Here is a 57,671-nt window from a genome sequence, read left to right as displayed (position 1 = left end):
TCAATTTGAGTTTTATCATTAATATCAAAAACAAGCGGATAAGCTCCTTTGATATTTTGCAGTGATTGCTCATTACGTCCACAAGCAAACACCTGATAGCCTTGATCAACGTACTTCATTGCTAGTGCTAGACCGATACCAGAACTTGCTCCAGTTATTAGTACCGCAATTTTAGAGTTCGATACCTGACTCGTTTTTTTGGTTTTGGCTTGAATATCAGCTGTCATGAGGATGCCTTAGACTTAACCATTTGAATAAGCTTGCCCAATATAGGAAACGGTTCATAAAGCATCTGACCAAGGTCAAAGTAATCACGATGAGAAGTAATTTTGTCATTGAAAATAAGGTGGCTCATACCTTCCACATGAATATCACGCCCGCTATTAAGCTTGCTATGGCTGTAAGTCATTTTCCAGAATATTGAGGCTTGTGACTTTTGTTCTGCTTCTAGTTGCGACTGTGATTTTGCTTGTAATTGGGATTGGGATTGAGACAGTGACTGGGAAACATTCACTTGCTGTATATCAAATGATATCGAATCAACGTTTTCATAGAGATTGGCAAAATAATTCGTCAGATTAGCTAGCCCTTCTACTTTGTGCAAAGGGTCTTGGAACACAATATTATTACTGTATACCTGACTTAAAAGGTGCAGAGTATCCTTGTTAAGCCGCTGGTACATGCTAATGAAGTCATCAATGATTTGTGGCTGCGTATAATCATCGAAGCTCATCGGCTCAGGCATTTCACTAACAAGATTAGTGCTACTGTGCATTTAACTCTCCTTGAACCATCTCTTTAAACATCTTGTTTATTTTTTATCGTTACTCAACAAGCTTGTCACTTTTACTTTTTAACAATAAAAACGAGTAGTTATCTATTAATATTAATCTTAGTTGAGGAATTTGTCTTAAAAATAATCAAACAAAAATTAAATAATGTATTTAACGGTCAATACGCCTATTCGTTAGCTACAGATCAAAAAAAAGCGTATAGATTGCTCTATACGCTTTTTCAAATACTAAACCGCTAATTATTGTTCAATGACAGCATTATCATCTAACAATGTCTTAACTGATAGTTACTTGTAACCTCTTACAGCAATTGGATTCCAGTGTTTTTCAACTTCATCCTTAATGAACATTTGCTTAGCTTCAGACAGTTTTGCTTCATTAATACCCACAGCTGCATGTGCAGACTCTTTAGAGCTAATATCTGGGTATTCAACCTTAGTCACTTTTAAACCTTCTAACACTTGAGCTAACACGGCTCGCGCCATTTTGGCTTGTGATGTGGCTCGAGTGAGTAACATACGACCTTCATCTGGATTATGTGCATATAGTCCGTGAGATGCCATAGCGAAGTCCCAATGCCATTGGCCATGACGAATAGCCATAATTGCACTGTTCATTTGCTCCCAGTTAGCACCTGCATCCCATGCCGCCTTAGCTTCATAGTGAGCTTTAACCAATAAGCCTTCAACTTCACGTGCCATTGTTTCAATTTCATGCTTGTCAGCATCTAGCTTGGCAGTAATCTCTTCTTTGCTATCGTGACACCCGATACAGGTTTTATCGAAATGCGGCAGTGCTTTATCAACTTTATGGTTGGTAAATTCTTCGCCTTTGGCATTTTCTTCAACGGGCATATGACAGGTAATACAGGTCACATTCGCTTCAGCATGCTTACTGCGGCTCCAATGCTCAAACTCAGGATGACGCGCTTTTAATATTGGCGTTTTCGAAATTGGGTGGATCCACTCGTAAAAACGGCGGGTATCGTAGTACTTCAGGATATTGTCAGTGTCGCTGCCGAAAATCCACGGCATGTTAACCACATTGCTTTTTTCTGGCTGAAAATAATAGGTCACATGACATTGGCCACACACTTGTGCACCTTGCATCGACACATCTTGTTTATCAAAAGGTATCCCAGTTTTTTTCATTGCATTTTGTGCATGAGGACGTGGTAAAGCTAAGTCAGCACTGCCGTCTACATGACAGTCTGTACAATAAACCACACTGTTAATTTCAGTGCCTAAATCAGTAAAGTTAGATGCTGAGTATCCTTCAAAACCCATTTCTTTAATTAGACGAGGTGCATCAGGTGTTTTACAAGTCCAACAACTGGCTGAAGTGCCCTTTTCGCCCTCTTTTGGTGGCACGCCAGTTCGTAATGTTTGAGTGACATCCGCCACTGCAAATTGGTGACCACGAGGGCTGTGATATTCTTTAGCAAAAGAAGAGCCCGCCCATAAAATAATATTGGCAGGGTAACTAGCAAGCATATCTTCGCGTTCTGTTTGCTCTTCAGTTTCAGCCCAAGTTTTAAATTGGTCTGGAAACTTAGCTTCGTTAACGTCAGCTTTGGCAATGGCTGTTGCACAGGTTGTAGCACCTAAAATAGAAATTAAGATAGTGCTAACACGCTTGCTTAATCGGCTAACTGCTATGTGTTTTTTAGCAAACAATGCTAATTGCATATTCACAACTCTTCCTTTAAAAATCATCAAAAAATGGTTCGAGAACATAATGTTGTTATCAACCTGGACGTCCATCAATTCGAGGACGCGATAAAATTGGACTGTAATGCCAAACAAAAAGTCCAAAAGCTAAAAACCAAAATCCACCCGCTAACCATAACCAAGTTTGGGTTTGCGCCGGAAATATCAACGGCATTACCGCACGCAATAAAGCTGCAATAGGTAAACTGGCAAAAGCCAATACCATATTCGGGCCTTGATATATATTTCTGCTGGTATGCCCAAGAGATACTCTAGAAATCATTGATAAACACAATGAAGCTAAGCAACCTATGGCAAATAAGTGTAATAAACTTCGGTAAGCAAATTCATTATTAATGAACCAACCTAAGCCCAACAAAGCGATGGGTAAAGATAAATATGATAAATGCAGCGACCACAGCATTGGCTCTTTCAATGTTTTATGAGGCAACCAGCGACTTATTCGAATCAAATGCAATATACCAGCGCTAATCAATAACACTTGTTCAACTGCCATAGGTAAAACTTTAAAAATGGCTTGCACAACCAGTGTAATCATTAATACTAATAGGCTTTTTTCTAGTGCAAAAATCGGTTCGGCTTTGGTTTGCTTAACTCGCATTGCAGTAAAGAAAGGAATAACTCTTCCTCCCACAATGGTAATCAACAGCGCCAGCCAAAATAACATTCCTTGCCATATTTGATTAGCTAAAATGAAATTACGTTCTTGTAATGCGTAATAACTCACAAGATTAACAATCAGGGCTACTGTAAGCATGATCGAAAAACCGATATTTTGCCATTGCTTAACACGATAAACACAACGCCACATCGTAAAAGCAGCAATGCCTAAAAATATACTGTCAAATAGTGCAGGAAAATATAATGGAATATCAAAAGGCAGCAGGAGTAACAGCCTTGCTAACAACCAACTACTAAATGTGATGGCAAGAGTGGGACCTTTTAGACTAGGTTGATTAGTCCAGGTTTGTACTGCTGTGAGTAAGAAGCCGCACACAATCGCCATAGCGAAACCAAATAGTAACTCATGAGGATGCCACCATAGCGGCAATACATTTGACCAAAAGTTACTGTTAAATAAACTGTACTCAGGTGTATACCAGCCCATTAACCATAGTGGGATGTACAACATCGCCAAAGCTGCACCACCTAAGAAGAAAGGTCTGAATGCTAATCGCCATATTGCAGCGGTTTTTTCAGTTTCAGCTGGATCATCAATATTTAGCATAGTTATCAAGCCTTTTTAATAAAAAACAAAAGATGCATTTAAAATATATGTTTATTGTATGTTGTTATCTTTCATCCAGCAATCATAAAAAATGAATAGTCTTATTAACCTAGCTGAATCTGTGATCTCTCGCAAAGTATGTCATCAAAAATAGTTCAATAAAAAACCACCCTAAGGTGGTTTGAGTAAGGTCGTTCGAATAAGGCGACTTGGGAAAATCTGCCATATCAAAACAACTGTGACTTGTCAGTTAATATTCATAGCGTTATCGCTTTAACGAACTTAACACCTCAATAGCGCGTTTTCGCGCAGAGCTATGCTCTACAATCGGTGATGGATACGCAACAGTTGAAGCCTCAGCTGAACTGTTGCTTACAGCGCTATCAGCTCCAAAGCCGACCTCTATAGAGTCTACACAAAATAAGTCCATCGTATCGAGTGCTGAATCATCAGCTCCTTCAACAAATAGCGGCTGGTGAATGGCTTTTAGCGGTTGATTCGATAACTCGGGAACAAATCGTTTAATAAAGCTGGCATCTGGATCAAATTTACTACTCTGATTCATCGGGTTAAACACTCTAAAATAAGGTTGAGCGTCGCAGCCTGTGCCAGCAGACCATTGCCAGCCACCGTTGTTGGCCGCTAAATCACCATCAATTAATTGTTTTCTAAAATATTTTTCACCCCAGCGCCAATCAATCAGCAAGTGTTTAGTCAGAAAACTCGCTACGACCATTCTTAAACGATTGTGCATCCAACCCGTTTGATTAAGCTGCCTCATCGCGGCATCAACGATTGGATAACCCGTGCGCCCTTCACACCATGCCGCAAATTCAGTTTTATCGTTTCGCCATAGTACATAGTCGCCTTTTTCATTGAAGCTTTTACCTTTTGAAAGGCGCGGAAAAGCGACTAACAAATGACGATAAAACTCTCGCCACGCTAGTTCATTGATCCAAGTTTTAGCAGGACTAGTGTCGTCCACCAGCACATCAGGATAATGGTTTAACGCAGCGGCTAAACATTGCTTAGCACTAATCACGCCAATCGCTAAGTAAGGTGATAATTTACTGGTATTGTCTAGCGCAGGGAAATCCCTATCGAGCTGATAATCTTGAATATGGTTCTGGCAAAATTGAGCGAGTATTCGTTTCGCTTCGCCTTCACCGGCTCGCCACAATTTACTTGAACGTTTATCTGCATCAAATTTGATAGCAGCAGGAGTTGCAAGCGCAGCACCGATAGGGGTAGGTACTGATAAAGGTACAATCATTTTACTTGCTACTATCTCACGCCACTTTTTAGAAAATGGCGTGAACACTTTATACATCTGCCCTGATAGATTGTTCACCTCACCTGCATTAATAATGCAATCTTGAGCAACAAAGGTGATGGGCAAACCAATATCCAGCAATTGCTGATCTCGTTTGCGCTCATTAAATTCAGGCTCTTGGGTGGCAAAGACTTGCTCAATCTGATTTTCGGCCAAAAAACTTGGCATCCAATCCATTACATCATCAAACCAAGGTAATGTAACCACATTGAGTTTGACCCCAAGAGCGGCTAATCCTTGCGCCAAAATATTCACATGGCGTTCAATAAAATCTATTTGAATTGCCGCTACATCATGACTTTGCCATTGCAGAGGGCTGACTATGTATATAGCCTCGACTTGAGCAGAAGATTTCTCTTGTGACGCTGATTGTCGCAGTGCAAATTCAAAAGCTTCACAAACAGCTAGATTGTCAGCAAGGCGTAAATCTTGTCTAAACCAAATCAGAGTTTTCATCATTGCAACCTTAATAACAGCAATATTTATTAACAAATACTTATCAACAAAAAATATATCAACAGGTTTACAGATAGACGTTGCTGTTTATCAACGTCTATCTGCATCACTAAGTTTTAGGCTGAGTAATAAACTTAACTAGTAAGCGTAACGAAGTCTTAGCGCTTCAGGATGTGGATTAAGATAAACCTGCCCTTCAATATACGGGGTCGGATATTCTCGTAAATAATGGTTAATCAGCGTGATAGGCACAAGTAAAGGCAGTAGTCCTTCACGATACTTCATGATTGATTCAGTCAGCTCTTGCTTCTGCTCTTTTGACAGGTGCTTTTTAAAGTACCCTTGAATATGCTGCAGAGTGCTGGTGTGATTTTTACGGGTCGCTTTAATCTTTAACGCCGTCATAAAACCTACAAAATAGGTTTGCGCAGTGGCATCAAGATCATCAATATTCGCTAATATCGGCCCTAAATCACGATACCATTGAGGACTATGAGCCATTAAAAGGTACTTATAACGCGCATGAAACTGCATTAGTTTATGCTTGGTCCAGCCTTCAGCTTGCAAGGTATGCCACTCATGATACGCATATACTCGAGTGATAAAATTTTCTTTAATTACTGGGTCATGCAAGCGGCCCTCTTCTTCCACAGGCAACTCTGGGTAGGTATCCATTAATTTTTTTGCAAATACACCCACGCCACTTTTGGTACCATTATTGGTACCGTACTTGTATTCAATCACCCGCTCCATTCCACAAGTTGGGGACTTAGCACAAAGAATGTAACCACCAATAAAATCGAGTTCACCAACGCGTTTTTGGCTATACTCTTCAAGCTTATCGGTTACATCAATACTGCCATCGGCGCTTTTTAAATAAATTTTATCGCCGTCGAGCTCTTGACGAATAGTCTTACGCGGAGCACCCATACCTATAGCCATTTCCGGACAAACACTGATGTAGTCAAAAAATGGAGCGAGGTCGATATTGCAGTAATTTGAGTTTTTATGGCCGCCGTCAAAACGTACTTTTTGACCTAACAGGCAGCTGCTGATACCGATTTGTATTTTTTCTGGATTAAAGACTTCTTTATTCACGATACGACTCCTTGTGGCTTAAACAGCATTACGTGTTGTAATGTTTTTAAGATCACTAATGTCTATTGATATTAGCCTTTAACTCATTAAATTTTAATAAAAAGAAATATTTTTATTTTGTTATCTTGAAATGATTGAATTTGAAGAATGGTTTAAGGGGGGTGCAGCATTAATCACAATAGAATTTACTGGCTCGTTAAAGCCAGTAAATATGGAGTTTGAAATAAGTGAAGATGAATTAAGACTCTTTTTGAGCTGAATGCTCACCAAATTTCTCTAAGCCCCAAACTAAGCCTATTCCCAACAATAGACACACGATGGCAGTAGTTAATTGCGATGAATGACCTGTTAATTGCTCAAATTGCATCGGAGAAATATTGTGCTCCAGTAAAGGCACTTGCTCACCTTTAGAGTTTTCGCGCCAAGTGAGCACTTCTTTCCAAGGCCAAATTTTACCAAGTGTTCCTAGCATTAGCCCCGTTAGAAACAACAAGGTTTCATCATGGAATTTACGTAACATGGCAGATAACACATGGCTGAAGCTTAGTAGACCGACGACACAACCAAGAGCAAAACATGCAAGTAGCAAGATATCAAAGCTTCTTGCTGCTGCTAGCACCGCTGGGTATAGCCCTAACAGTAATAAAATGAAGCTGCCGGAGATGCCCGGTAAAATCATCGCACAAATCGCGATACAACCAGCAAAGAAGAAATTAAGGTAACCAGCATCCAATTCTATTGGATTTAACACAGTAATAAACCATGCAAAGGCAACACCTAAAACGAATAAGACACAACGCAATAGGTTGATGCTTTTGACTTGTTTGAGCATGTGAATAACAGAAAACAAGATTAAGCCAAAAAAGAACGACCAAACTGGTACAGGGTGATTAGTTAATAACCATGAAATAAGCTTAGCAAGGCTAAATATGCTGGTGAGGATCCCGCCAAATACGGCCACCAAAAAAGGGCCATTAATGTGCATAAATGCCGCTTTTACGCCTTGTTGTTTTACAATGCCGAATAGCGACGGATTAATCTTTTTAATCCCATCTAATAAAGGCTCTAAAATCCCAGTAATAAACGCAATTGTGCCGCCCGATACACCTGGCACAACATCAGCTGCCCCCATCGCCATTCCCTTGAAATAATTTAATAGTTGCTGCAAAGCCAATCCTTAATCAAACATCTGAAACTAAATTTTAAATATCTGGTGTTGTGACAAGCAAAAATGTCAGAAGTGCCAAAAGTGTTTAGCCGAATTATACCTGCAACTTTGCCTGAAACTAATTAATCTTTTTTCAATTTAATTCGCTTATGTGCAATCGGTTACAAGAATGTTAAGCTAAAGCCCAAACAACTCATCAGACCAGATGTTAAAATAATTCTAATAAGAGAAGGATTGATATGAGCAGCACAAAACCCAACCACGTATTAGCTTTATACAATAAAGTCACTAAGTACCCTTTTGGGCATAAGATTTTTTCAATCATGGTCTCGAGAATGGCGCCCTACTTTGCCACCGTAAAACCACTTGTGACCGAACTTAAAGAAAATCGCTGTGCTTGTTTAATTAAAAAGCGCAAAGCAGTTCATAACCACATTCAAACCGTACATGTGATTGCGATTTGTAACGGCTTAGAAATGGCAATGGGGGTTATGGCTGAAGCTTCAGTACCAAAACATCTTCGTTGGATACCTAAAGGGATGTCTGTGGATTACACAGCTAAAGCAGGCAGTGATATTTTATGTGTCGCTGAAGTGACTCCTGAGCAATGGCAAGTCGGTGACTTATTAGTCCCAGTAAATGCATACGATACTGGCGGTAATGTCGTGGTAAAAGGCACCATCAAATTATGGATTTCTGAAAAACCACAAAAGTAACTCAGACAACCTGAAACTTCACCCCTTTCCGAAAGCTTAACCCTGTATCTTTTTTAATCTCAGGCTGTTAGGCTTTCTGTTTACTACCACTTAAAAAACATAATAAAAATAAAGATATGATTAGCGAAAAGGATTCTGCAGCTCATATTAGTAAGCCCTCTGTTGCTGCTAAAACTAATACAACCTCCAATACAATCACTAATAAAAGTCCTAGTACAGCAGCAAATATAACTGCTGACCCATTTAACCAACGAACTAATACGATTAACGAAAGTCATGGCAATCGTAATACCAATATAGATGCACTTAGAGGCATTGCCATATTGGGTATCTTATTCATGAATATCTTTTTCATGAATGACAGTTTTTACGGCTACGCACCTCATTTACCACAAATTCAATCTGACAAAATACTAGAGATATTTAGTAACTTCTTCCTTGAAGGACGGTTTTTAAGCTTACTATCAATATTGTTTGGAGCAGGGTTATTAATTCAATACCGCCGCTTTGAAGCAAATGGATTACCCGCTTATCCATTAATTAAAAAGCGCTTAAAATGGCTAATAGTGTTTGGGTTACTCCATGGAGTTTTCATCTGGGGTGGCGATATCTTACTGACTTATGGTATCAGCGCATTTTTAGCACTTAATTATATCAATTCAGATATAAACACGATTAAAAAACGCGCCAGCCAGTTCATCTTTGCCGCATTAGCTTTGGTGGCGTTATTTAGTTTAGCGATAGAAGATGAGCAATATTTTAGAGGCTCAGAATTACACCTGCAGCAACTCAACGACTGGTCATCAGGTTATATGGATATTGTGTTACTGCAATTGATGCAAGTAGGCTTTATGTTGCTGATTATTCCACTTACTCTAATGTGGTTTGCTGCTGGGTTAATGATGTGGGGAATGGCACTGTATCAGCAAGGTGTGTTTGAATATGGCTTAGATAAAAATACAATTTTAAAGTGTATTTTAGTGACGGTCATTTTATCAAGTATTGACTCAGTATTGAGCTTTTCAGCAAGTCCTGTTCTAGTCGAGTTTTCGTCTGTATTAATGATGCTAAGTGCATTCGCTATGGCACTCATTTACATTCATTTGGTGGTAAAGGTCTGCCAAAACAGTCATCACGCCCTCTCTTCGTTTCAAGCCGTAGGTAAACTCGCCTTTAGCTGTTATATCCTACAATCTCTAATTGGCGTGGCGATATTTCGATATGGCATCAATCATTATTCAGCCGACTTATATATGACATTGAATAGAGTCGACTATTTCCTTATCACAATGGTCATAACACTGTTACAGTTAGTGTTAGCGCCAATGTATCTTCGTTACTTTACACAAGGTCCGTTAGAAGCGTTATGGCGCAAGCTGGTGATGAACAATGCTGTTCGTCAATAATCTGTAAGTTGATATACATAGCGAATAACTATATCAAGGAAGGCGCATGAATCCATTAACAAAATTATTGATAACCGGTATTGCACTATTATCTTTAACTAGCTGTGTGAGCTGGGTTGCGCCTAGCGTTGAGTCTGAGTTAGTTGAACTGCAATCTGGTGAATATCAATTAGATGAAAACCACGCTGCGTTAATATTTAAAATCCAGCACCTTGGTTTATCAACCTATGTGGGCCGCTTTAATCAATTTGACGCTGAGCTTAACTTTGACCCTAACAATATGGCAGCTGCCACTCTCAACGCTGTTGTTGAAATAAACTCTATCGATATTAATAATCCTGACTTAGCCGAGACATTACAAGAAGACACTTGGTTTTACAGTGCCAAGTTCCCTCAAGCTGTATTTACAAGCCACACCGTTACACCTATCTCTGATACCAGTTTTAACTTCAGCGGCGATTTAACCTTGCGTGGAGTGACAAAGCCAGTCACGTTTAAAGCAACATTTCATGGCGGCGCTGATAACTGGATGACAGGAAAGTATACCGTTGGCTTTAGTGCTGTTGGACAAATAAAACGATCTGACTTTGGTATGAGCAGTTATATTCCTATTGTCGGTGATGAAATCGATTTAGAGATTTATGCTGAGTTTTTAAAGTAGCTTTAATCAACTATTGTGTCATTTTAAAAGTTCAGACTAGCTTTTAGAGGCTATTCCTTAGAAAATTAGTTTAGAAAATAAAATGAAGAACCCAATATGAAAATTTTCGGTCTTATTAGTTTAACCATCATGTTAGTGGTTGGTTTTATGGTTTCAATTAATTTAGGTTACTACTTAGTAGCAGTTAACGTTATCAGTGCCTTCATCACTTGGCGTGATAAACGTGCCGCCAGTAAGCAAAAATGGCGTATTCAGGAACAAACACTCCATGGATTTGCACTTATTGGTGGATGGCCAGCTGGGATTGTGGCTCAGGAAGTGTTTCGTCATAAAACCCAAAAAACACCTTTTAAATGGATTTACCGCTTGATGATTTTACTGAATTTTTCTTTCGCATCCTTGATGGCTTACATCACCTTTTTCACTCAATAATGTCACATTCCGCTAATAAATTCGCGGTCTGATAAAACCTAAGCATAAGATTTCAAGCTTTCGCTTTACCCTGCTAAATTCAATCAGTAACATGCATAACTAGATTATCTACAAGCGTTTATATCGAAAGCTAATAATACAAGAAAGCTCACTGGTAGCTCAGCTACAACCTTAAGCTTTTCAGCGATATAAACATAAAAATATACATAGGAATCAATACTATGAAAGTCGTTTTGGCAGTATGCGTGATAGCAGGACTCATTTTTTACTTTTTCACTCAATCAAACAATAAGAAAGCAGCACAAGAAAACATAACTAAAGGCAATGCTTTCTTACTTGAGAACCAAGAAAAAGAAGGGGTTATCACCACGCTTTCTGGCTTGCAGTATCTTGTGATGCATAAAGGCGAAGGTAGTGAATACCCTAAAGCTACTGATACTGTTACCGTTCATTATCATGGCACATTAATCGATGGGACGATTTTTGATAGCTCGGTTGACCGTGGTGAAAGTATTGATTTCCCGCTTAATCGCGTAATCCCTGGCTGGACTGAAGGCGTACAGTTAATGAATGTAGGCGACAAATTTAAGTTTTTTGTACCAAGCACATTAGCTTACGGCAATCGCGCTGCAGGTAAAATTGAAGGCGGTTCTGTACTAATTTTTGAAGTTGAGCTTTTAGCCATTAACTAATCAATTGTTCTACTGAATGAAAATGCCCGATTGGCTTAACCAATCGGGCATTTTTATGACTGTGGTTTGCTCAAATCTACTTTCTTATTTAAATCTAACCTCTTATTTAAATCCAAAATCTGCAATAAATCAGCCTAAATAAAAAGGGTCATCAATCGACTTAGCTGGCTGGGTAAACCACACTGGGCCTGACTCAGTCATATAGAAATGATCTTCATGGCGTACACCAAACTCCCCAGGTACACATAACATGGGCTCATTGCTGAAACACATACCTGCTTCAAGTGGCGTTTGATCATTTAATACAAGATAAGGCCACTCATGAATGTCCAAACCAACGCCATGCCCTGTGCGATGAGGTAAACCTGGTACATCGTATCCTGGACCAAAACCCGCATCGACAATCACTGCTCTAGCAGCTTTATCAACGCTGGCACACGTTTGGCCAATTTGCGCTGCTGCAAACCCAGCGAGTTGTGCTTGTTGCTCAAGTACCCATAAGTTGCGCTGACGCTCACTTGGCTCACCAAACACATAAGTACGAGTAATATCTGAGTTATAACCACCTAACTGACAACCTGTATCAATCAATACTGTGTCATTTTTATCGAGGGTTTTAGGTGATTTAACCCCATGCGGGTATGCGGTATCTTCGCCAAATAACACAATACAGAAATATGAGCCTGCAGGTGCGCCAACACGTTTATGCGCTTCATGGATAAAGGCTTCCACCTCTGCAGTCGTAATCCCTTCATAAAGCATGCTCGCCGCAGCCACATGTACCGCTAAGGTCATATCTTTAGCGCGTTGAAGTAAAGCAATTTCAGCTGCTGATTTAATCATTCGGCAGCCAGCAGTGATGCTTTTGGCATTAATGTAATTTAGCTTGTCATTAGCAAGTCGCATTCCATCAAAGATAAAAAAGGCGGTGGATTCATCAATGCCAATTTTACCTGATTCAATGCCCATATTTGTTAGAGTTTGAGCAAATAAATCATATGGGCTTTCGTCTTCTTGCCACGTATTAACCTTGCCTTTAATCGCCATATAGCCTTCTAAGGTATCTAGCTCAAAAGCAGGTGCAATGTACTCAACATCACCATTTGCAGGGATAATCGCACCCACAACACGCTCGCTGGCGTACCATTTAGTACCGGTAAAATAGTACAAATTAGTACCAGCATTAATATAGATTGCTGCAATACCTTGTTGCTGCATTAAGCTTTGGGCTTTAGCAATACGTTGTTCAAATTCATGCAACCCAATGCTGGCAACATCTGTGGTCATATCAGACAAACTGGCTAACGCTTGTTCTGGGGTTTGAATACCGACACCGATGGTCATAAATGACTCCAAAAAAGTTAAGTAATGAAGAGATATTTGTCATAGTGTAAACTGCAAATCAAAAATGTATACAATATAAAGTTATAAAATATGTTTACAAGATTATCAGTGCAGTAACAGAACGGTTTGCAAGCTCTTTACTTGCAAATAGCCTAACGCAATTGCGATAATCGCCCTTCCTTAATAAGACTGAGCCAATCAGCAACCTTCATGGAGTCATCATGTCAGAGATCATTAACCAGCGCCTTAACGCTATTCGTCAAGAGCTTACTAAAAACAATCTAGATGCATTCATTATTCCTAGAGCTGATGAATACCTCGGTGAATATGTTCCTGAGCGTAACGAACGCTTACTTTGGGCTACTGATTTTACCGGTTCTGCTGGCATGGCCATCGTATTAAAAGACAGCGCTGCAATCTTCATTGACGGTCGCTACACGGTTCAAGTTAAACAGCAAGTAAATGGCGAATTATTTAGCTACCAAAGCTTATATGATACACCGCAGATCGAGTGGTTGATTGAGCAACTGGGCGAAGGAAAAAGAGTCGGCATCGACAGTCGTTTACACACTTTAGCTTGGTATCAACAAGCTGAGCAAAAACTCACTAAAGCCAACTTAAGCTTAGTTTGTGTTGATGAAAACCCGATTGATATCCATTGGCATGACCGCCCCGCTCTTTCAAGTGAACTGATTACCTTGTTTAGTCATGAAGGCGCTGGTCGAAACAGTTTAGATAAACGCCAGCAAATTGGAAAATTGGTTGAGAAAGAAGGCGCAGACATGGCGCTGATATCGGCATTAGATTCATTTTGCTGGTTATTGAATATTCGCGGTAGCGATGTACCTAGATTACCTGTCACTTTAGGTTGTGCATTGTTATCAGCTAATGGCGATACAACCTTATTTGCTGACATTAATAAACTGCCTGAAGGTTTTAAAGAACATGTTGGCACTGGCGTTGAGTTTAAAGATGAGTCATTACTTGCCGATGCGCTTGCGCAGTTAGAAGGGGTTAAATTACTTGCAGACCCTAATACCGCCAACGCTTGGAGCCAACTCACAGCCCAAAACGCCGGGGCAATCTTGATTGCTGGTAGCGATCCTGTGGCACTACCTAAGGCACAAAAAAATGCGGCCGAGCTTAATGGTATGCGTGAAAGCCATGTTAGAGATGGCGTTGCCGTCAGCCGTTTCCTTGCGTGGCTTGACCGAGAAGTGGCTGCCAATGTCATGCATGACGAAGCTGAGCTTGCTGACAAACTTGAATCATTTCGTTTAACTGACCCGCTTTATCGTGAGCCAAGCTTTGACACCATTTCAGCCACTGGTGGCAATGGCGCTATGTGCCATTACAATCACCTTGATGGCACCCCAAGTAAAATGGCCATGGACAGCATTTACCTTGTTGATTCAGGCGCACAATATATTGATGGTACAACAGACGTGACCCGTACAGTGGCGATTGGCCATGTCACCGCTGAGCAACAAAAAATGTTCACTCTGGTATTAAAAGGTCATATTGCATTAGACCAAGCAAAATTTCCTAAAGGCACGTCAGGTCAACAACTTGATGGCTTTGCTCGCCAGTACTTATGGCAACATGGTTTTGATTATGACCATGGTACAGGTCATGGTGTTGGGCACTTCTTAAGTGTTCATGAAGGCCCGCAACGTATCGGTAAGAATGTTAATAACGTTGCATTGGTACCTGGTATGGTGCTGTCAAACGAGCCAGGTTATTACCGCGCAGATGAGTTTGGGATCCGTATTGAAAACTTAGTTGCCATCGTGCCGTCGAAGCTTGTAAATTCTGAAAGAGAAATGATGGAGTTTGATGCACTTACACTTATCCCAATGGATAAGCGCTTAGTTGATAAATCATTACTCACTGAAGCTGAAATTAATTGGTTTAATCAGTATCACGCTCTAGTATTCAAAACGATTTCGCCATTGATGCAAGGCAAAGATTTAGAGTGGCTAACTCAAGTGACTCAAGCCATTTAATCACTGCTGAACTGAGTTCAGTAAATAAAAGTTAACCATTTAGAGAGCCAAGCTAGTTAAAGCTTGGCTTTTTTATGCCAACATTTGAGGTGATTTCTAACCGAACAAAGCATAATTAAAACCCTGATTAATCAACTAAACCAGTTTGTTAAAAATTAAGTTAAGAATTAATCAATTTTATTTGTTATACTCCGCCGCCGCTTGTAATAGCCGTTATACTTCTATCTACAATCGGCAAGCATTTAAACTGTTGAATAACGTGATTACCATAGGAATATCTACCGATGAAATTTGAATCTTTTAGCTTCGCCCCAGAAATACTAAGTGCGATCGCTGATTGCGGTTATAAAACTATGACACCTGTTCAGCAGCAAGCTATCCCGGCAATTCGTCGTGGTGAAGATGTACTAGCAAGTGCTCAAACCGGTACAGGTAAAACAGCAGCGTTTGCATTACCTATGCTACAAAAAATGGTTGAAAATCCACGTGAACTTCAGCATTCAAATACTCGTGCATTAATTCTTACCCCAACACGCGAATTAGCCGCTCAAGTTGCCGAAAACATTAACGACTACAGTAAAAATATCAATATTGAAGTACTGACCATTTACGGTGGTGTTAAGGTTGCAACTCAAGCGCAAAAGCTAAAACGTGGTGCAGACATTATTGTCGCCACACCGGGCCGTTTATTAGAACATCTTCTTGCTTGTAACCTAAGCCTTTCAAACGTTGAATTTTTAGTGTTGGATGAAGCTGACCGTATGTTAGACATGGGTTTTAGCACTGACATTCAAAAAATACTCCAAGCAGTTAATAAGAAGCGTCAAAACTTATTATTCTCAGCAACCTTTTCAACGTCAGTTAAAAAGCTGGCTAACGAAATGCTTGATAAGCCAAAAGTGATTACTGCTGATAAGCAAAACACTACAGCAGCAACAGTAAGCCAAGTGGTTTACCCCGTAGAGCAGCGTCGTAAACGTGAGCTGTTATCTGAATTAATTGGTACTAAAAACTGGCAGCAGGTTCTCGTCTTCACAGCAACTCGTGATGCAGCAGATGTATTGGTCAAAGAATTAAACTTAGATGGGATTCCATCTGCGGTTGTTCATGGCGAAAAAGCCCAAGGTAGCCGTCGCCGTGCTTTACGTGAATTTGTTGAAGGTAAAGTTCGCGTGTTAGTCGCAACTGAAGTGGCTGCTCGTGGTTTAGATATTCAAAATCTTGGCTACGTCGTTAACTACGACTTACCGTTCCTTGCAGAAGATTATGTTCACCGTATTGGTCGTACCGGCCGTGCGGGTAAATCAGGTACTGCAATTTCATTTGTAAGTCGTGAAGAAGAGCGCACTTTAGCTGATATCGAAAAGCTAATCGGTCAGCCAATTCGCCGTATTACAGTGGCAGGCTATGAAGTGGGAAGCCGTGAATTATTGCTCAAGCAAATTCAAAAACGTCGCAGCTTCGCTAAGAAACAACAGCGCTCAGATAGTGCTGGTGCTCAAGTTGCCGCAGAGCGCAACATGGAAGGTCGCCGTGTTACCGTAGGTAAATCTAGCAGCACAGTAAAATACAAAAAGCTTAAGTAATCTCTATTTGAGTTTTGACTTCATTAAAGGCGCTAATAGCGCCTTTTTTATTGCATGCTTTTATCCTTAATAACAAAAAGTAAATCCACATTCACTTTTATCCGAATTCGATGAAATAAAAACTGCTATGCTCGGGTCTAGTATTAGTGTCTGATGATCTTTCAAGGTTGTTTTGGCAGCGAATTGTGGCCACTTATACAAGGTAGAGACTTTGTGGTGTAGTTATTCTACATAAAAAGTCGATAACGCAGTAAAAATGGCCAACATACGCTGCCCGAAGGGTTCGGTTAAAAACGTTTTAACTCGAACAAAACTCAACCAGCAAAGACCAATAGACCCTAGTCGCTGTTAAAGCGAATTTGAACGATGCGTAACGCTCAACCATAAGAAATGTCTATTTAGGACATTCAATCAGATCATCCCTTTTAATTGAATATGGATTTCAGCATGTTAAAAAAACTTATGTTAGTCGCCGCAGTGGCTTTATTTAGCGCCCCTTCAATGGCTAAACCCATTGCAAGTGATGAATACCACGTTATGCCATTGATGAATGGCCAGCAAATTCCCAACGTTGATCTGCACGATGTTGAAGGCAATAAAGTAAACTTAGAAGAGCTTACAGCTAAAAAGCCGACTATCTTCTTTTTCTACCGTGGCGGCTGGTGTCCTTTTTGTAATGTGCAAATGGGTCAGCTAAAAGCTATTGAACCAAAACTCATCGAAATGGGTTTTCAATTAGTGGGTATCTCACCTGACTCACCTGCGAAACTTAAAGCATCAATCAATGATAACGAGCTAGATTACTTGCTATTATCCGATGAAAAAATGGCAGCATCTCAAGCATTTGGCATCGCGTTTTATACCAGCGAAAAAGTAACCTCTATGTATCAAGCTAAGTTAAGCGTTGATAACCCGCTATGGACAACACCTGAAGGTGACAAACGTTTAGTGCTTCCTGTTCCTGCCGTTTACGTGGCTGACAAATCTGGACTGGTTCATTTCCAGTACATTAATCCAAACTACAAAGTTCGTCCTGCACCTGAATTAATTTTAACTGCAGCTAAATTACTTCAGCAGCAATAAGCTGTAGTTCATCGTTATTAAGCGGCATATACAGCAGCATTGAGTTAAGTTTGTAGCGGCAATTAAACCTCCTCTGCTACAATACATTCATCGAAAATAGATTAGTCGCAATGCTCCATCATAGATGACTTCCGTGATGGAGTAATTTAATAAACGGTGCCAAAAATAGTGCAAACCCAAACATACAACCAAGCCATTTTAGACGTTGCAGAAGCTGGCATTAAAGCTCTGCAAGATTCTGCTGAAAATCAAAAAGCCACCCGCACTCCTGCTCAAGAGAGCCATTTTTTATGTGCATGGTTGGTTGAGTCATTTCGGATAAAACGTTTTTCTAAAATTGTCGCCGATGATATTTCAGCTTGGATAAGAATGGCTCGCAGCCAAGGTGCTGGCGCTATGTTGCCGCAACTGTTTGAACGTATCGCAAAGCAATATCGCCTAGTTGAACAAGCTGAGTTAACCCAACTACAAAGCGTGACTCAATTACTGACGGAACTTGAAAACGAAGATTGGTTTGTCATCTCAGACAGTGCCTTTTCAGATAACAGTAGTACTAAACTCAAGCTGGCAGGTAATGGGCAGTCTAGCTTAGTCGTATGTGAGTTACAGCTTCAAAGCCATTTTGATGGTGAAAAGCTAATTAAACCTTTGCCTATTTATGTGCGTGGCGATGAAAACCATTTTGCAGCCAAAGCCCTAGAAAAAGGTTTATTAGTCAGCCCTGGTAACAAAAAGACCAGTCTAATCAAACACCATAAAACCTATATCATTGCACCTAACAACCAACTTAAAGCGCTTTGTTTTCTAGTTCAGTAATTTAAGATAAATAGTATTAGTTAAGTAGCTTTATTAAGTATTGATATTTAAATCATTAAAGTTACTTTTGACCCATAAGGTCGTGGCTACATATCCGCGACCTTTCTAGTCTTTAGCCCACCTATTTCACCTAGTAAACTTTTCCCACTTGCTGCTCATGCTTTTTAAAACTTCAGCTTCAAAGTTGATTTTGATTTTTTAGTCTGGATTTGTGGATTCACTCGCTTATACTGATTTCATTAATATCGAAAAAATCCTCTTCAATCTAGTTATTATCGCAATAAAGGAAACGAAACATGGAAGTGCTTTACACTGTTATGTCTTGGGGCTCTCCCGTCGGCTTAGGTTTATTCTTTTTCTTATCTTGTTCTGGTACCGGCATTTTATTCTGGGGAATATCCCATTTTAAAAGCGAAGCTAAATAATAATTAGCGCCAAGAAAAGCAAGTTTCATATCTAGCGGCAGTGCTCTTCACAGCGCTGTTCTGCTACACTCCATTGAATTCTTTTTATAAGATAATTTCGTTATGCAGCGCCAACCCCTTCGCCAAGCTAAGACCATTGATAATGTTTTTAATAGTGCCTATTGGCATTTAAGCCAACAGGATTTCACCATTAGTGAAATCCGCAGCAAACTTGAGCGAAAAACTGATAATCAACAGTGGATTGACACTGTAATAGCTAAGCTTATCGAAAGTGGTTATCTAAAAAGCAATCAGGATTTTGCCGTTCGCTACTGCGAACTCGCTTTTCATAATGAAATAGGTACTGGCGCGATTAAAAGAAAGTTACAACAACGTGGTGTTTCGGCCTCTGAAATTGAACAGGCGATTGAGCAAGTTATCGAAAATCAAAACGTTGATACATATGAAATGGCGGCTTCAAGATTACTTAATAAGTTTGAAACCTTTTACAGCACCAACAAAGAAAAAGTTTACGCTCAAATGAGTACCAAAGGCTTCTCTCGTGCTGAAACCGATCACGCTTTAGCTCATCACCCACAACGAGACACGCTGCGGAGTAAATTATCTATTAAGGCTGACAAGTCAGACTTAAAAACTGAAATTATTAAGCTTTATAACAAAGGCAAAGGTGAGAAGGTCATTTTACAAGAGTTAAAACAGCGCTTAATAGATGTCAGTGACTTTGAAGACACGGTATATCAATTAAGTCTTACTGAAGAAATAGACTTTTATCAGAGCTGTAAAACCCAACTAGATAAAAAACGTTACGACTTATCAGACTACAAAGAAAAATCGAAAGCTTACGCCTATTTATCCCGAAAAGGCTTTGGTAGCGACGAGATAAAAGAAGCAATGCGTCTCGAAGAGGATTAATAAACAATTCCCCCTAGCTGCTAAAGCGATCGGAATCAGCTATTACTTTCAGCCACCTCTTTTTCAACTTCAATACTAAAAAGGATTTAGGCTATATCCTTGCTGCGCTAATATTGTATGAGCTGTCATCGCCGATAACGCCATATCCACACCAGGTAATAGCGATGTATTATTTAATTCATAATAAGCCGCGCTCTGACCACAAATATAGATTTTCACTCCGTGGTTAACTAGCTGACTCACCAAATCTTTATTGGCATTAGCAAATTTTGCTTCATTAACGGTTGAAGCTCTTGTGTCTGCGGTCTTTGTAGATTTGTTAGTTTGATTTAATTGCTGCCCTTGTTTACTTTGCTTAGCTAGGTAAAATTGATCGTAAAATTCATCATTGGCTAAATCAGCTACCGATGCGCCGTGAGCCACCATGGCTAATTGGATATTTTCGGGCTTTACACCCGCAGCCACATGCATATTAATAAATCTCGCCAGGGTATTTAAATTGCGATTAACCTCTCCAGCATTAGCAGCTTTACTCATATCAAACGCCACTTTAAACACCGTATTTTGCGGTATTGAAAGCTGAGAATCTACAGCGGCTATTTTGCCGTAACCTTTAATTGCTGTGCCATTCTTGAATACCTCCATTCCTGCCTGAACTGGCAGCATAAAACCAATTAACACGATTCCTATAACACCAATAACACCGAGCTTAACTCTTGCAGACATGGACATTCCTTATTTATGTCATCACACGATTGATTTTCCACTATGAATAGCAAACGAAGCGCAATGCACCTTTTATTTATCTAAGTTATCAGAAAAATTTACCCCAATTTAAAGTTTGCATTAAAACTTGATTGAGCTGGTGATAACTGACACTAAAAGCATAACCATCAGTGCTATCTTGCGCCATCAGCTTTGGTTATAATAGCCAACTTATTGCTGCTGTGTCAGCATGAGAAATGCAGCATGTTTATTTAGCCGTATGAATCTATTTTACTCATACCTCAGAATCCGATTTTAGGAGTTTCCATGGCTCGCCAAGTCATTTATATCTTTAAAGGTAAAACCAAAGTTATCCCATTTAGCTATGATGTTCATCACGACTTATACGAAGCCGCAGCAGAAGCTGAAGGAATCGATTTAACAGGCTTCTTAGCAATGGAACAACAAGTGGCAATGACCTCTAAAAAAGGCGCTAAAGCTGAAAAAGAATTCCGTAAAACTGAGTTTGCTCGCTTTGGGTTTACCAGTATCAAATTTGTCAGAGAAGACGACGAAGAGACAACGACTAGCTAATTCAATAGGGCTATCATGATTAATACAGAACACGCTAACTTTCCTAGAGCCAGCTTTATTAAACGCTGTGGCGCTATGATTTATGACGCTTTACTTGCAGTAGCCGTTTATATGGTTGCTGGTGTGATTGGATTCGGACTTTTTTTTGGCCTAACAAGTACCGGTGTAATCAGCATGAATGGCCATGAACACGTTTCAGATCTACTGAATCAAACTCCACTTTATCAGGGTTTTTATCAGCTTTGGTTAGTGGTATGTGTTGCTGGCTTTTATGCCATTTTTTGGAGCCGCGGCGGTCAAACCTTAGGCATGCGAGCTTGGCGCTTAAAAGTTCAGCATCCAAATGGACAAAACCTAAGTTTCATTACTGCTGTAGCACGTGTGGTTTGGTCTTTTGCAGGGATCGGCAATTTATTTATTCTAATTAATCCTGACAAGTTAGCCTTACAAGATAAAATGACCCGTTCAGAAGTCGTTGTATTATCAGTAGAAGCGAACCAGATGAGAAATTGGCGCGGCGCATAGAGTCCACTTTCATTTCCTACTATTACGTATAGGAATACCCATCAAAGCCAATTGCACTGTCAATTGGCTTTTTTATTGCCAAATACCTCACACTCATTTAAGAAAGTGTCGATAGTAAATCAATAGATATTAATGACATACACTAGCATACGAATGTTACTTGGCGATACAAGCATACTGGAGTATCTTAATAAGACTATAAGATGAAAAATTCAACTTTAAGGCGTTGAAATAACGCGACTGTTTCAGCTTATTTAAGGAATATTTACGTAAAGGGACGAACAAAAGTTTTGAATACATTGATTGCGATTAAAAAATTGCTATTAAATTATCTGAACCGCGGTACAGAGCTTTATGACGAACCCGAAAAACGTCATAAGATTCTAATTATCAACTGGTTTGGCATGGTTGGTTTTTCCATTACTTTTATATTGGGCATCAATGCCTATTTTGAAAATAATAGTAGTTTATCAATCGTTCTATTATTGTCCTGCGTGTTATTTTTTCTTTCCCTACAGAATCATTGGCTTTTCCTAAAGCAATACCGTTTTGAAGCTTCTGGCACCTTAATTCAGCTCAGTTTACTGACCTTAATGATCTACCTTGTCTATAGTGGTGGAGCCAATAATACTGGGCCTTTGTGGATATTCTTAGTGCCTCCCGTAATGATGTTTTTTGGTGGTTTAAAAGGCGGCTTACGAAATACTCTCGGCTTTATAACTTGCTATTGCATCATTATGTTTTATCCCAATGACCAACTATTACTAGCGACTTATACCTATGAATTTAAAACACGGGTGCTCTACTCGTTACTAACCTTAACGTTTTTATCTGGTTATTATGAGTATTCCCGTCACCAGTCTTTTTTACACGTGAAGCAGCTCAGTGAGAAGTTTGAGCAACAAGCGCTTCGCGATCACCTCACTGATATTCCTAACCGCCGAGCTATGATGGAACAGCTCAATTATGAGTATGCCAGAGTGCTGCGCAATCAACATGCTATGAGTATCTTACTTGTTGATGTGGACTTTTTTAAGCAGGTGAATGATCAATATGGCCATTCTTATGGGGATGAGGTTCTGGTTAAATTAGCAAAACTTTTTACTGGAACTCTTCGTAAACAAGACATGATCTCTCGCTGGGGAGGAGAAGAGTTTTTAATATTACTGCCCCAAACACCTTTTAATGATGCTTATGAGGTGGCTGAAAAAATCAGACAAACCATTCGTAATAACCCTATTATTTATGAAAATATCACCATCCCAATTACTGTCAGTATCGGTATTGGTAAAGCTGACATCACGCATTCAGTAGACTCTGCGATATCTCAAGCCGATGAACACCTTTACTATGCTAAAGAACATGGCAGAGATAGTGTTCATCCTAAAATAGCCAGTTAGCAGCCATAAAAAAACCAGCCACTCTGAATAACAAAGAGGCTGGTTTTAATCATCACTATCACGTGCAGCTATATTTTTGTCGCGCTAGTGCTTGTTCCTAATGCTTATTTCTACGTTAGGTTACTTCCTAATAAAGTAAAGCGCCCCGGCACTAAATAGCAAGGCTGGCATACTTGCACTTATATAAGCAGGTAAGCCATAAACAATACTCAGCGGACCAAATATTTCACTACAAATATAAAAACTAAATCCTGCCACTACACCGAGCAATACTCTTGCTCCCATGGTCACAGTTCTTAATGGACCAAATACAAATGACAATGCTACTAATATCATAACTGCCACTGTCACTGGCTGCATTATCTTACGCCATAATGCCAATTCGTAACGGCTGGGATCTTGTTGATTCACTTTGAGATAATCTAAATATCCTATTAAGCCTTGAATACTCAATGCTTCAGGTTTAACAGACACCACACTGAGTTTGTCAGGGGTCAATGTCGAATTCCAAACCCGTTCTTCTTGATACTCTAAGGTGATTTTATCTTCTGTGATGTGGGTGTTTTTAACATCCAATAATCGCCACACACCATTCGCAAAATTAGCTCGCATTGCTTGCGTCATGGTTTTTAACTTTAAATCGTCATCAAATTCATAAAAAGTGATGTTATTTAAGGTGTTAATTGTCTCAACCTCGCCAATATTCACAAACAAATCGCCATCACGCGCCCAAACCCCTCGGTGAGATTTAATTAAACTCCCGCCTGATACTTTGGTTGCTTGTAACTCTTTAGCGCTGCGCTCTGCAACAGGTGCGCCCCACTCTCCCAAAGCCATCACAATAATCATTAAAGGAATAGCCGTCTTCATCGCAGAAATAGTGATTTGCAAACGTGACATACCCGACGCCTGCATCACAACTAACTCTGAGTTTGATGCCAACATTCCCATACCGATTAATGCACCGAGTAATACCGCAATAGGAAAAAACATTTCGATATCACGCGGGATCAGGAAAATCACATAAATCATCGCATCTAGCATGGTGTATGCGCCGCGCCCTACTACACGCAATTGATCAACCCACTTAATAATTCCAGATAAACCGGTCAAGATAAGCAGGCACAAAGCTGATGTACTAATGATAACGCGAGCTATATAGAGATCTAATATCTTCATGATGCCACCTGCTTGCGTTTAAACACTTGCAGTAACTTGGCACCACTTGGACGTTCTTTACCTAACAAAAACAAGCCCATTATCAGCGCAGAGCCATGGATCCACCACATACCTAACGCTAATGGAATCACTTCATCTTCTAATGCTTTACGTCCTGCAACCATCAAACCGAAATAGCCTAAATACAGTAAAATAGCAGGGAACATCTTGGCAAACTTACCCTGCCTCACATTTACCCGTGCTAACGGCACAGCAATTAAGGTCATTAATGGAATGGCTAATGGTAAAGCCAAGCGCCATTGAAACTCAGCTACGGCTTCAGGACCTGGTGTGCTAAGCAGTTCATTCACAGGTAAAGCCGATAATTTTCTTCGCCTTTCATCCACTTCTTGTTCTTTAATTTCCATCCGATAGCCACCAAATTCAATCATTTGGTAATCAAGATGTTGGGCACTACCTTGATATCTAATACCATTATCCAGTTGTAATTGCTGACTGCCAAAGCGATCTTCTACGACTCGACCTTGTTCAGACACCACCACATTGGTGAGGCCTTCTTCATCTTCAGGATCAGGGAGTTGCGCCACAAATACATTTTGTAACTCATTAGATTTTGATATTTTCTCAACAAACAATACTGCGCGACCATTGGGGCTTGCTTGGAATCGTCCTTGGGTGATAGCTGCTAAACCTGCTTCAGATTGCGCCTGCTCTAATACTTGGTTTTGTTTCTCTTCAGCCCATGGGCCAACGTAAACAGATAACACACCAGTAAATACCAGATTCGCAACTGCAATGAGTAAGGTTACCCTAGTCACATACCATTCACTGATCCCAACGCCATGGAGTACCACCATTTCGTTTTCGGCATACATTCGCCCATGAGCAAGTAATATCGCTAAGAAAAAACTCAACGGCAACACCAGCACAGTAAGCTGCGGTAAATTTAGCCCTAATAATGTGAGCACTAAAGATGCTGGGAACTCGCCATTTGAGGCATCCCCTAAGACACGCACAAATTGTTGGCTAATAAAAATAGTTAACAGCACCAAAAGTATCGCAAATTGGGCTTTTAAAACTTCAACGATCAAGTATCTAAATACAATCACAGGTAGGATCCACTGTCTAAACTTGTCTTTTTGCTAGTATCAGAGTAAGTTCACTATAAAATGTCTGCTTTCAGCAGTTATTGATAGTTTTCTGACCAGCTCGTGAGCTTCCTTAAGTGTAATTCATTTAGCTGCATAGCAGAAAATTACCAAGGATTTATTTCCTTAAAGGTTTGTAAATATGGCCTAACAGGCCTAATTAAAACATTATCTAATAAATATAAAAATTTGTCTTTAATAATCTAGGAGTGCTCATGGAGTTTAGCGTAAAGAGCGGCAGCCCCGAGAAACAACGTTCAGCTTGTATCGTTGTCGGTGTATACGAACCACGTCGTTTATCTGGTATCGCGGAGCAATTGGATAAAATCAGTGAAGGTTATATCAGTAACCTACTTCGACGCGGTGATTTAGAAGGCAAACCTGGACAGATGCTTTTATTGCATCATGTACCAAACGTACTCAGTGAGCGCGTTTTGTTAGTTGGTTGTGGCAAAGAGCGTGAACTAGATGAACGCCAATACAAACAAATCATAACTAAAACCATTAACACCTTAAACGAAACAGGTTCTATGGAAGCAGTCTGCTTCTTAACAGAACTACACGTTAAAGGTCGCGACACTTATTGGAAAGTACGCCAAGCTGTTGAAACAACTTATAACAGTTTATATAGCTTTGATACTTTAAAAACCCGAAAAGGTGAAACTCGTCGTCCATTACGTAAAATGGTATTCAATGTGCCAACGCGTCGTGAGCTAACCATTGGTGAACGCGCAATCGATCACGGAATGGCCGTTGCTGCTGGTATGGACTTGTGTCGTGATGTGGCAAACATGCCACCAAACATCTGTAATCCTGCTTACCTTGCTTCACAAGCCCGTCAAATTGGCGAAGTTCATGACAATTTAACCGTGACCACCATTGGCGAAGAGCAAATGGCTAAACTGGGTATGAACTCATACTTAGCGGTTGGCCGTGCAAGTGCTAATGAATCAATCATGACTGTGATGGAGTACAAAGGCGCAGTAGATGAAACTGAAAAGCCAATTGTACTTGTCGGTAAAGGTCTAACATTCGATTCAGGCGGAATTTCATTAAAACCAGGCGATGGCATGGATGAGATGAAATATGACATGGGCGGTGCAGCTGGTGTTATCGGCGCAATGAAAGCGCTATGTGAAATGAACTTGCCAATCAATGTTATCGGCATACTTGCGGGTTGTGAAAACATGCCTGCGGGCGATGCTTACCGCCCGGGTGACATTCTAACCACAATGTCAGGTCAAACTGTTGAAGTACTAAATACTGATGCTGAAGGCCGTTTAGTGTTGTGTGATGTGTTGACCTATGTTGAACGTTTCGACCCTGAACTCGTTATTGATACAGCCACCTTAACTGGCGCTTGTGTTATTGCTCTAGGCAAACATGCATCAGGTTTATTCTCATCTCATAACCCATTAGCTCACGAGCTATTGAATGCAGGTGAACAATCTGGTGACCGTGCATGGCGTATGCCGATTTGGGATGAATACCAAGAAATGCTAGAAAGCCCATTTGCTGATATGACTAACTTAGGTGGTCGTCCAGCAGGGTCTATTACTGCAGCATGTTTCTTATCTCGCTTTACTAAGAAATATAACTGGGCACATCTTGATGTTGCTGGTACTGCTTGGAACAGTGGTGCAAATAAAGGCTCAACGGGTCGCCCAGTACCAATCTTAAGCCAATTCCTTATTAATCGTGCAGGCGTAGATCAAGGCGAATAAGCCTTATTTACACAAGCCGATATATTGAGCTTTCTAATAAAAGGTGAAGAAGTGTTTCTTCACCTTTTTTATTTTTCTAAATGAATTAAATAACAAACACGTCTAATTGTTAATTTAACCCCTGTACGCCCTAGCCCCAAGAGTTGCTTTTAGTGTAAAATCCGTCTTTACTTCGTCAAATATAGTAAAAGCATGCCAAAGACTCTGTTTTACTTAATGCCCGCCATCAATACACAGCCAAGTGCTATCGAAAGTGTATTGTTAAGTGCCTGCCAATTAGCAGAAAAGCATTATCGTCAGCAGCAACTAATTTATATTCATTGCCAAGACAAACAGCAGGCATACGCTATTGACGAATTACTTTGGCAATTTGAGCCAACGGCTTTTGTTCCCCACAATTTAAAAGGGGAAGGACCGGTAACGGGCTCACCAGTTGAGATTGGTTTTGATAAGTTAGGCGCTAATAAAAGTCGTCAATTACTCATCAATCTTGCAGAACAAGTGCCATCATTTGCGGTTAACTTTCCGCATATTATCGATTTTGTTGCTAATGATGATGCGCTTAAACACATTGCGCGTGCTCGCTATCGAGAGTACAAGCAACTAGGCATTGAGCTCACAACAACTGAGTTCACTGGCGTTTAAGTCAGTTGATTCGTTAACAATACCAACTATTAATTTAGATTGAGAAAACAAAAATCCCATGGAAAAAACATATAATCCGCAGTCAATAGAGCAATCTCTTTACCAAAACTGGGAAGAGCAAGGCTACTTCAAACCACATGGCGATGAGTCAAAAGGTAATTATTGCATCATGATCCCGCCACCAAACGTGACGGGTAGTTTGCACATGGGTCATGCATTCCAAGACACCATTATGGATACGTTGACTCGTTACCAGCGTATGAAAGGTAAAAACACCCTTTGGCAAGTGGGTACCGATCACGCTGGTATCGCAACTCAAATGCTGGTTGAGCGTAAAGTTTTTGCAGAAGAAGGCTTAGGCCGTCACGATTTAGGTCGTGAAAACTTCATCGACCGTATCTGGGACTGGAAAAAAGAGTCTGGTGGAACCATCACTAAACAACTACGTCGCCTTGGCGCATCGGTAGATTGGGAACGTGAACGTTTTACTATGGATGAAGGCATGTCAGAAGCCGTACAAGAAGTGTTTGTACGCTTATATGATGATGAATTGATTTACCGTGGTAAGCGACTAGTAAACTGGGATCCTAAACTGCACACCGCAATTTCTGATCTCGAAGTTGAAAATAAAGAAAAGCAAGGCAGCATGTGGCATTTCCGCTACCCGCTAGCTGACGGCGCACTAACTGCTGACGGTAAAGACTACTTAGAAGTGGCCACCACTCGTCCAGAGACCATGTTAGGTGACAGCGCCGTTGCAGTTCATCCTGATGACGAACGATACCAATCATTAATTGGCAAATTCATTTTGCTGCCAATTGTAAACCGCCGCATTCCAGTTGTTGCTGATGACTATGTTGACATGGAGTTTGGTACAGGTTGTGTGAAAATCACTCCAGCTCATGACTTTAACGATTATGAAGTCGGTAAACGTCATGCCCTGCCTATGTTTAACATATTAACCATCAATGCAGACATTCGCAGTCAGGCTGAAGTCGTCAACACTGATGGCACTGCAAACAACGAGCTAGATAACAGCTTACCTGAGCGTTATGCAGGTCTTGAGCGCTTTGCAGCACGTAAAGCGATTGTTGAAGAGTTCGAGACACTAGGTTTATTAGGTAAAATTGATCCTCACGGATTAAAAGTGCCATACGGCGACCGCTCTGGTGTGGTAATCGAGCCATTACTGACCGACCAATGGTATGTATCAGTTGCACCTATGGCGAAAACAGCTATGGAAGCCGTAGATAACGGTGATATCAAGTTTGTGCCTCAACAATACGAGAACATGTACAACTCTTGGATGCGCGATATTCAAGACTGGTGTATTTCGCGTCAACTTTGGTGGGGACACCGTATCCCAGCTTGGTATGACGAGTCAGGTAAAGTGTATGTTGGCCGTGACGAAGCAGAAGTTCGTACTAAGCATAAATTAGATGATTCTGTGGTATTACGCCAAGACAACGATGTATTAGATACTTGGTTTAGCTCAGCGTTATGGACATTCTCAACTTTAGGTTGGCCGAAAAATACTGAAGAGCTAAAGGCATTCCATCCAACAGATGTGTTGGTGACTGGTTTTGATATTATCTTCTTCTGGGTTGCCCGCATGATCATGATGACCATGCATTTCATCAAAGATGAAAATGGTAAACCTCAAGTGCCTTTCAAAACGGTTTATGTCACTGGACTTATCCGTGATGAAGCCGGTAATAAGATGTCTAAATCTAAAGGTAATGTTCTTGATCCACTAGACATGATTGACGGCATCGACCTTGAGTCACTGGTTGAAAAGCGTACTGGTAATATGATGCAGCCTAAAATGGCCGCTAAAATTGAAAAAAGTACCCGTAAAGAATTTAGCGAAGGCATAGAAGCACACGGCACCGATGCCCTTCGTTTTACATTAGCCTCTATGGCATCAACGGGTCGCGACATTAACTGGGACATGAAACGCCTAGATGGTTATCGCAGCTTCTGTAACAAGATTTGGAATGCTTCACGCTACGTATTAATGAACACCGAGGTTCAAACTGAAGGTGCTGATGAAGATGCTATTGGTGAAGCGTTAGATTGTGGTCAACTATTAGTTGATGGCAAACCAGGTGAAATGGAGCTATCACTTGCTGATCGCTGGATTATCGGCTTGTTTAATCAAACCGTTAAAGCTTATGACGATCACATGGCTAACTACCGTTTTGATCTTGCTGCTAACACTATTTACGAGTTCACTTGGAACCAATTCTGTGACTGGTACTTAGAGCTAACTAAGCCTGTTATGCAAAGTGGCACTGAAGCTCAGCTTCGCGGTACTCGCCATACTCTGGTTACAGTATTAGAGCAAATGCAGCGCTTAATGCATCCAATGATGCCTTACCTTACTGAAACCATTTGGCAGCGTGTAAAACCGCTTGCTGGTGTTGAAGGTGAGACATTGATGCTGGCTCAATTCCCAGAATTTGATGCAGCTAAAGTTGATGCCCAAGCAATGGATGATCTTGAGTGGGTTAAGCAAGTGATTACTGCTGTACGTAATATTCGTGCAGAGCTTAACATTGCGCCTTCTAAGCCATTAAATGCACTTTTACGTGGTGTCAGTGAGCAAGATAAAGCCCGACTTGAAGCAAATCAAACCTTCTTCAAAACACTAGCCAAACTTGAGTCAATGACTGTTCTAGCTGATGGTGAAACTGCGCCAATGTCTACCACACAACTTGTGGGTGACATGGAATTACTTATTCCTATGGCAGGTTTAATTGATGTCGCTAAGGAAGTGGCTCGTATCGATAAGTTACTTGAAAAAGCTGCAGGTGAATTTAAGCGCATCGAAGGTAAGTTATCTAATCAAGGATTTGTTGCTAAAGCGCCTGCTGCCGTAATTGAGAAAGAACGTGCTAAGCAAGCTGAATATCAACGTGATATTGAAAAGCTTACTGAGCAGAAGGCTGAACTTGCTAAATTAGAAGGCTAACTAATTCACAAAATCGTGAATAAATAGCAGCGTTAAAAAGCCATCAATGTCCGTTGATGGCTTTTTTATTGGGTGTTAAGCGTTAATCGACTCTAAACAGCTAACCCATTATTGCTCATTCACACTCAAGGTATATTGGGGATACTTAAACCCTTGACTCGACTTCTTATTTGCCACCACCTTTGCCCCAATATCTATGTACTCTCCAGCTATCCCAGGATTATCTAACCCCAATACAGGAAATGTTTTATAAGTGGTGTTTTTATAACGGATCTTAAAGTTTTTGAGTTGGATTAATGGTTCATTATCTAAACTCATAAAGTTGATATCAATGGGAGAAGAACCATCAGAGGTAATAAAATATCGGCCTTGATAATAGTCATTATCCAGCAAAGTAGAATTAGTTGAATTACCAATTGCGCCTTTCCAATTCACGACTACAGTAGTGCTAGAACCGCTATTTTGTAGAACTGTGGGAAATTTTATTGGTTGAATTTCAGTGATGGCTATTTGTGCTGAGGCGGTCAAGCTTATTAAGCTCGAGCACAAAGCTAACAAACATAATTTTAAAGCGTCAAATGGTTTAATAACACAATCAGTAAACCGCATAAATATATTGCCCGTATAAATTTATTTTTATTATCAACATATTAGAAATCTAAAGATCAAAAAAATCGATTTCAGGTAAAAGTAAGCCCCAACAGCACATTAATACAAATCTTCTGAATGTATCACTTTGTACAAACTTTAACATCTTCTCAATCTAATCATAAAAAATCAACAATCAAAGTAATTTGGCATTGTTCTTTTATCAATTCAGTCGATACAAATAAAGTCACTATACAATACAAATTCAGTTTTAAAAGCGCACACAAAAGATTAAAAACAACCACACAATCACTGTCACAAAAGTTTAACATTACGCATAAAACATACATAAACAGTGTATTTATAGAACTGCCCGCACTAAAAGCTGTATTTAAAAACCTCAAAACCTATGGTTTATACTTTTGATTTTCAGCAAGTTAAACACTAGTTTGAAATCTAATACTTTTTAACTATTCACCCCATATTCACCTAGTTTATAAATTAGAACTTTCAGTTACATCAAAAGTACACCCTGAAATTGTAATCAAAGTGTTGCAAAATATTTCAACAATGTTACTTTGACTTTGCCCTGCAAATAAGTCGTTGTTTAAATACGATAATTATCCGCACAAAAAGTATGGGCTATTAAAACTATAATATTTTACCTTGGAACATAAAAATGACTAAAAAAATACTATTATCTACAGTTATAGCTTCAACATTACTTCTTTCTACTCAAGCCGGTGCAGAAGATGCGACAGGCACAGCAAATTTCAACTTGGTTTACCCGATAACAGTCGCTGAAACTGAGCAAATGGAATTCGGCGATGTATCTATTGCAGCTGATGGACAATGTGCTTTAGATTATTCAGACACCACTTCTGGCGCAGCTTGTGTTGCAGGTGGTAATACTGCCAATACCGGTTTATTCACAGTAACAGCTGCAGATGGCACGGTTAACTTATCGCTTTCAGCTGCAGATACTTCTGTATCTGGTGTCACTTTCACGCCAACACTTGCTAGTGCAACTGGTACTGTTGCTAGTAACACACTTGCTGTTGACGTAGGTGGTACATTGGATATTGTTGCAGCAAGTGCTGCTCCAGGTACACACGCACTAACTTATACGCTTTCAGTAACCTACTAATATTATTGATTTTTAATATTAGTAACTTACAAATAGGTGGTTAATCTATTTAAGAAAACGTAAACTAAATCCCGTAGTGGTTTTACGGGATTTAATTCTTATATCTCAACTGATTTACAAAACAAGCTCGAAGTAAGCTAACAATAAAAAATTATAATAATTGCAACATGTTGCATATAAATTTAGCTGGGCATTGCCATGAAAAAAATATTCCTTCTTGCCACTTTGGTTCTCTTTTTAGTTCCAAGTGTGTATGCAAACCTTTTAGTTACCCCCACACGCGTTGAACTCGATAATAAACGCGATAAGAGTGCCGTGTTTTCATTGGTTAACAAAAGCAGTGAAACTTCACGCTATGAAATTTACCTTGAAGATAAACGGTTATTAGATTCTGGTGAGTTTGAACTGCTCGAATCTGAGGTTCCCTCTACATCCTTGACCCCTTTTACTCGCTATTCACCAAGGAGAGTCAGTTTGTCACCCGAGCAAGGTACCCGAGTCCGTCTTGCTGTAAGACCACCAAAAGATATTAAATCAGGAGAATATCGAAGCTACATTGTGTTTCATCAAATTCCACTTGCTCCTACCACTGAATCAGAAGCAAGTAAGCCATCTGACACAATGAAACTATCGGTTACTGCCTACTTACGTATTGCTATTCCTGTGATCATGCGTGTAGGGCAGTTAACAGCTGAACTCACTATCGAGTCTAACGGTCTCAATATTCAAGACGATAAACAGCAGTTAATTGTCGAAATCGTCCGTGAAGGACAAAGAAGCAGTTATGGTGATGTAGAGGTGTTTGATGCTGATACTAACGAACTTTTGGGTAGTTTGAAAAATGCGTCTATTTATACTGAGAATGAACGTCGTTCTTTTGCAATTACACTGAATGAACCTCTAAAACCCAATACCAAACTATTGGTAAAATACATCGAAAATGATGGTTTATTTGAAGCAAAAACGGTTGAGCAAACCGTTAATTTTTAATGTTTAAAAAGGACATTCATTGATAATAACTCTTAACTGATTAATCCTACCGTGATCAAACGGAAGATAAATCGATTAGCAAAATATGCTTTAGCCATTAGCTTACTTTTGTTTTATATCGAATTAGTCAATCCAGGGCTTGAGTCTTTAAAGCCCTGGAAGTCAGATCAACACACTTTTTTATCATCACTTGAGCTCCCTCCTCCATCGCAACAAATAACAAGAGCTAGAAAAATTCATGAGCCTGAAGCTATAAAGGAAATCATTCTAAATCCTTCTATAGCTAGGAGTTATCACGCAAAAAGTGATAGTGCAATTAATGATAGTGTCGTTAGTAATAACGCTGACAATACAGATAATGAAAATCAAATAACCCCAGCACAAGTGGTCAGTAAGTCTGCTTTTTCCACTGGAATGCCGCAAGAAACAATCAACAAATTAGACAATAGAAAATTAATTGAAGCAGAACATAACAATGTTCAAACTCAAAGCATCAAGACGCCCCACTCATCCAATCTTACACAACAAAATATGGCCGTAAGTACAGTAACCGCCCCTATTTATCTTTCGTCACAGCCATCGAGTTCGTTAGCTATTCATCCAGAAGAAACTAGTACTAAACACGCTATTTCTCAAGACTCTATTTCTAAACAGCCTATTCCAAAGCAGCCCATTTCTACACCTGAAGTGGCTAGCCCTAAAGTAAATGAATTAACTTGCTCAGGATTAATTAATCGAACCTACATTTCATCTGCTGCAAATGAAGAGCAATTTCTTGTCAGTCAATTTAACTATGGTAGTGAACGCTTAAGTGATGAAATGTTCATTTATCAAAACGATGGAGTTGTATATCTGCCCATGCAATTTTTAGCAGATATCCTGATGATGCCGTTACAAACAGAAATGTATCCACTCAGTTTGACCGGTTGGTATTTAACAACAGATAACCCTGTGGAAATTAACCAGGGGCTTATGCGCTTTACAGCCCAAAATAGCGATTGCGAACACAGCGCAACTCAAGTGTATTTTGATGATTGGGATTTATATCTAGATATTTCTGTGGTTAAACAGATAACAGGATTAGAGATTAAATTTGATCACGCAAGACAAATGCTCGAAATAAGTGAAAACACGCTAGTCCCTTTAAGCCAATTACTCGCTCGACAAAAACGCTATCAACAATTCAACGACCAGCAAAAAGCGAACACACCAACAAATCAACGCCACATTAACACCCAATACGCTAACTTGGGTGATTTAGCGCTGCATGCTGATTTAGGTGTATCCCAACGTAAACAAACAGACACACAAGAACCCAGATTTGATGGTTTCATCCAAGCTCGTACTCATCTTTTAGGTCACAGCGCCTACGCAGGGTATTCATGGTCAGACTATGGAGAAAGTCTGAATGCTTATATTGAAAAACAAATGGCTGATACTTGGGTTAACTATTATAGACTTGGCAGTATCGACTCCCATAACTTAGCGCTTGTTTCCAGTTCAAGCACTGGTGAGGGTGTCGTTATTAATGCTGGCGATGCTTTTACTGATGATATTCGATACCTCGTCATTGATGGCGAGTTAGAACCAGGTTGGGATGTAGAACTTTATCGAAATGGCGGTTTAATTGGCGTACAACGAATTACGGATAACGGCCAATACCGATTTGAACAAGTCCCCTATTATATTGGCTTAAACCAATATCAACTTCGTTTTTTCGGCCCCAATGGCGAAACCCGCACAGAATCTTTCAGTAAGTTACTAGACCCTTCGCAAATGAAAGCCAATAGCTTTGGAATGAATTTTGGGGCAATGCAGCGTGAACAAGATAATTTAAAGCAAGTTTATGCTAGTGCAAATTGGGCGGTTACAGATAATTTTACAGCTGGAGTTGCCATCATTGAGCAACAGATATCAAAAGATAAATGGCTTTTCAATCCGACTGTCACTCTAAATCTTTTGACAGATAATAGTGTATGGCAGCTTAACCTCACGGGTAATGAAACAGGTACAGCGGCCAACCTCATCGCCCAAGGCAGTAACGAGTTAATTGACTGGCAAACAGAATGGGCAAAATATAATGATTTTGAATCTTGGGATAATCAAGACAATCAGCTAAAACAACTCGCCAGCGTTAATTTAAGTGGTAACTTAGAGCACACAAACATGAGCTGGGCGCTCAGTGGCCGCTGGCAAGACCAAAACCTAGGTAGCGATAGTTTGTTTATTGCGGCTACGGTTGCAGGCCAATTGCAGCACCTATCATTAAGCAATGAATTGAGTTGGCAAAATATCGCTAGCAATGAGGTGTGGGCAAACAGACTTGCGCTTTCAGGTCGGATTGATGATTGGTATTTACGAAGCTACGCAGATCTCGCTCTGATACCAGATACAGAATTAACTCAACTAGTATCCAATGTCAGCACTTCATTTACCGACAGCAGTAACTATCAATTTGAAGTTCGCTATCAACCTATGGCTAGTGCAGAAGTCACTGTTAAGAATTCTTTATCTTACTTTTTAGATACAAGCACCCTTAGGTTTTCTGTTGAAAATGACTCTGAAGGCGACTGGTTTGCACAATTCAAATGGAGTAGCTCCGCGCTGTTAATCGCAGCCGATAATACTTGGCTATTGGATCGAGTAAGCCATTTAAATACGGGGAGTGTTAAAATAATTGCCTTTCAGGATGATAATAATAATGGCCTATTCGATGACAATGAACTGGCCATGAGTGGACTGCAATTTTCCGGTCACACCAATGCTGATAGTGAAACCGATGATAATGGTCAACTTCTCATAACCCATATTCAAACATCAAGACCTCATAAACTTGTACTAAATGAACGTTCACTGCCCGATCCTTTTTTATTACCCCTTAACAGTACTTTATTAATTCAAGCCCATCCGGGCAATGTTGCGGAAGTGCTTTTCCCCGTGTTGTTTACAGCAGAGTTAGACGGCGAAGTGTTCTATGATGACGGTGTCGCTGCCAAAGGAATACCTATCACCCTTATCGATAAACAAGAGGCTAAATATCATGCGCGAGTAGAATATGACGGAGTCTTTATGTTTGAGCAATTGGTGCCAGGTGAATATCAAATAGAAATAAACAAACAACGACAATCGCAATCCATTACGCTCGCGCCAGGCGAATATGTGACCTTCCCCACACAAACACTCAAGCGAGAATCTAAATAACAACAATATACTGCGTATATATCCACCAACGACTACAATTAATCTATCGCACCGATTGGGAAAAGCTTGTGTCCTTATTTATCTTAACAACAGCTATAGCCCAAGCTCACTTTACACTCGTGTCTCCAATTGCAATCGAGCAAACTCAAGCAATAAACCTAGGAATAATTAGCAATCAAATCAGCGTTAACTGTCAGCTCGATCAGTTTTCCCGCCAAGGTTCTGGTTGTATTAGCTCTGACAATCAATTAGGCCAGTTTGCTATTAGCGGTCACGAACAAGCATTGATTAATGTTGTGGTATACCCAAGTGATAATGCCAATATCGCCTTTACCCCAATTTTACCCAATGGCACCCAACAACAGTCATTTTCTTTATCAGATTCCACAACCGTAATTGAAGTTGGCGGAAAAGTAGATGTCATTGATGACAAACTGACAGGACTTCAACAAGTCAGTTACACAATTGAAGTTAATTACCAATAAGCAGCTTTACTTGCACTGAGTCGAATTTTAGAGTTCATGTAGCAATATCAACATAAAAAGATGATTTAAGGCTGTTTTATTAGTCAACAGCAACGATTTGCTGTATAAGCATCGCCTCTAGAATATTTTTCAATTTTTGTGGAATTTGGCTAACGACTTAATCCATATGATACCGCGCTAATTGATAGTCAACTTTTACTTTTTACCGATAGGCAGATACGAATATGTCAGACAAATTTTTCTTTAAAGGCCGTCAAACGCCAAAACCTGCCTACGGCGAAAGTGGCTACAACACTAAACGCCAAGCTAAAATTGGAACCGCTACCAACCCGCTGAAATTAACCGTGCAAAATGAAAGCCGTATGCATGAAGTTCAGCTCATAGTTGAGCAGCATAAGTTATTGGCTAATATCACAATTAACCCAGAAGTTGCCGAAGATATCCTGCAATTAGAAGGGATTTTAAATAAACCCAAAGCAGTCATTGCTGAAGCAAAAATAAACCGCAACGATCCATGCACTTGTGGTAGTGGCAAAAAATATAAGAAGTGTTGTGGTTAATCCCATCACTTAAGCGTTTTCCCGCTCAATATAAACCCTCCTGTGTAAAGGTGCCACTCAGCACCAGTCTCTCATAGAAGCAAACAATAAAAATCGAAGCTAAATAATATTTGGCTTCGATTTATTTTTGTTATGAAAATATCTTTAATTTGTGAAATATTATAAGCTTAATTCCGTTCTTATTTTGCTAAGTCATAGTGTGCTTGGTAAAGGGCAACACTTTTATCAGCAGGTTAGATATCTCAACCAAAGTGATACTAGGGGTCAAAGTGAACACAGTCATAGCAGTAAAGTCGCTAATAACAACAAACATAAAGTTTAGCGCATTAATAAGTGCAACAATCAGCACCCTAGTCAGCTTACCAACAATGAGTCAGCAATTTCTTTTAGTTGATGCCAATACTTCTCCTATGGCAAATATGGTGGTCTATCTTACCCCCATGACACCAAAACCTGCTGACGCCCTATTACCTGCTAGGCCCCCTGTTGAAGTACATCAACAAAACAAACAATTTAGCCCCTATATCACCGTTATCCAAAAAGGTTACCAGCTCAAGTTTGTTAATGACGATGATATTACCCACCATATTTATTCAGCTTCAGGGCCAAAGCGATTCTCGTTTAAACTACGTAAAGATAATGCCCAAAAAGATATGGTGTTCGATCAAGCAGGTCATATTTCGATGGGCTGTAATATACATGACTGGATGAGTGGTCACGTATTAGTGGTCGACACACCATTTTATGCTGTCACCAATAATCTAGGTCATGTCGAGTTTGACTCTGTCCCTGATAATGAATATCAGCTCAACATCTGGCATCCTCAATTACAAATTGAAGATAATAAATATAGCCAAACAGTTAGCACCCCATTACCTGAAGCCCTAACAATACAAATAAATGCCTCTATGGATGACATTCCTAGTCAACAAAGTTTAGATGACTTTGACTTTCTGGAAGGGTACTAATGCTAAAAATGCTTAAATCGTTCAACAGTATTCAAACTCGCATTTTTGCCTTTTTTATGGTGCTTTTAATCGCAGTGCAGGCAATCTCGTTTGCCATTACTTATTACACTAATAAGCGCCTAGAGCAGCACCAACTTGCAAACCAACTTTCTGTGGCAGAGTTAGTTTTTAAGTCTGAATACGACAATCGAAATTATTATTTATCTGCTTTTGCGGAAACTGCAGCGAAAGATTTTGGCCTTAAAGATGTCTTTATTGACGATGACAGCCGTAGCTTTCTCGTCGCATTAAACAATCATCGAAAACGCATCAATGCAGATCTTGCCATTGCCGTTGATATTGAAGGAAAAGTCATCGGTCAATTACTCACTACCCCAGATGGGCCAAATCAGGGAAAAGTAAAGGTTGGCCCTGAGCAAGACAAAGCATTCCGTATGTCATTGGCGACGGAATTTGAGACTATTAGCCCTTTATACCCTCTCGAGAACCATGTTTATCAGCTACGTTTCTCGCCATTAACCAGTGGAGCTTCAAACATCATAGGTTGGGTGGGATTTGGTTATGTCATCGGTGATGAGTTAACTCAGTCACTATCACAACAAACAGGTCTAAACACAGGATTCGTACTCACTGCTGAGCAGTACACTAATCAGTTAATCAGCCTATCAAGTTCAAGTTTTTCTAAAACAGACAACCAAGTCATATCCGATTTTATTAAGCAAAATCAACCCCATGATGATTATATTTTATGGCAATCTGATTTAGGTGAAGTCAGCCTAAAAGACAATGATGAACGCCAACTACATGCTTTCATGTTTTTAAGTCGCAGTGATGCACTAGAATCAGCGCAAAAACATTGGTTTCAACAAGTTTTACTTATTCTACTGATGTTACCAATTTCTTTATTTGTTGCATTTGTTATCGCTAGAGGCGTAACTAAACCCCTTACGCTACTCATTAAACAAGCAAGGTTCATTGCCAAGGGGAATTATAATTCTAAAGTCGAGGTTGGTAGCAGCGCGGAGATGCACGAGCTAGCAGAAGAAATTACCGCGATGCAACAGGCCATATTAAGTCGAGAAAACAAAATTACTTTTCAGGCCTATCATGACCCTCTTACAAGTCTTGGCAACAAAAACGAGCTTATACGAGTCACTTCAAATTGGTTTGAAGATAAGTCGCCTATCGCTATCTGTTTAATCAACATTCGCAGAATGACAGAAATAAACGGTACTTTAGGTCATATCGTTGGCGATGTTGTCATCAAAGAAATTGGACGACGTTTAGCAAGCTTTGATGAAATTGATTTAGTGTGTCGTTTAAGTGGAGATGAATTTGTACTGGCTATCGAACATACAGAACAAAAAACACTGACAGCATTAATTAAAAAAATCCAGCGAAGCGTTGAAACTGAGTTTTGCTATCAAGATATCTCTTTGCACTTACAAACCACCATAGGGATCAGCTTTGTTTATTACCCTAGCGATCTTGAAACCTTATTACGCCAAGCTGATACCGCGCTTCAACATGCCAAGAAAAATCGTTTACACCTACAAATCTACCACCAGCAAATAGATGTTAATACCTTAGACAGGCTTCAGTTAGTTAATGATTTAAAACCTGCTATCGAACAAGATGAGCTAGTGCTGTTCTACCAACCTAAACTCGACTTAACACTGAATAAAGTCACTCATGTTGAAGCATTAGTTCGCTGGCAACACCCTGTCAGAGGCATGATCCCCCCAGATAGCTTTATTTCCATCGCAGAACAAATGGGTCAAATGAACGCCTTAACACAGTGGGTGATTAATGAAGCATTGGATCAATACCTTCGTTGGCAACAGCAAGGCATTGAGCTTGCTATCGCAGTGAATATTTCACCTGAAAATTTAAAAGATAATCAGTTCTGTGATTACGTATTACAGACCATAAAAGATAAACGCGTGCCGATTGAGGCGCTTACACTGGAAATCACCGAAGATGCGGTTGTTGCCGATCCTGAGCATGCCATCAAACAGTTAACAGAGCTTAAGCAACACGGTCTAAAACTGTCTATTGATGATTATGGCACGGGTTATTCTTCATTAGCGCAACTTAAACAGTTACCTGTTGATGAACTCAAAATTGATAAGTCTTTTGTGCAAAACCTTATGATTAATGAAGACGATCAAATCATTGTTAACTCAACACTACAGCTTGCCCATAATTTAGGGCTAAAAGTCGTGGCAGAAGGGATTGAAGATGAGGGTTCACTAAAATGGTTAACGCAGCGTGGCTGTGAAATGGGGCAAGGTTTTTATCTTTCAAAACCAGTCGATGCGACTCGGTTGACTCAGTGGTTAACTCAGTCGAGTTACAGCTAACTAGGTAAGTCCGTAATAATTTAAAATAATAAGGTTCACGGATGAAAAAATGGATTTTGATATTATGTTTAAGCAGCTATGGCGCTATAGCTGCAGATCATCATATATCAGGCATTATTGACTTAAGAGCAAGCCATACACAAGGGACACAATCCTATGTCGATGGCGGTTTAGGAAAGTTTCGATTTGATGATGGTAGCCAACTGTCACTATCCCAAGTCGGAGTGACATATAAAGTCGATTGGGAAAATGCTCTCTCAGCACATGTTACCGCCAATGGTTATGTCGATGGTAACCGAAATGGCGTTGGGATTACTGAAGCTTTTATAAATTATCGAAGTTTACCTTGGGAAAATGGCTTACGAATAAAAACCAGATTAGGCCTAATGTACCCAGACATTTCATTAGAAAATATCGCTACTGCTTGGTCATCGCCCTACACTCTCACAAATTCAGCCATAAACAGTTGGTTAGGTGAAGAGTTTCGCCACCTTGGCGCAGAAATAACCTTAGAACGTCTTGGTAAATTTCACTCATCAAAAAATGATTTCTCTGTTTCAGCTGCTCTGTTCCAAAACAATGATACTGCAGGAGCCATGCTTTCTTGGCATGGCTGGACAATCAGCTCACGACAAACATTACTGCAAGAGTCCCTGCCTTTAAGTAATATGCCAAGTCTTGAAGGAGGCAGCCTTGATGAACAAGCGAAAGAATCCGATCCCTTTATTGAGCTAGATAATCGCTTTGGTTATCAAATACATGGCCAATGGAAAATGAAAGGGAATGGCGAGGTATCACTAGGTTATTATGATAATAATGCCAATACTCGTATCGTAAAAGATGGCCAATACGCTTGGCTAACTCAGTTCTCACATGCGGGTCTTAAATGGCGTTTACCTTATAACATTGAGTTAATTAGCCAATTAATGCTCGGCAGTACATTAATGCAGTCGCCTGACGGTATTGATGTCGTCAACAATGATTATCAAGCCGCATTTATTCTAATAAGCAAACGCTGGGATAAACATCGTGTTAGTGTTCGAGCTGAAGATTTTGAAGTATCGGACAATGATGCCACCCTTGACGATAACAACAATGAACAAGGCAATGCCCTTACTTTGTCTTATCAATATCGCTTGCAAAAAAGCTGGTTTATCCAAGCAGAATACAATCGAATTGACTCTACTCGCGATGCAAAAGTTGAACAAGGTTTACCACAAGAGCTACTTGAACAACAATGGCAACTAGCCACTCGTTGGTATTTTTAATGAGCCGCTTGTTTTCCTAATCTAGTCGGCCTATTTTTGCTTAAATCATGACTGAGGCTTTGACACTGCGCTGAATGTTAAATTCATCTACTGCTGAGGTTTAACTGGTTAAATTAAAATCTGAAGAACGGTTATCCAAAATCAAAAAAGCATCAACTTGACTGATAATACATCGACATTTCAGTTATCTAAGTATTTCTTCGCGGCAAATATCCGTCCAAAATTTTAACATTCGTCATAAAGTGCAATTTTTATCACAGTTCTTTTGTATTTTGTTTCAAATTAGGTAAAGTGTCTGCCAGCTTATTGTTAATAATAATTATAATAAAGGGTGAAATATGAGTGATAATTCACACTCAGGCAACGACCTAAGTGAAGTTAAACAGCTGGGAATGTGGGCATCGATCGCCAGTCTCAGTTATATTTTTTGGATCGTCGGCGGCATGGAGCTGGTTGAACGTATCGCTTACTATGGCGTAAAAGCCAGTGCAGGCCTTTATGCGAAAGCGCCAACTTCTGAAGGTGGTCTAGGTATTAGCCTTAGCGATTATGGTGTCATCATCGCTATTTGGGCATTTATGCAAACCTTTATTCCCGTGTTTACTGGCGGTATTTCAGATCGTGTAGGCTACAAAGAAACGATTTTTGCCTCAACGATTATCAAAATCGCTGGCTACTTAGTGATGGCCCTATTCCCAAGTTTTTATGGCTTCTTGTTCGGTGCCATCTTGTTGGCTGCGGGTACCGGGATCTTTAAACCCGGCATACAAGGCACCTTAGTCCTCTCAACCGGAAGACAAAATACTTCTATGGCTTGGGGGATATTCTACCAAGTGGTTAATATTGGTGGTTTCCTTGGTCCATTAGTCGCTGTTCACATGCGTCAGCTTTCGTGGGACAACGTGTTTTACGCTTGTGCGGCAATCATTTCATTTAACTTCCTATTTTTACTGGCCTATAAAGAGCCAGGTAAAGAAGAACGTTTAGAACGTAATCGTAAAATTAAATCTGGCGAAATTAAGCAAGAAGCTTTGTGGCGCGATGCATTAAACGAGCTTAAAAAGCCTGTGGTTATTTACTACATGTTGGTGTTTGCAGGCTTCTGGTTCTTATTTAACGCCCTATTCGATGTCTTGCCGATTCACATTGCCGAATGGGTTGATACCAGCGTGATTGTGACCTCGCTATTTGGTCCTGAAGGCACGTCCAATGGCTTTTTCCAGTTTTGGTTAGGACTTGATAATACGGGTACTAAGGTGATGCCAGAAGGCATGCTTAACCTTAATGCTGGCATGATCATGACGACTTGTTTCTTGGTGGCGGCACTTACTGCTAAATACCGTATTACTACAGCAATGCTCGGTGGCTGCTTGTTGAGTATCCTTGCCTTTGTGTTTATTGGTGCAACTAATGCCGCATGGATGATAGTTCTGGCGATTGCGATGTTCTCATTTGGCGAAATGATGATAAGCCCAAAGAAAAACGAGTTTATGGGGAATATTGCTCCTGAAGGTAAAAAAGCCATGTATCTAGGCTTTGTGATGTTACCTCAGGGGATAGGCTGGACACTAGAAGGCTACTTTGGCCCTAAGCTATATGAAATGTATGCGTCGAAAGAAGTGTTCTCATTGCAACTCCTTGCTGAACGTGGCATGGATGCGACTATGATTGATGCAATCCCACAAGGTGAAGCTTTTACCACTCTAGTCACCTTTACAGGAGAGCCAGCACAAGAGTTAACGACCTTACTTTATAACAGCCATAACATCGGTATGGCGTGGTATATCATTGCAGCTATTGGTACGATTTCTGCGGTTGGTATTTTCCTTTATGGAAAATGGCTGTATCGATTGCAGCAGAGTTAATACAAGCCAATTTAATGCTTGTTAATAAAAAAGCTGACAGTGATGTCAGCTTTTTTTGCCTTAAACCTAATGAAATAAAACCAAAGGATTTAATTTAAACTGCTACGCTGCCTTTAAAATTGCACTTGAGTCAACGTCTGTATTAACTTCTTTACCAACTTGCTTTAGCTCACCAATAGGCAAAATAACGCGACCATATTCAGCATTCAGTACCTGCGCCATAGCGAAGTAAATTGCACTGGCACCACAGAAAATGCCTTCAAAGCCTGCAATAGTACCTATCAGTTCAGAACCAGTGAAATCACGTGCAGCCAATAAGAAGAACAATATTGTTAGCGAACCAAATACTACTTGTTTAGCACGAGGGTAGCGCAATGAACCAACGAACATAAACGCAGTGAATACGCCCCATAATCCTAAGTACCAGCCCATAAAGCTTGCAGGACTTGCTTGTGAAATACCCATTTCAGGCATAACCAACAAACCCACTAAGGTTAACCAAAATAAACCATATGAGGTAAATGCTGTCGTACCAAAGGTATCGCCTCGTTTAAAGCACATCATCCCAACGATCACTTGGCCAATACCGCCATAAAAAATACCCATGGCAAGGATCATCGCATCGACAGGGAAAAAACCTGCATTATGGATATTAAGTAAAATCGTTGTCATACCAAATCCCATTAAACCTAATGGTGCTGGGTTGGCCAGAGGCGTTGAATGAACTGATGATGTTGAGTGGGCTAATGGTGTCGACATGGAATATTCCTGCTGGAAATGACAATTAAGTCAGTCACGGCGAAAACAAAACGCCAACCCTCCCTCGTTAAACTGCCCATTTGAGTCAGTTACAAAGCAACGCTGTAGAAAGCCTACGCCGTTTAGATTAACGATGGTTAATCTTTACGGCGCTGATTTTAATCGAGGCCCATTGTGACAAGCAAATCAATGACTTTTAAACGATGAATAACCTATAGAACCAAGGTAAACAAATAGAAATTTATACACATTAAATTCAATAATTTGCATATTAACGTGCGCAAACAACCAAGCAACTGATGCCAATACTTGCTTGTTATCACTAAATTAAATAAATCGTGACACCTGTTACAGATATATGTACTTAACTAGTTTAGAACCCCCTAAATAAGTGAAGCCATGAGTGACGATTCTTGTACTTAATCACAAAAATGAACATCAGAAATGAAAAGTTACTGATTACATTTCCTGCCATTTATTAATGCAATAAATCCATGGTGGTTTGATAGTAATCATCAATAAAGGTTTAATTTATGTAAATAAAAAAGGAGCCTTACGGCTCCTTTTTACATTTCACTGCCTCTTCCAGGAATAACAGGAAATGCTAACGCTTACAAAACGCGATTGATTAATGACTAGTGCCTGAGTGCATGACATCTACACCATAAGTCTTACCTTCAGCGTGACAGGTTGAACAAGATTCAACAGGTAAATCAACAACTGAACCTGGTTCGTCTTGAACGTATGCGCCATTACTCTTGAAGTGAGCTAAAGCAGAAGCGCTAACGTGACAACTACGACAAGCTTCAGAGATTGGAGAGATAAAGCCTGCGTCAGTTTCAACAGAGCGCTTACCAGATGTCAATCCACCGTCAGCAGCAAATAATGTGCTATCGTCTTTATGACATGAATTACAGTTATTTAAAGGCGCTGAGTAACCATTTAGTTCGCCATCGGCATCACGGTAAATTGCAGGTGTGCCATCAAAATAACCAGCATGGAAGCGGTGAGATACGGTTACAAGATCACGGTTAGCAAAAGATAACCCTTCAACTGTGCCCCATATAGCATTACCGTCAGCATCAACTTCATCCGTCTTATAAACTGCAGTTGGATGATAGCTTGGAGAGCCACCTAAGTTCTCACTATGACAATAAGCACATTGGGTAAACTCAGTTACACCGTGAGTACTTTTCACATGAGTCAGGTTACCATGACAAGCATTACACTTAGCTTCGCTAATTGATGTGCGATCAGCATCTGCAAGGCGCATTTCAACCGCAGCGTCACCATCTGTTAAGTTAAAGTACTTAGTTTCAGCTTGGTTAGCGACACCGGTTTCTTCAATGTTGCCATCGTCATCGGTTGTACACGTAACAATTTCGCCATCAGCGCCACATAACTGTACTTCAGCAGTCGCGTAAATTGGCCCTACTAATAAGTCAGTAGCAAATTCAGCCTCGTTGACTACAATGCCATCAGCGCTCATTACGCCGCCAACAAAGTCCATCTTAAAGCCACCATCAGCGCCATAACCATGGGTAAGTGCACCAGTATCGGCATTAAGAGTACCAATTAACAGACCACGTCCACTATTAGTCATGTAGTCAGCCATTGCAGCGTATGTTGTTGCGTCCAGTAGCTCGCCATTCATGCTCACTTCAGAGGTAACAACTAATGTGCTCATGCCATCAACTTCAGAATCTTCAACAACTGCAGATTGGATATCAATGATGAATTTATCAGATAACACAGCTCTATCACCGACACCATGAGCTTCCAGTGGGCTTAAGCTACCCGCACCATGACAACCAGAACAAGCCGCATCACTTTCAGGCACAATACCTAAGTGACCATCACCTGTTTCAAAGTCAACATCTGTATGACAAGACACACACGCTTCAGCGTAGACATTATCATTCCACTGAGTACCACTGTCATGACATGTAGTACATTCATTCAGCTCAGCAGGGAAACCAATTTCACCAAACATTTCTTCAGCTTCACCTTCAAGATCAAGATGATGACCAGCATGAAGTGTATGGATCATTGCATTCCAGTTAGCATTCCAACCCACTGTTGGGTCATCTTCGCCACCAGCATAAGCAGGGTTATGACACGCAACACAATTCTCTACTTTTTGGTAGTTATGATGAGCATCAATATTACCTATACGTGCGTCAGCATCATCATAACCGTCTAATTGGCCATGACACTTAATACATGCAGCATTAGATACAGAATCTTTTTCTGAAATCGCAATCTCACCAGTTGCAGGAATGAAGTCAATTGGAGTAGAAAGTAATTTGTCTGAAATAGCAGTACCTGAACTATCTACAACATTGTAGGTACGAACCATGACGCGATGAAGGCTATTTGCATCACCGTTTTCAAGTACTATCGGTGCATTGCCATCATGCTCCCAAGTACCGGTGTATGTACCAGGATTGGCTTCATCTTCAACTAAAGTACAGGCATCAACCTCTGTCCCCCAAGAATCAGCAGTACCGGTAAGCGTACAATACATGCTATAGCTAAAGTCATTCGCTAAACCATTGCTTTCCCATAAAATGGGTGCACCGGTATCGGTATCATTAGCCGCTTGATTCATCACATAAAACGCTACTTGATCTAATCCGGTAAAAGGTAATTCTTCACCTTTCGCATTTTTACCTGTTGCGGTAAATTTAACTGCAAAATCTTCACTGCCTACAACCACGATATCTTCTGGTGCAACTGTCAGCACAAAATCAGTAGCTGCATCAACTGTATCAACGACATTACCAATGGATGTACCTGGTTCGCCATCTTGCCCAGGAGCACCATCTTGTCCATCTTGCCCATCTTCGCCATCACTACAGCCTGTTAGCCCAACGGCTGTCATCAATGCCGCTGCAAGTATCGACTTTTTATAATTTTTCATCATCGTATCCCATTTTTTAAGGTATTTGACTCTGCGTTCGCAGTCGTTCAAATATAAAAGATACCTCTTTAGATGTATTAATATTGTGCTACATTTGTGATTGAAATTTGAAGATTCTTGACACAGAATTTTACAATTCGAGGTTGGCAATTTTCAAATGTGAAATTTACATAACTATATGGTTTTATTAAATTGATTGAGATCAATTAATCTTTTTTCACATTTAAAAATTGAAATAAAAAAAGCGAAGGCAATATGCCTTCGCTCTAATTTATCAACTCGTAAATACGACTATAGTTTAGCTCAAAAATAGTGTTTTAATAGAGAAAATTATAAGCTAATTATCTGCTTCAAAGATTCCACAATAATCGCTCTGCTTTTCTCACAATACCGACGATACGGCGTTGAGCGTTCAATAAGGTTATATTCAGGTACTAAACACTTTCCTACAAGTTTTTGCCTTTCATAAGCAGGCAGTTTTTCTACTCTAATTTCTTCAATTTTTGCCAATATCTGTGATTCTGCGGTAGACATAAAACTAAAGCTTCTCATAGTGAGTAAATGACAAAACCACTCTGAAATCGAGGTCGCTCTACTGATACTTGGGGGTTCAATTCCAGATTGACGACAGTAAATCTGAAAAGGGTCTAATTTATCATTAAAACCTTTGCCTTCAAGTATCAAGAAAGGATGATTGGCTATGTCTTCCAAACTTATATGCCCACTTTCCCAAATGGGGTGGTTACGACGGGCAACTATCGAAGTTGACTCTGATACACCGATGATTTCTGATTCTAACTCTGTCGCGCAAGCTGCGCCGAAATTAATGCCAAGATCAATATCCCCTTGGTGAATTTTTTCTTCTGAGTTTTCATTCCACAGATGTACCCTAACCTTACCTAATACATCCATAACTTCTTCACGGCCTAATGACATAGCAAGTGACGTCATGATAATTGGCGTCACTGCAATATTAAGCACATTAGATGAATTAGTTTTATTACCTGCACAAGCTATTCTTTCTATATTTGAGGCAGATTCACAAAATTCACAAATCGGGAGATATAAATGCTCAGCAAGTGCGGTCGGTTTTAAGCCTTGTTGGCGACGATAAAACAATTCGTCGTCAAAGGTCAGTCTCAAAGACGTTAAGCAGCGGCTTATTTTGGGCGCCGATACACTGAGTTCTTTGGCGGCAAGATTAGCAAAGCCAGTTTCATAGATAATTTTAAACACTAATAAACTGAATACATCCAATTCACTGATCTTTTTTAAGGCTTTTATATCCATGCCAATACCTAAAAATGATTAATTCAATAGAAGGTAGCATGAAAATTTACACAGTAATTTGATCTAACTCTGCATTCTTCAGTTTCAATTAAGCTTAAGTTAACAGCTTTATTTCATTTAAACCTCTTTTTTATTTAAATGACGATACTCTCCAGACTTTAATGTCGAGTCTAAAATAATATCACCAATAGACTCCCTATGAAGGCCTACTACAGGATTGCGAAAGCGACCAAACATACGTTTTATTTGATGATATTTACCTTCCTGTAAAGTCACTCTTGCCTGAAAATCATTAACAGGCTCTAGTCTTGCGGGCTTAGTCGTTATATCTTCATAACCAAAGTACATACCTTCAGCAAAAGCACTGACATAAGTATCATCAATCGGGTTAGCTAATGTCACTAGGTATTGTTTGTCTACTTTGGTCTCAGGCGCCATTAAAGCTTGCGACCATTGACTGTCATTAGTGATTAATAGCAGCCCAGTTGAATTTAAGTCTAATCGCCCCGCAATATGAAGTAGTTCAGGCTCTATGCCATAAAGTAAAGATAACGCCGTAGGGTGAATATCATCTTTAGTGGCACTGACCACCCCTATGGGTTTATTCAACATATAATACTGGCGTTTATTACGCTGCAACCAATTGCCATCAAAGCAAATTTGGCTGAACTCATTAATCTGCTGATCCACGGACTTACAAATCAGCCCATCAAGCTCAACTCTATTTGCAAGCAATAGCTGGCGAACCGCTTTTTTAGAGATCTGCAGTTTCTGTGCAATGAACTGGTCTAATCGGCTTCTTTTACTGCGCATTAATAATTTATTCTCATTTAACTAGTTAAAAGAATTAACTTATTCATAATCATTTTAAGGCATCGTTTGAGTTACCAAACTAGATCGAATACTCTGTTTGTGAGCAAAACAATAAGGAGTAACATGTCTTTGCAACCAGCTTATCCGATTTTACAGCCAGAAATGACCATCGTAGAACTTAAACAGGCCATTGCTGAGTTTGATACCTGGTTAGAACAGCAAATCAGCAGTTGTTCTATCGCTGAAATTCTGCAGCATCGAGCGCAGTTTTTCGACATATTACTTAATCATCTCTGGCAAGCATTTCAGTTTGAAACAGACACTATTTCCCTTAATGCCGTTGGCGGCTATGGCCGTAAAACCCTTCACCCCTTTTCCGATATTGATATTTGTATTATTCACGATGCAGATTTGTCCGCAACCGATGCTAGCACCTTAAGTGATTTTTTAACCCAATTATGGGACTTAGGCTTAGATTTAGGTCACGCAGTTAGGCGATTAGATGATACTTACCTTGCATGTACCGAAGACGTCACCATTGCTACAACATTGCTAGAAATAAGACATATCTGTGGCCACGAAAACCATCAACATCAGGTGATTAGTAAGCTTTATGGTGAAACAGTTTGGTCAAGCGAGGCTTTTTTTATTGCCAAATATGATGAACAAAAGGTTCGTCATAATAAGGCTCAAGGCACTGCCTTTAATATTGAACCCAATTTAAAAAATAGCCCCGGTGGCATGCGAGACATCCAAACCATCACTTGGATAGCCAGAAAGCATTTCTCCATTGATGATTTAAAAGATTTACGCCGACTTAAGTTCCTTACTGACGATGAATATGCCGAATTAATGGAGTGTCAGAACTTCATTTGGCGAGTACGCTTTGCCCTTCATCAAGCATCTAATCGTTCAGAAAACCGTTTATTACTTCAACATCAAGCTGAGGTTGCACGCCTGCAAGGTTTTGGTGATAGCGGAAATATCGCCATTGAGAAAATGATGCGTCAATTGTTCAGGGCAATGAAACGTATCCGTGAATTAAACCTAATGCTAATGGCTTATTTCGAGCGTGAAATTGTACCGCAGAAAAAACCAGACATTATCGAAATTAATGAGAATTTCCAAATATATAACGGCCAAATTCATGCTGAAAATCAAGATGTTTTCATTGACCGTTCACAAATTATGTCGATGTTTAATTACATCGCAATTCACCATGAAAAAGTCACTGGTATCACACCGGAAACACTGCGTTTATTAAGACAAGTACGTCGTCGATTAATGGGTGACTTACAAGATTACCAAGTCTGCAGAGAACTATTGGTTAGCCTGTTTAAACACCCACACGGCATGGGTTTGGCCATCACCTTAATGCACCAACATGGTATCTTAGCCTCATATTTACCTCAGTGGCGTGAAGTTGTCGGTCAAATGCAATTTGATTTATTTCATGCCTATACAGTCGATGAGCATACCCATAAATTGCTCAAAAACCTTTATAAGCTCACTCAAGATAATGTCTCAGCGGATCAAAAATTGGCGGCTGATATTTTTGAGCGTTTTCAGGCTAAAGAATCGATTCTGTTTGCCGCATTGTTTCATGACCTCGCTAAAGGTCGCGGAGGAGACCACAGCGAACTAGGTGCAGTTGATGCCAAATTGTTTGCCAAGTTCCATGGCCTTAAAACATCGCAACAACAATTAATCAGCTGGTTAGTTGAGCAGCACTTATTAATGTCGATTACCTCTCAGCGGATGGATATTCACGACCCTGAAGTGGTTAAAACCTTTGCTAAATCCGTTGGCAGTATTACCAAGCTTGATGCACTCTACTGCTTGACTGTGGCAGATATCCAAGCCACCAATGATGATTTGTGGAATGATTGGAAAGCGAGTTTACTGACTGACTTATACTTTGCGACGCGTAAAGCGCTACGTAATGGTCTTGAAAATGTACTACAGCTCAGAACCGTAGTCAGAGAGCACAAACAAGAAGCCCTAGGTTTAATAGATCCCAATGACACTCAACTCGTCGCCATTAATAAGTTATGGAAACGTTTGCCATTGTCCTTTTTCAGTAATGCGATTCCCACCGAAATTGCCAAGTATACCCTTGGGATTCTAGCTCACGAGTTGGAGCACGAGCACCAGTTAACGACACAGGATGAAGCTAGCGAACCTCCTTCACTCATTTTACTCGACGACAGTAGTGTAAAAGGCTGTAGTGATGTGTTTGTGTACACTAAGGATAGACCGGGATTATTTATTTCTTTGTTCAACACCTTATCGACTCTAAAAATTTCCGTTAACCAAGCACAAATCTCAAAAACGAAAGATGGTTATGTGGTAGAAGCCTTTAAAGTGCTCGACTTTGATGGCAAGCCTATTTTTAGTGCCCAAAGACGTAAGCAGGTCACTAAAAAGTTACGCCAAATTTTAGATGACAATATGTCACCACCTAAAAATCGCCCTTCAAGGCACACTAAAAACTTTGACAATAAACCGACTATTGAGTTTATCCACTCCAAAAAGGCTGATCGGACTCTAGTGCATATTTTAGCGTTGGAAACCCATGAGTTTATGGGACAAATTGCCAGTGCATTTAGAACTCTGGACCTTAATATCCACTCTGCAGCTATCAGTACCGTAGGTGAACGTGCAGATAATGTTTTTGCTTTATCCAACCAACATGGCTCACAATTAACCGAGCTTGAACAAATTGAGTTGCAGGAAAAATTAGTCAAATCGATCACTTCGACATTATAATTGCTTCATTAAAGTTGATAATGAGCGCGATATGTCTGCTAGCAATACAAGCCCTTCATCAAAAACCGATAACTTAACTGATATCGGTTTTAGTTTTTCTAAAGAATATATTCTAGATAAGTCTCACTTTGCTGAAACATTTGACCAGTCAGTTGTTATTAGTCACAGCCCAAAACGATATGTAAAAGCTGCAGTATTTATAGTGGCAGGTTTTTTAATGACTCAAACTGATGTCACTCCTTACCTTGCATACTTCTTTATCGGCCTAGGAGCTGTTGAAGGGCTTCAAGTAAGGTTTAATCGTGCTTGGTGGTTAATGAGACAACTTATCAGTAAGTCTGCCAATAACCCTGTGATAATTACAATTAATGAGCAAGGCATTCATTCTAAGTCAGCTTATATTGATCATTTACTTAAGTGGACCGAAATATATCGTGGTCAAGAAACTGAGCAAGGTTTCTTATTAACTACTGAAAAACTTAAACATTATGTATCAAAGCGCTGTTTAAATGAGGCTGCAATAGAATTTATTAAATTAAAAGTGAACTAATTTTCTTCGTACAAGACTAATAAACTGCTCAGTTTGTAGGCAAATATAAAAGTCACTGACTGAGCAAGTTTAAATCCAAGTAATATTAATAATAAGTTCTCTTAAAGGACGCGCTATGAAACATTCATTATTGTTAACCACTTTATACGCTGTAGTACTCTCAGCGGCTTTATTCACCACCTTGGCTCATGCAAATGGAATTGAAGCACCGAAAGATACCCTAGTTTCTTTGACTGACTCTTGCAGTAAAATCGCAGCAGAAGAACAGATTGACCCCATTGAGAAGCAACAATTTGTATCTGATTGCGTCAATGCTCAATTAATCGAAATGGGATATCAACGACAGCACTCGCTAGCGAAAACAGAATTAACCAAAGACAACCTATAACCTTTAAAAACATTAATTTAGCCAAAAACAATACACCTAACAACACCCATAACATTCAAGAATCATAAGTATCAGTTTGTATCAAATTAATTAAAGCAATTTTTCCAACCCCGATTTAGTGATAAAGTCGCAGTTATTAGCTGTTTTAATGTTGATATAAATAGGTTGCTTGTCTTTGATGTATCGAATTTTTGTCGTCTTTTTAGTGTTAATTTTACCCATTACACCTGTAATGGCAGACGAGCCTTGCCAAGAGAATGGCGATTGCGTTGTCGTCGGAGAATGGGATATCAGTATCGCTTTCGGCTACGGCAACAAAACCAACCCCATTACTGACTATGACGATATCCCTCTTTATGTAATCCCATCAATAGCTTATTACGGTGAAAGCTGGTTTTTTGATAATTTCAATTTTGGTTACACTTTAACCGAACAAGAGAGTTTTACGATAAATCTAGCGACAAGTTATAGCGACGAACGTGCTTTTTTCTATCGCTGGGATCCATCTAATATTTTCTTGCCACAATCAGCAAATGTTGACGCTCACACTGACCTACCTACTATTGGGGGGTTCGGAATACAAGACGTTAGCCAACCTATTGTTTTAAATGAACTTGAAAGTAGAAACTTCACCGTATATGGTGGTGCAGAGCTTTTCTGGTATGGCAGGTTTGGTGTCCTAAAACTTGCCGCTGCCCATGACTTATTAAACGTCCACAATGGACAAGAAGTGAATGTTAGTTGGAACTATTCGCTCGCGATCAGTGATTGGCGCTTTGATTTCACCTTAAAATCAGAGTGGAAAAGTTCAGAAGTTATTGATTATTACTATGGTGTTCGAGCCAGTGAAAATGCATACTGGAGCGAAGAATATCAACCAGATTCAGGTTGGAGTAGTGCAGTAGAACTCACGACGCGTTACAGCCTTTCGGCACGTTGGGACCTATTAATTGCTGCACGTTACACTCAATTAGCTGATGAAATTATCGACAGCCCAATTATTAATGAAGATTATTCTAGCTCCTATTTCGTTGGAGCTGCATATAGGTTCTAAACTTGTTCCTTAAAGAACATAGGGTCTATCACCTTTTCGGTATATTAATACTGATTTTTAGTGCTTTCTTTGCCAAAGCTGATACGCTTATCGGGCAAGCACAGCTTTCGGCTACCCCTCGTTTATGTCTTATTGATGCAGGTGGCAACATATGTGAAATTGACATTGAGCTAAATTGGCAGGTCGAAACTGAGGAGTTGGTTTGTATTACATCAAATTACCAACCTTTGACTCGGTGGTGTAGTGATTCAACTGATGAACACTCATTGCAAATATCAGTAAAAACAAATAAAGACATTCATTTTGTCTTAATAAATAAAAATAATAATAATGAATTGGCGGACGTAATCCTAAAAATCACCACAACGTCTGAACGTAAAGTTCGCAGACGTTACCGTAACCCTTGGAGTTTATTTTAATGGCTACCCCCCCATCAACTCATAGAGTTTTGTTGGTCGAAGATGACATTCGTCTTGCCAACTTAATTGTGGACTACCTTAAGTCACACGATATGCACGTTGAAGTCGAACGACGTGGCGATACCGTTTTAACACGATTAATTAGTTACAAGCCTGACATCATCTTACTTGATATCATGCTACCTGGACTTGATGGATTAAGCCTGTGTGAAAAATTACCTGACTATTTTGCAGGTCCAATTTTATTAATGAGCGCTTTAGGCTCTCCTGAAGATCAAATCAAAGGCTTAGAGTTAGGTGCTGATGATTACGTAGTTAAGCCAGTAGATCCTAGCTTATTAGTTGCTCGTATCAATAATTTACTACGTCGTCAGGCTCAACCTTCAAAACCTGAGTCTCACTGCTTAAGCTTTGGTAAATTAAGCATCGATCCACACACTCAAGCAATTCGCTTAGGTAATACAGAGGTCGACCTTACAAGCCACGAGTTTGAATTATTGTGGTTATTAGCATCACAAGCTGGACAAGTGTTAAGCCGCCAATATATATATCAATACCTGCTTAACATCGATTTTGATGGTAAAGATAGAAAAATTGATGTGCGTATTTCTCGCTTACGTAAAAAATTAGGCGATAGCATCGAAACACCATTCAGAATTAAAACTGTTTGGGGACAAGGTTACTTATTCGCGCCGGAAGCGTGGAATAATTAATCGGGTTATAGAAGACTTTGAAAAGACTCTTCATCAGCCTATACCTATTACTAAGCTTAAGCTTTTTAGGTATAGGCTGGACATTAGATAGCCTCTGGCAACAACAAGTCGAAGATAACGATAATATTGACTCACCTTTGATTGCTTTTGCATTACTCCTTGCACAGCAACCTAAAGCAGATCGCCAAGATCACTTAAAGCTCATCAATAAACAATACCCCTACCCATTACAATTATTCGAACAGAATGAAATTGCCTTAAGCGGTGATGTGGTATTTTCAAACAATCAAATCATTACTACCACTGCCGATAAAAGCCATGAATTACAATTCATTGCTGTAGGCGATCAAGTACTAATGGCTGGTCCAGTTGATATCGATCCTCGCGGTCAGTTACGTAGCATATTCACCATAGGCTTTTATTTGTCATTAGCCTTTGTTGCATTGATTTGGGTTTGGCCACTATCAAAAGATTTAAAAACCTTAAAGAAAGCCACCCAAAATTTTGGCGAAGCAAAATGGAATACTCGAATAGAGCTTAACGCCAGTTCACAGGTCGCTCCGCTGGCTAATACCTTTAATGATATGGCGCAGCATATTAGTGATTTAATTGAGAACCAAAAACATTTATCTAATGCGGTTTCCCATGAAATAAGAACCCCCTTGGCCAGATTAAAATTTGCTCTCGCCTTGTTACCCCAGTACTGTCAGCCTAAAAGTGACGACCAACGGACACAAGAATTTCTTGATGAGATGCAACTCGATATCAAAGAAATGGAAACCTTACTGCAAGAGCTGCTTACCTATGCAAGCCTTGAAGTTCAGCAAGAACCTACCCTAGAAAAATGCGATCTGATTAGCATGACAAAAGAGCTCACTTCCCGTTTAATGCCACTCAGTGATAAACCTATTAATTTCCATTACTCTCAAGACGAAATGATCATCATGGCTGAGCCGTCATTAGTCGAACGTGCGATTCAGAACCTTGTTACTAATGCTCAACGTTATACTCAAACCAGTATTGAATTATATTTAAGTTTTGATGAGAGATTAGTTTTTTTATCGGTAGTCAATGACGGCGAAGAAATACCTCAAGAAGATCAACAGAAACTTTTTGAACCTTTTTATCGCAGTAAATCCCAACATAAAGGCAATAAAGGCCATGGTTTAGGTTTAGCCATTATCAAGCGGATTATGCATCGTCATAAAGGCAGAGTGAGTCTGGTTAGTGATGAAAATAATACTTCATTCACCTTAATTTGGCCTCGTGAACATTTGTTTGTAAAAGCAAAGCTAGACTTAGAGTCGAATTAAACATTCGGGAAAAGTTAAAGGAAAAATAGCTGACATGGTGATTTGATATTTAATCTAATGAAAAATCCCCTAAATCGAGTTTCTCTTCTTTTTCTGATCCTTGTTCAAAATCCAATTGCGGATTAACTTCAGCCTGTTGTTCTTTAATTGCAATTTGATGAGCTTTATATTTTGCATATTGCCTACGACGCTTACGCTGTAAGCAAAGGCGGATGATATTATGCTTTTGTGCATCACTAAAGTGCAGCCAATTAAATCGCTCATCTCTATTTCGAAGACAACCCGCACAATATCCACGCGCATCAGTTTGACACACGCCTATACAAGGACTGGGTACTTCGAGAAAACTGAGCTGTTCCATATCCCCACTATTTATTGGTTATTTATTATTCTAACTTAGCATTAAATTGTCAAAAAGGCATATTCATCTTTACTGATTTATCAAATAAATCAGCATGTAAGATC

General features: G+C 39.9%; 50 protein-coding genes (1 of these 50 only partly in view). 33 read left to right on the top strand and 17 right to left on the bottom strand.

Translation table 11 applies throughout. The features are described from left to right. The 7 genes from K5Q58_RS00805 to K5Q58_RS00775 form a co-directional block, all read right to left on the bottom strand. Positions 1-227: the start of an SDR family NAD(P)-dependent oxidoreductase gene (locus tag K5Q58_RS00805; RefSeq protein WP_220751616.1), read on the bottom strand. 565 nt of this gene lie to the left of the window's left edge; 227 of the gene's 792 nt are visible here — the first part of the coding sequence; it begins with the start codon at positions 225-227; its stop codon lies beyond the left edge, outside the window. Next, positions 224-775, bottom strand: a complete 552-nt coding sequence (locus tag K5Q58_RS00800) for a nuclear transport factor 2 family protein (protein WP_259651189.1) — start codon at positions 773-775, stop codon at positions 224-226. Before K5Q58_RS00800 ends, K5Q58_RS00805 begins: the two co-directional genes overlap by 4 nt. 306 nt (positions 776-1,081) lie before the next feature. Continuing rightward, positions 1,082-2,482 (bottom strand): ammonia-forming cytochrome c nitrite reductase subunit c552, encoded by a 1,401-nt coding sequence (locus K5Q58_RS00795; protein ID WP_220751703.1) that lies wholly within the window; start codon positions 2,480-2,482, stop codon positions 1,082-1,084. A 58-nt stretch (positions 2,483-2,540) separates the two neighbouring features. Beyond that, a complete protein-coding gene (locus K5Q58_RS00790; RefSeq protein WP_220751613.1) occupies positions 2,541-3,752 on the bottom strand; it encodes an NnrS family protein in 1,212 nt (403 codons plus the stop codon). Between the two features lie 265 nt (positions 3,753-4,017). Beyond that, positions 4,018-5,541, bottom strand: coding sequence for a deoxyribodipyrimidine photo-lyase (locus tag K5Q58_RS00785; RefSeq protein ID WP_259651188.1), 1,524 nt, complete (start codon positions 5,539-5,541; stop codon positions 4,018-4,020). A gap of 138 nt (positions 5,542-5,679) precedes the next feature. Beyond that, on the bottom strand, positions 5,680-6,639 hold the full coding sequence (locus K5Q58_RS00780) for a YbgA family protein (RefSeq protein WP_374758465.1): 960 nt from the start codon (positions 6,637-6,639) through the stop codon (positions 5,680-5,682). 238 nt (positions 6,640-6,877) lie between these two features. Then, positions 6,878-7,807, bottom strand: coding sequence for a DUF368 domain-containing protein (locus K5Q58_RS00775; RefSeq protein ID WP_220751610.1), 930 nt, complete (start codon positions 7,805-7,807; stop codon positions 6,878-6,880). Positions 7,808-8,046: 239 nt separating this feature from the next. On the opposite strand from K5Q58_RS00775, the gene K5Q58_RS00770 reads away from it, so the two are divergent. From K5Q58_RS00770 to K5Q58_RS00750, 5 genes are all read left to right on the top strand, one after another. Continuing rightward, positions 8,047-8,523 (top strand): hotdog fold domain-containing protein, encoded by a 477-nt coding sequence (locus K5Q58_RS00770; protein WP_220751608.1) that lies wholly within the window; start codon positions 8,047-8,049, stop codon positions 8,521-8,523. 116 nt (positions 8,524-8,639) lie between these two features. Beyond that, entirely contained in the window at positions 8,640-9,929 is a 1,290-nt protein-coding gene (locus K5Q58_RS00765; protein ID WP_220751606.1) for a DUF418 domain-containing protein, read from the top strand. A gap of 46 nt (positions 9,930-9,975) precedes the next feature. Continuing rightward, on the top strand, positions 9,976-10,590 hold the full coding sequence (locus K5Q58_RS00760; RefSeq protein WP_220751604.1) for a YceI family protein: 615 nt from the start codon (positions 9,976-9,978) through the stop codon (positions 10,588-10,590). Between the two features lie 96 nt (positions 10,591-10,686). Further along, positions 10,687-11,022, top strand: a complete 336-nt coding sequence (locus K5Q58_RS00755; protein WP_220751602.1) for a DUF1294 domain-containing protein — start codon at positions 10,687-10,689, stop codon at positions 11,020-11,022. 221 nt (positions 11,023-11,243) lie between these two features. Beyond that, positions 11,244-11,714, top strand: a complete 471-nt coding sequence (locus K5Q58_RS00750) for an FKBP-type peptidyl-prolyl cis-trans isomerase (protein ID WP_220751600.1) — start codon at positions 11,244-11,246, stop codon at positions 11,712-11,714. Between the two features lie 129 nt (positions 11,715-11,843). On the opposite strand, the gene K5Q58_RS00745 is transcribed toward K5Q58_RS00750, so the two are convergent. Next, on the bottom strand, positions 11,844-13,058 hold the full coding sequence (locus tag K5Q58_RS00745) for a Xaa-Pro peptidase family protein (RefSeq protein WP_220751598.1): 1,215 nt from the start codon (positions 13,056-13,058) through the stop codon (positions 11,844-11,846). Between the two features lie 221 nt (positions 13,059-13,279). On the opposite strand from K5Q58_RS00745, the gene K5Q58_RS00740 reads away from it, so the two are divergent. The 6 genes from K5Q58_RS00740 to K5Q58_RS00720 all read left to right on the top strand — a co-directional run bounded on the left by K5Q58_RS00740 (position 13,280) and on the right by K5Q58_RS00720 (position 19,886). Further along, positions 13,280-15,064: an aminopeptidase P family protein gene (locus K5Q58_RS00740; RefSeq protein WP_220751596.1), complete on the top strand. Its 1,785-nt coding sequence runs from the start codon at positions 13,280-13,282 to the stop codon at positions 15,062-15,064. Positions 15,065-15,348: 284 nt separating this feature from the next. After that, the gene (locus K5Q58_RS00735) at positions 15,349-16,650 is read left to right on the top strand and encodes a DEAD/DEAH box helicase (protein ID WP_220751594.1); all 1,302 of its coding nucleotides are present in this window, start codon (positions 15,349-15,351) and stop codon (positions 16,648-16,650) included. A 447-nt stretch (positions 16,651-17,097) separates the two neighbouring features. Then, entirely contained in the window at positions 17,098-17,733 is a 636-nt protein-coding gene (locus K5Q58_RS00730; protein ID WP_220751592.1) for a peroxiredoxin-like family protein, read from the top strand. A 168-nt stretch (positions 17,734-17,901) separates the two neighbouring features. Continuing rightward, a complete protein-coding gene (locus K5Q58_RS00725) occupies positions 17,902-18,549 on the top strand; it encodes a DUF2913 family protein (RefSeq protein ID WP_220751590.1) in 648 nt (215 codons plus the stop codon). Positions 18,550-18,845: 296 nt separating this feature from the next. Beyond that, positions 18,846-18,974, top strand: a complete 129-nt coding sequence (locus tag K5Q58_RS21050; RefSeq protein ID WP_259651187.1) for a hypothetical protein — start codon at positions 18,846-18,848, stop codon at positions 18,972-18,974. 102 nt (positions 18,975-19,076) lie between these two features. Beyond that, positions 19,077-19,886, top strand: a complete 810-nt coding sequence (locus tag K5Q58_RS00720; protein WP_220751588.1) for a RecX family transcriptional regulator — start codon at positions 19,077-19,079, stop codon at positions 19,884-19,886. Positions 19,887-19,961: 75 nt separating this feature from the next. Here K5Q58_RS00720 and K5Q58_RS00715 read toward each other — a convergent pair whose 3' ends face one another. Beyond that, positions 19,962-20,612, bottom strand: a complete 651-nt coding sequence (locus K5Q58_RS00715) for a DsrE family protein (RefSeq protein WP_259651186.1) — start codon at positions 20,610-20,612, stop codon at positions 19,962-19,964. A 306-nt stretch (positions 20,613-20,918) separates the two neighbouring features. Here K5Q58_RS00715 and K5Q58_RS00710 point away from each other — a divergent pair, with 306 nt between their 5' ends. From K5Q58_RS00710 to K5Q58_RS00700, 3 genes are all read left to right on the top strand, one after another. Then, positions 20,919-21,185 carry a DUF2960 domain-containing protein gene (locus tag K5Q58_RS00710; RefSeq protein WP_220751584.1) on the top strand — a complete coding sequence of 89 codons (267 nt, stop codon included), beginning with the start codon at positions 20,919-20,921 and terminating at the stop codon, positions 21,183-21,185. 15 nt (positions 21,186-21,200) lie between these two features. Next, entirely contained in the window at positions 21,201-21,710 is a 510-nt protein-coding gene (locus K5Q58_RS00705) for an RDD family protein (RefSeq protein WP_220751582.1), read from the top strand. Positions 21,711-22,000: 290 nt separating this feature from the next. Continuing rightward, positions 22,001-23,110, top strand: a complete 1,110-nt coding sequence (locus K5Q58_RS00700) for a GGDEF domain-containing protein (protein ID WP_220751580.1) — start codon at positions 22,001-22,003, stop codon at positions 23,108-23,110. Positions 23,111-23,230: 120 nt separating this feature from the next. Here K5Q58_RS00700 and lptG read toward each other — a convergent pair whose 3' ends face one another. After that, a complete protein-coding gene (lptG, locus tag K5Q58_RS00695) occupies positions 23,231-24,289 on the bottom strand; it encodes an LPS export ABC transporter permease LptG (RefSeq protein ID WP_220751578.1) in 1,059 nt (352 codons plus the stop codon). Continuing rightward, entirely contained in the window at positions 24,286-25,398 is a 1,113-nt protein-coding gene (gene lptF, locus K5Q58_RS00690) for an LPS export ABC transporter permease LptF (protein ID WP_220751576.1), read from the bottom strand. The genes lptG and lptF overlap by 4 nt, the downstream gene beginning before the upstream one ends. A gap of 254 nt (positions 25,399-25,652) precedes the next feature. Here lptF and pepA point away from each other — a divergent pair, with 254 nt between their 5' ends. The 3 genes from pepA (at position 25,653) to K5Q58_RS00675 (ending at position 30,780) form a co-directional block, all read left to right on the top strand. Beyond that, positions 25,653-27,161: a leucyl aminopeptidase gene (gene pepA / locus K5Q58_RS00685; protein WP_220751574.1), complete on the top strand. Its 1,509-nt coding sequence runs from the start codon at positions 25,653-25,655 to the stop codon at positions 27,159-27,161. A 192-nt stretch (positions 27,162-27,353) separates the two neighbouring features. After that, positions 27,354-27,806 carry a DNA polymerase III subunit chi gene (locus K5Q58_RS00680; RefSeq protein ID WP_220751572.1) on the top strand — a complete coding sequence of 151 codons (453 nt, stop codon included), beginning with the start codon at positions 27,354-27,356 and terminating at the stop codon, positions 27,804-27,806. A 58-nt stretch (positions 27,807-27,864) separates the two neighbouring features. Next, on the top strand, positions 27,865-30,780 hold the full coding sequence (locus tag K5Q58_RS00675) for a valine--tRNA ligase (protein ID WP_220751570.1): 2,916 nt from the start codon (positions 27,865-27,867) through the stop codon (positions 30,778-30,780). Positions 30,781-30,888: 108 nt separating this feature from the next. Here the strand turns inward: K5Q58_RS00675 and K5Q58_RS00670 are convergent, their stop codons facing one another. Beyond that, positions 30,889-31,308, bottom strand: coding sequence for a hypothetical protein (locus tag K5Q58_RS00670; RefSeq protein WP_220751568.1), 420 nt, complete (start codon positions 31,306-31,308; stop codon positions 30,889-30,891). Between the two features lie 739 nt (positions 31,309-32,047). Here K5Q58_RS00670 and K5Q58_RS00665 point away from each other — a divergent pair. The 9 genes from K5Q58_RS00665 to K5Q58_RS00625 all read left to right on the top strand — a co-directional run bounded on the left by K5Q58_RS00665 (position 32,048) and on the right by K5Q58_RS00625 (position 44,215). Then, complete coding sequence (locus tag K5Q58_RS00665) at positions 32,048-32,515, top strand: DUF4402 domain-containing protein (protein WP_220751566.1); 468 nt, start codon at positions 32,048-32,050, stop codon at positions 32,513-32,515. Positions 32,516-32,713: 198 nt separating this feature from the next. After that, on the top strand, positions 32,714-33,505 hold the full coding sequence (locus K5Q58_RS00660) for a molecular chaperone (RefSeq protein WP_220751564.1): 792 nt from the start codon (positions 32,714-32,716) through the stop codon (positions 33,503-33,505). A 51-nt stretch (positions 33,506-33,556) separates the two neighbouring features. Then, positions 33,557-36,706, top strand: a complete 3,150-nt coding sequence (locus K5Q58_RS00655) for a carboxypeptidase regulatory-like domain-containing protein (protein ID WP_220751562.1) — start codon at positions 33,557-33,559, stop codon at positions 36,704-36,706. Positions 36,707-36,774: 68 nt separating this feature from the next. Continuing rightward, positions 36,775-37,191, top strand: a complete 417-nt coding sequence (locus K5Q58_RS00650; RefSeq protein ID WP_220751560.1) for a hypothetical protein — start codon at positions 36,775-36,777, stop codon at positions 37,189-37,191. Positions 37,192-37,415: 224 nt separating this feature from the next. Next, entirely contained in the window at positions 37,416-37,751 is a 336-nt protein-coding gene (locus K5Q58_RS00645; protein WP_220751559.1) for a PBPRA1643 family SWIM/SEC-C metal-binding motif protein, read from the top strand. A 269-nt stretch (positions 37,752-38,020) separates the two neighbouring features. Next, positions 38,021-38,719, top strand: a complete 699-nt coding sequence (locus K5Q58_RS00640; RefSeq protein WP_259651185.1) for a hypothetical protein — start codon at positions 38,021-38,023, stop codon at positions 38,717-38,719. After that, on the top strand, positions 38,719-41,082 hold the full coding sequence (locus tag K5Q58_RS00635; RefSeq protein WP_259651184.1) for a bifunctional diguanylate cyclase/phosphodiesterase: 2,364 nt from the start codon (positions 38,719-38,721) through the stop codon (positions 41,080-41,082). Before K5Q58_RS00640 ends, K5Q58_RS00635 begins: the two co-directional genes overlap by 1 nt. 41 nt (positions 41,083-41,123) lie before the next feature. After that, positions 41,124-42,350, top strand: coding sequence for a hypothetical protein (locus K5Q58_RS00630; RefSeq protein ID WP_220751557.1), 1,227 nt, complete (start codon positions 41,124-41,126; stop codon positions 42,348-42,350). A 338-nt stretch (positions 42,351-42,688) separates the two neighbouring features. Next, complete coding sequence (locus K5Q58_RS00625; RefSeq protein WP_220751555.1) at positions 42,689-44,215, top strand: MFS transporter; 1,527 nt, start codon at positions 42,689-42,691, stop codon at positions 44,213-44,215. 102 nt (positions 44,216-44,317) lie between these two features. On the opposite strand, the gene K5Q58_RS00620 is transcribed toward K5Q58_RS00625, so the two are convergent. The 4 genes from K5Q58_RS00620 to K5Q58_RS00605 all read right to left on the bottom strand — a co-directional run bounded on the left by K5Q58_RS00620 (position 44,318) and on the right by K5Q58_RS00605 (position 50,000). Further along, positions 44,318-44,974 carry an acetate uptake transporter gene (locus tag K5Q58_RS00620; RefSeq protein WP_220751553.1) on the bottom strand — a complete coding sequence of 219 codons (657 nt, stop codon included), beginning with the start codon at positions 44,972-44,974 and terminating at the stop codon, positions 44,318-44,320. A 628-nt stretch (positions 44,975-45,602) separates the two neighbouring features. Further along, a complete protein-coding gene (locus K5Q58_RS00615; RefSeq protein WP_220751551.1) occupies positions 45,603-47,897 on the bottom strand; it encodes an OmcA/MtrC family decaheme c-type cytochrome in 2,295 nt (764 codons plus the stop codon). 330 nt (positions 47,898-48,227) lie between these two features. After that, on the bottom strand, positions 48,228-49,187 hold the full coding sequence (locus K5Q58_RS00610) for a LysR family transcriptional regulator (protein ID WP_220751549.1): 960 nt from the start codon (positions 49,185-49,187) through the stop codon (positions 48,228-48,230). 117 nt (positions 49,188-49,304) lie between these two features. Continuing rightward, positions 49,305-50,000 carry a 16S rRNA pseudouridine(516) synthase gene (locus K5Q58_RS00605; protein ID WP_220751547.1) on the bottom strand — a complete coding sequence of 232 codons (696 nt, stop codon included), beginning with the start codon at positions 49,998-50,000 and terminating at the stop codon, positions 49,305-49,307. A 123-nt stretch (positions 50,001-50,123) separates the two neighbouring features. Here K5Q58_RS00605 and glnD point away from each other — a divergent pair, with 123 nt between their 5' ends. The 7 genes from glnD to K5Q58_RS00570 all read left to right on the top strand — a co-directional run bounded on the left by glnD (position 50,124) and on the right by K5Q58_RS00570 (position 57,206). Beyond that, complete coding sequence (glnD, locus tag K5Q58_RS00600; protein ID WP_220751545.1) at positions 50,124-52,769, top strand: [protein-PII] uridylyltransferase; 2,646 nt, start codon at positions 50,124-50,126, stop codon at positions 52,767-52,769. 31 nt (positions 52,770-52,800) lie between these two features. After that, positions 52,801-53,319, top strand: coding sequence for a YcxB family protein (locus tag K5Q58_RS00595; RefSeq protein WP_220751543.1), 519 nt, complete (start codon positions 52,801-52,803; stop codon positions 53,317-53,319). A gap of 115 nt (positions 53,320-53,434) precedes the next feature. Beyond that, positions 53,435-53,707 (top strand): hypothetical protein, encoded by a 273-nt coding sequence (locus K5Q58_RS00590; protein WP_220751540.1) that lies wholly within the window; start codon positions 53,435-53,437, stop codon positions 53,705-53,707. Between the two features lie 178 nt (positions 53,708-53,885). After that, on the top strand, positions 53,886-54,761 hold the full coding sequence (locus K5Q58_RS00585) for a MipA/OmpV family protein (RefSeq protein WP_220751538.1): 876 nt from the start codon (positions 53,886-53,888) through the stop codon (positions 54,759-54,761). 2 nt (positions 54,762-54,763) lie between these two features. Further along, positions 54,764-55,180 carry a DUF3019 domain-containing protein gene (locus tag K5Q58_RS00580; RefSeq protein ID WP_220751537.1) on the top strand — a complete coding sequence of 139 codons (417 nt, stop codon included), beginning with the start codon at positions 54,764-54,766 and terminating at the stop codon, positions 55,178-55,180. Next, positions 55,180-55,893 (top strand): winged helix-turn-helix domain-containing protein, encoded by a 714-nt coding sequence (locus K5Q58_RS00575; protein ID WP_055024304.1) that lies wholly within the window; start codon positions 55,180-55,182, stop codon positions 55,891-55,893. The genes K5Q58_RS00580 and K5Q58_RS00575 overlap by 1 nt, the downstream gene beginning before the upstream one ends. A gap of 17 nt (positions 55,894-55,910) precedes the next feature. Then, positions 55,911-57,206, top strand: a complete 1,296-nt coding sequence (locus tag K5Q58_RS00570) for an ATP-binding protein (RefSeq protein ID WP_220751534.1) — start codon at positions 55,911-55,913, stop codon at positions 57,204-57,206. A 49-nt stretch (positions 57,207-57,255) separates the two neighbouring features. On the opposite strand, the gene K5Q58_RS00565 is transcribed toward K5Q58_RS00570, so the two are convergent. After that, positions 57,256-57,567: a DUF1289 domain-containing protein gene (locus tag K5Q58_RS00565; RefSeq protein WP_220751533.1), complete on the bottom strand. Its 312-nt coding sequence runs from the start codon at positions 57,565-57,567 to the stop codon at positions 57,256-57,258. Positions 57,568-57,671 lie beyond the last annotated feature (104 nt).

Origin of the sequence: Shewanella sp. KT0246, assembly GCF_019654955.1 — a bacterium.
Lineage (GTDB): Bacteria > Pseudomonadota > Gammaproteobacteria > Enterobacterales > Shewanellaceae > Shewanella > Shewanella goraebulensis.
This window is presented reverse-complemented; position numbering and strand designations above follow the sequence as displayed.

Excerpts from the sequence above, each read along its gene's own strand:
- K5Q58_RS00800 (WP_259651189.1), bottom strand. The coding sequence starts at position 775 with ATGCACAGTAGCACTAATCTTGTTAGTGAAATGCCTGAGCCGATGAGC.
- K5Q58_RS00795 (WP_220751703.1), bottom strand. The coding sequence starts at position 2,482 with ATGCAATTAGCATTGTTTGCTAAAAAACACATAGCAGTTAGCCGATTA.
- K5Q58_RS00790 (WP_220751613.1), bottom strand. The coding sequence starts at position 3,752 with ATGCTAAATATTGATGATCCAGCTGAAACTGAAAAAACCGCTGCAATA.
- K5Q58_RS00785 (WP_259651188.1), bottom strand. The coding sequence starts at position 5,541 with ATGAAAACTCTGATTTGGTTTAGACAAGATTTACGCCTTGCTGACAAT.
- K5Q58_RS00770 (WP_220751608.1), top strand. The coding sequence starts at position 8,047 with ATGAGCAGCACAAAACCCAACCACGTATTAGCTTTATACAATAAAGTC.
- K5Q58_RS00765 (WP_220751606.1), top strand. The coding sequence starts at position 8,640 with ATGATTAGCGAAAAGGATTCTGCAGCTCATATTAGTAAGCCCTCTGTT.
- K5Q58_RS00760 (WP_220751604.1), top strand. The coding sequence starts at position 9,976 with ATGAATCCATTAACAAAATTATTGATAACCGGTATTGCACTATTATCT.
- K5Q58_RS00755 (WP_220751602.1), top strand. The coding sequence starts at position 10,687 with ATGAAAATTTTCGGTCTTATTAGTTTAACCATCATGTTAGTGGTTGGT.
- K5Q58_RS00750 (WP_220751600.1), top strand. The coding sequence starts at position 11,244 with ATGAAAGTCGTTTTGGCAGTATGCGTGATAGCAGGACTCATTTTTTAC.
- K5Q58_RS00745 (WP_220751598.1), bottom strand. The coding sequence starts at position 13,058 with ATGACCATCGGTGTCGGTATTCAAACCCCAGAACAAGCGTTAGCCAGT.
- K5Q58_RS00740 (WP_220751596.1), top strand. The coding sequence starts at position 13,280 with ATGTCAGAGATCATTAACCAGCGCCTTAACGCTATTCGTCAAGAGCTT.
- K5Q58_RS00735 (WP_220751594.1), top strand. The coding sequence starts at position 15,349 with ATGAAATTTGAATCTTTTAGCTTCGCCCCAGAAATACTAAGTGCGATC.
- K5Q58_RS00730 (WP_220751592.1), top strand. The coding sequence starts at position 17,098 with ATGTTAAAAAAACTTATGTTAGTCGCCGCAGTGGCTTTATTTAGCGCC.
- K5Q58_RS21050 (WP_259651187.1), top strand. The coding sequence starts at position 18,846 with ATGGAAGTGCTTTACACTGTTATGTCTTGGGGCTCTCCCGTCGGCTTA.
- K5Q58_RS00720 (WP_220751588.1), top strand. The coding sequence starts at position 19,077 with ATGCAGCGCCAACCCCTTCGCCAAGCTAAGACCATTGATAATGTTTTT.
- K5Q58_RS00715 (WP_259651186.1), bottom strand. The coding sequence starts at position 20,612 with ATGTCTGCAAGAGTTAAGCTCGGTGTTATTGGTGTTATAGGAATCGTG.
- K5Q58_RS00710 (WP_220751584.1), top strand. The coding sequence starts at position 20,919 with ATGGCTCGCCAAGTCATTTATATCTTTAAAGGTAAAACCAAAGTTATC.
- K5Q58_RS00705 (WP_220751582.1), top strand. The coding sequence starts at position 21,201 with ATGATTAATACAGAACACGCTAACTTTCCTAGAGCCAGCTTTATTAAA.
- lptG (WP_220751578.1), bottom strand. The coding sequence starts at position 24,289 with ATGAAGATATTAGATCTCTATATAGCTCGCGTTATCATTAGTACATCA.
- pepA (WP_220751574.1), top strand. The coding sequence starts at position 25,653 with ATGGAGTTTAGCGTAAAGAGCGGCAGCCCCGAGAAACAACGTTCAGCT.
- K5Q58_RS00680 (WP_220751572.1), top strand. The coding sequence starts at position 27,354 with ATGCCAAAGACTCTGTTTTACTTAATGCCCGCCATCAATACACAGCCA.
- K5Q58_RS00675 (WP_220751570.1), top strand. The coding sequence starts at position 27,865 with ATGGAAAAAACATATAATCCGCAGTCAATAGAGCAATCTCTTTACCAA.
- K5Q58_RS00665 (WP_220751566.1), top strand. The coding sequence starts at position 32,048 with ATGACTAAAAAAATACTATTATCTACAGTTATAGCTTCAACATTACTT.
- K5Q58_RS00660 (WP_220751564.1), top strand. The coding sequence starts at position 32,714 with ATGAAAAAAATATTCCTTCTTGCCACTTTGGTTCTCTTTTTAGTTCCA.
- K5Q58_RS00645 (WP_220751559.1), top strand. The coding sequence starts at position 37,416 with ATGTCAGACAAATTTTTCTTTAAAGGCCGTCAAACGCCAAAACCTGCC.
- K5Q58_RS00635 (WP_259651184.1), top strand. The coding sequence starts at position 38,719 with ATGCTAAAAATGCTTAAATCGTTCAACAGTATTCAAACTCGCATTTTT.
- K5Q58_RS00630 (WP_220751557.1), top strand. The coding sequence starts at position 41,124 with ATGAAAAAATGGATTTTGATATTATGTTTAAGCAGCTATGGCGCTATA.
- K5Q58_RS00625 (WP_220751555.1), top strand. The coding sequence starts at position 42,689 with ATGAGTGATAATTCACACTCAGGCAACGACCTAAGTGAAGTTAAACAG.
- K5Q58_RS00620 (WP_220751553.1), bottom strand. The coding sequence starts at position 44,974 with ATGTCGACACCATTAGCCCACTCAACATCATCAGTTCATTCAACGCCT.
- K5Q58_RS00615 (WP_220751551.1), bottom strand. The coding sequence starts at position 47,897 with ATGAAAAATTATAAAAAGTCGATACTTGCAGCGGCATTGATGACAGCC.
- K5Q58_RS00610 (WP_220751549.1), bottom strand. The coding sequence starts at position 49,187 with ATGGATATAAAAGCCTTAAAAAAGATCAGTGAATTGGATGTATTCAGT.
- K5Q58_RS00605 (WP_220751547.1), bottom strand. The coding sequence starts at position 50,000 with ATGCGCAGTAAAAGAAGCCGATTAGACCAGTTCATTGCACAGAAACTG.
- glnD (WP_220751545.1), top strand. The coding sequence starts at position 50,124 with ATGTCTTTGCAACCAGCTTATCCGATTTTACAGCCAGAAATGACCATC.
- K5Q58_RS00595 (WP_220751543.1), top strand. The coding sequence starts at position 52,801 with ATGTCTGCTAGCAATACAAGCCCTTCATCAAAAACCGATAACTTAACT.
- K5Q58_RS00590 (WP_220751540.1), top strand. The coding sequence starts at position 53,435 with ATGAAACATTCATTATTGTTAACCACTTTATACGCTGTAGTACTCTCA.
- K5Q58_RS00585 (WP_220751538.1), top strand. The coding sequence starts at position 53,886 with ATGTATCGAATTTTTGTCGTCTTTTTAGTGTTAATTTTACCCATTACA.
- K5Q58_RS00575 (WP_055024304.1), top strand. The coding sequence starts at position 55,180 with ATGGCTACCCCCCCATCAACTCATAGAGTTTTGTTGGTCGAAGATGAC.
- K5Q58_RS00565 (WP_220751533.1), bottom strand. The coding sequence starts at position 57,567 with ATGGAACAGCTCAGTTTTCTCGAAGTACCCAGTCCTTGTATAGGCGTG.